The organism is Phenylobacterium sp. (assembly GCF_004297125.1).
In the GTDB taxonomy this organism is placed as follows: domain Bacteria; phylum Pseudomonadota; class Alphaproteobacteria; order Caulobacterales; family Caulobacteraceae; genus Phenylobacterium.
In genome coordinates, this window is the sequence record NZ_SCVD01000033.1 from 1 (window position 1) to 56203 (window position 56203).

Here is a 56203-nt window from a genome sequence, read left to right on the forward strand (position 1 = left end):
ACGTCCACCGTGGATTGGCCGCGCTGCAGCGACTCGCGAACGGCATTCAACGACTGGGACGTCGCACGCTGGTTCTGGGCGATAGCCCAGACGGCGCCGTTGTCCTTCGCGTTGTTGATCCTCTTGCCGGTGTTGATCCTCCCCTGGGTGACGTTCAGGTCCGCGTTGGTCGAATTCAGGTTTTGCAGCGCGATCATGGCGCTGACGTTGGTGTTGACCGAATTGGCCATGGGTAGTGCCTTCCATTCTGGAGGGAGTGGTCCGGACTTCTGCCGGCGAGCGATTTTTCGCTCATGCACGACCACGCAAGGCGCGGGCCAGGATTAACCACGCCGCGCCAGGTCTTTTCCGCATGATTTTATTGGATTTTTTGGAGAACTCGGGTCGCCAGGACTCCCGCCCCACCAGCCATTTCCTGCAGCCCGGCAGATCGTGCCGAGACCGGCCCGGCAAAAATCAAAAAGGCCGCGGGGACGCCGCGGCCTTCGAAAATCGGGAGCGCCTGGAGGATCAGGCCGCGGCCTGGGCCCCTTGGCTGGCGAGGCCCTGCATGATCATGCGGTTGATCTCGATCAGGGGCTCGATCTCCTCCTGGTTCCGGATCACCAGGGTCGTGTGCTTGCCGACCCAGATGCTGAGCGAAATGAACGAGGCCCGCAGGGCGGGCGGCAGCCCGTTCTTCGGGTTCGAGCAGTCGGCCGCCAGCGTCGACCACATGCGGCGGTTCCAGTCGAGCGCATCGACCCGCCTGGCGACCTCCGTCCGATCGAGAGTGGCGGCGTCCATCAGCGCGCGGGTGACCTGCGCGAACAGACGGTATTCCATGTCGCGGGGATTCTCAGCCCGCGTGGCCGCCTGTTGATACGCCTGAAGGGACATTCCCCAGCCTTTCGTCTTCGTACTCGATGAGTTTCCGGCAGAGCATCAGCGCCTTGTAGTACTCGCGCGCCATGCAGTGCTTCGAGATGTTCACGCAGTCGGCCAGCACCGAAGGGTTCTGGATGACCCCCATGAACTCGGTCAGCCGACGAACGAATTCGTCGTAGAAGCGTTCGGCGTTGCCCTCGTCGAGGTACATCATCATCACGGGGAAATAGATCCGCCGCGCTGGGGTCTGCACATCGTCCGGCTGCAGGATATCCTTCTCGCGAAGGACGGACGCCTTGTTCTGGAGGACAAGCACGGCCCGGCGGTCGCCATTCTGAACGACAGCGCCGTTCAGCACGAACTTCTCACCGGGTCTCAGCGATAGCTTCAGCGGCAAAGCCCGCCCCCTGATCTCGGAGCCTGCGAACCAGCGATGTGATTCGAATGAACCATAATCGCCCTCCTCAGGCCCGAACGCACCCTAGGCTTACGAGGGACCCGTTAACACGCGATTGCCGGGCGGGATTCTTAGGCCCTTTTAAGCGCGGATTAAGCATAAGGAGGCCAATTGGCAGGCTATCTGCTGGAGAGCCTGTTCATGCCCGCCAAGGCCCCGACCACCTTCGTGTCCGCCCTAGCGCTCGACACCGCCGCGGGGCCGGCCGCAGCCACGCCGAAGGCGACGGGCGGCCCCATGGGGGAGGCCGGATCCAAGGAGGCCCTTGCGCGGCTGACCTCGGCCATGTCCGAGCTGAAGGCGATCGCCGTCAAGCCGTTGCTGGACCGTGCGGTCCAGGCGCTGAACGCCGAACGAAACCAGGAGGGCGGCGAGTGGGCGCTGAAGGCTCTCGACAAGGATGAGACCAACGGCTTCGGCTGGTATCTGCTGGCGATCAGCCGCGAGCGGGCGGGCGATTTCGGTTCGGCGATCACAGCGTACGAGACGGCCCTTCGCCTGCTGCCGGATCATGCGGAGGTCGCCAACGATCTTGGCCGCCTGGCGTACCGCCTCGGCATGAAATCCCATGCCGAGAAGCTGTTCCGGCACTTCCTCGTCCGCTACCCGGGTCACCACGAAGGCGCCAACAACCTCGCCTGCGTGCTGCGAGACGACCAGCGGTACGATGAGGCCGTCGAGCTCCTGCGCCCGGCGATCCTCGCGCGGCCCGACGTCGCCATGCTCTGGAACACGATGGGCACCGTCATGGCGGAGCTGGGCGACTATCCCAATGCCGAGATCTTCTTCCGCGAGGCCGTGCGGCTTGAGCCGACGTTTCCAAAGGCGCTCTACAATCTGAGCAGCGCGCGACTGTCCCAGGGCGATCCCGACGAGGCCCTGGTTCTCTGCGACGAAGCCCTCGCCCACGTCCTGGCCGAGGACGAGCGGCAGATGATGCACCTTTCACGCTCGACCATCCTGTTGACGCTGGGCCGCATTGGCGAGGGCTGGGACGCCTACGAGGCCCGCCTCCACCCGTCCTATGCCGACACGACTCACTTCCTCGTGGATGTGGAGCGCTATCCGGCCGGGGCCGGCCTCGAGGGCAAGTCCCTGCTGGCCATCGCCGAGCAAGGTCTGGGGGACGAGATCCTGTTCGGCAACGTCCTGCCGAACGCACTGGAGGCCGTGGGGCCCGAAGGCCGGTTGACCCTCGCGGTCGAGCCCCGGCTGGTTTCGCTGTTCCAGCGGAGCTTCCCGCAGGCCACGGTCGGCGCGCACGCCACCTATCTGAAGACCGGCCGCACCTACCGAACGCTGCCCTTCGTCACGAACTTCAAGGACTACGACTACTGGACGCCGTTCGGCTCGCTGCTGCGGGAGTTCCGCCGCAGCATCGGAGCTTTCCCGGACCGCGCGGGCTTCCTGACCCCCGATCCGGTCCGGGTGGCGCACTGGCGCCGCGAGCTGGACACGGCGCCGGCCGGCGTGAAGGTGGGGCTCCTCTGGAAGAGCAACATCCGCACAGGCGCGCGTCGCCGCTTCTTCTCGCCGTTCGCGGATTGGGCGCCTGTGCTCAGGGCCAGGGGCGTCACCCTTATCAACCTGCAATACGGCGACTGCTCGGAAGAGATCGCCCAGGCCGAGCGTGACTACGGCGTCAGCATCTGGACGCCGCCGGGTATCGACCTGAAGCAGGACCTGGACGATGTTGCGGCGCTCTGCTGCGCGGTGGACCTGGTCGTGGGCTTCTCGAACGCCACGATGAACCTGGCCGCCGGCTGTGGCGCGCCGACCTGGCTGATCTCGGTGCCCGGCGCCTGGACCCGCCTGGGGACGGCCCGCTACCCCTGGTACCCGCAGGTACGCACCTTCACCACGCCGGCGTTCGGCAACTGGACCCCGGTGATGGAGGCGGTCGGCGAGGCGGTCGAGGCCTTCGCGGCGGAACGCTGACCGCGCCCAGGGATTGATCGGGCAGGCGCCAGGACGGCGCCAGACGCGAGGAGCCCGAAGATGTCCGAATCCCCCGACCTGGATGGCCAGGAAGGCGCCGAGGCGTATGACGCCTTGCTCGACGACGATGGAACCGGCCTCGGCGAGGAGCGCACCTTCGAGGAGCTCCCGCAGGTCGAGGACCTGACCCAGGTGGACGGCGACCGCGACGACGACGAGGCCTTGGCGCTCGACGCCGACGAATTCGATCCCGACGCCGTGGATGACGCCGACACCGAAGAAGACGATGAACTCGACTACCGCGCCGCCACCGCCGAGCGCGAGGACGACCTGGATGGCCAGGGGCCGGAGGACGGCTTCAACGAGGCCCGCGTCGCCCCCGACGACATCGACGGCCTGGAGGAGACGGGCGACGCGCTCACGGTCGACGGCGGCGAGGATGACTTCACCAATTTCGAGGCGAGGAAAATCGACGACGCGGACCTGGAAGACCTGGGCTATGCCAAGCCGGACGGAACGGCGAAGGGCTAGGAGAGCTCGAAGCCCTTTTCGCGCAGGCGCCGCAGGCTCTCGGGCCGCTGCGCCGCCCAATCCTCGGCCAGCAGGCCCAGGCCAACCACGTCGGCCGGCTGACCGTTTTTCCAAACGTGGGCGCGCAGCAGCGCCTCGCGCCGGAAGCCGAACGATTCGTGCAGCTTCCACACCGCCTCGTTGCCAATCAGCACCTCGCAGCACAGCTTGTTGAGGCCGTGGTCCGCGAATACATGCTCGATGACCTTGAACTCGACGAAGGCCCCCACGCCCTTCCCGCGGGTCGAACCGTCGGCGAGGTAATAGGCCCACGAGCATCTCCGGTGCGCCGGCGCGATGTCATAGAGATTGGCTAGGCCGACGGGCCTGTCGTCCACCTGGATGATCCAGTACTTCCGCGCCGGGTCCGCCATGGCGGCGTTGAACCAGTGCTCGTGCTCGACCTCCGATATCTCATGGTCGCTGTACATCCAGGCGCGGATGTCGGGCAGGTTCCGCCATGTGCGGAGCCGGCTCATGTCGGACCCCTCGACGGGCCGCAGGACGATGTCTGGCGCGCTCATGCGGCGGCTCCGGAGCTGTTGCGTTCGAGGGCGACCACGTCAGCCGTGGTGAAGTCCGGCTTACCCGGATAGAGCCGCTCGTAGACGTCGCGGACGAACGCCAGATCCTCCGGCAGGTCGACCGTCCACCGCAGATGCGCCAGCGACACTGGCTGCGAGAGGTAGGCCAGCCGGAATTCGTCGGGCCGCCGGTAGATGAAGGGCGTCACATGCTCCCGTTCGTACGGGTCGGCGGCCTCGCGGCAGGCGCGCGCCAGCGCCTCGCGGCTCATCACCTCGACGTCCAAGCCGTGCGGATAGGTGCGCACGGCGGGCGTGTTGCTGGCGTAGTCCGCCCCGGCCTCCCGCCGGCTGTCGATGGTGGCGTCGATCACCGTCCAGTCGGCCAGCGGGCAGTCGGCGGTCAGCCGCACCACCGTGTCGGCCTCCGGGACCAGGGCCATCGCCCCTCCGAACCTGTCCAGCACGTCGGTCAGCGAGCCGCGAAACACCAGGTGGCCCAGGCCCGCCACATAGTCGGCCAGAGGATCGTCGGACGCGTCGGTGCTGGTGGCCACCACGATGCGGCCGATGCGCGCGGAGCGGCCCAGGCGCTCGAGCTGCCGGCCGATCATCGGCTCGCCCAGCACCGGCGCCATGACCTTGCCGGGCAGCCGGCTGGAGGTCATCCGCGCCTGAAGGATCGCCAGGTTCAAGGCATTCGGTCCCGTGATCGCAACAGCTGCACCCACGACTATTCCGCGTCTCTCCTCCGGGCAATGGGGCGGCCCCCGCCCTTGCGGAAGCCTGATCGCCCTTGAACATCCGGTACAGGACTATAGGTTGCCCTTAGACAAACAACTGTTCGAACGTGGGCTTGGCGCCCGCGCGGGGAGCCTAGATGAGCCGTCAGCGTTTCGAGGGGACCGACAACTACGTCGCGACCGAAGACCTTAAGGTGGCGGTCAACGCCGCCATCGCCCTGGAACGTCCGCTCCTGATCAAGGGCGAGCCCGGCACCGGCAAGACGGTGCTGGCGGAGGAGATCGCCAAGGCGCTGGGGTCGGACCTGATCACCTGGCACATCAAGTCGACCACCAAGGCCACCATGGGCCTTTACGAGTACGACGCCGTGACCCGCCTGCGCGACAGCCAACTCGGCGACGAGCGGGTGAAGGACGTCAAGAACTACATCAAGAAGGGCAAGCTCTGGGAGGCCTTCGAGCACGCCGGCCGGCCCGTGCTGCTGATCGACGAGATCGACAAGGCCGACATCGAGTTCCCCAACGACCTCCTGCAGGAGCTCGATCGGATGGAATTCTACGTCTACGAGACCAACGAGACGATCAAGGCGGCCGTCCGCCCGATCGTGATCATCACGTCGAACAACGAGAAGGAGCTGCCCGACGCCTTCCTGCGCCGCTGCTTCTTCCACTACATCCGCTTCCCCGACAGCGAGACGATGCAGGAAATCGTCGACGTCCACTATCCGGGGATCAAGGCCAAGCTGGTCGCCGAGGCGCTGCGCATCTTCTACGACATGCGCAAGGTGCCGGGCCTGAAGAAGAAGCCGTCCACGTCCGAACTGCTGGACTGGCTGAAGCTTCTGATGGTCGAAGACATCGACGCCGATGCGCTGGCCGAGAAGGATCCCACCAAGCTGATCCCGCCGCTGCACGGCGCCCTGCTCAAGAACGAGCAGGACGTGCATCTGTTCGAACGCCTGGCCTTCCTGGCCCGGCGCGAGGGCGCGGCGCGGCCCGGCCAGCAGTAACGCCCCGGCACTCGGCCGTTACGGCGAATTCACTCGCCTTTTCGAAGGGCTCCGACCACCCTCCAAGGGAACGGACGGAGCCCTTTTTCATGAAGCCGCTGTACCTCGTCGCCGCCTCGGCCCTGGCCCTGACCGCCGCGGCCTGCGGCCCCAAGGTTCCCGCCGCGCGCGCCGCGCTGGACTGCCCCCAGACTCAGGGGGACCTCACCCGCACCTCGGCGTCGCCGGACGGCAAGGCCTGCACCTACACCAACGACGGCGGCGCCGAAGTGACGCTGCAGCTCGTCAACGTGACCGGCAGCCCCGACGCCACGCTGGCGGGCATTGAGACCACCCTGCTCGCCAACCGCACGGCGCCCGTCGCCGAAGATGCGAAGGACGGGACCAAGGAGGAGCCGGCCAAGGCCAGCCCCCAGGCCGCCACGGACGCAGAGAAGGCGGCCAAGGAAGCCGCGGACGACACCAAGGGCGTCTCCGTCCAGGTCAGGATCGACCCGCACGGCAAATCCGGTGTCGTCACCGAGGACGGCGGGACCACCCGCGTGAACCTGCCCGGCATCCATGTCGTCGCCAACGACAACGACGACACCGCCAATGTGCGCGTGGGCCCGCTCACCATCGACGCCGGCGACGACGGCGCGACAGTGCGAATGCGCCGCGACGTGCGCCTGCGGGGGGAGGCGCTGAGCCGGGAAAAGCGCGGCCTGCGCGCCATGTTCATCTATACGGGCGACGACCTGCCCGAAGGCTACCGGTTCGTCGGCTACGAGGCCGGCGGCCCCAAGCGCGGCCCGATCACGGTCGCCGTCGTGAAGTCGAAGACCGAAGGCCCCGACGGCGGCGAGCTGTATCCCGACGTGAAGAAACTGGTCCGCAAGAACGGCGGAGTCTGAATCTCAAGGGCCTGAAGCATCCGCCGGGACGCCGGGTCGGCTCGGGCCGACCCGTGCGCGCCGCGCGAAGGCAGAGGCCGGTCAGGCGGCCGGCTGCACCTCGACGACCTTGTAGGTCAGCGGCCGGCCATCCTCGTCGGTGACCGTCACGTATTCGCCAACCGCGAACTTGTGCTGGCCCAGGCGGTGGACCGGCTCGTCGTCGGCGGCGTCATCCTCGTCGTAGTCGAAGAACCAGCGCTGGCCCTTGCGCGCCAGACGGCCGTCGACGGGATCCTCGTCCGGCGCGAACCGGCGCACGGTGCAGGCGTCGCGCGCCTTGCCGTAGGCCGCCTCGTCCAGCATCCCGTCCGGCGTCAGCGGCGCGGTCAGCGAATAGCCGCGGTGGTCGTCTCCGCCGGCGAATTCCGTCCCGGGGTTGCGGGCGAGCCGCATCACGATGCGCGACAAGGACATGAAGTCACCTCCTGGCAGGTCAGATAAGGATTCTAGTGAGAGAGAAACAGGCTCGGGCTGTCCGAGTTCAACAGCGTCCGGGTGGTGCCGCCGAAGATGAACTCCTGCAGCCGCGGGTGACCGAACGCGCCGGCCACCAGAATATCGGCCCCGGCCGAGGCCGCGGCATGCAGGATCGCTGGCGCGGCGTCGCCGCTGTCGGTGAGCAGCTGCACCTCCGAAGCCACGCCGCGCGCTGCGTAATAGCTCTGCAGCCGGGCGGGGTCGAAGGTGCGGGAGCTGGCCTTGGGGGCGGCGATGATCACCACCTTCGACGCCTTCTCCAGCAGTGGCGTGGCGAGGCGCGCGGCGCGCGAGGCCTCCTTGCCGCCGTCCCAGGCCACGGCGACCACGCCCCCGACCTTCAGGCCTTCGCGAGCGATCAGCACCGGGCGCTGTTCGTCGGCCACCATCTGCTGGAAAGCCTCGGCCAGGGGTCCCCGCCCCCGCGCGGGATCGCTGGTGAACACCACCACGTCCGATAGGCGGCTCTCGGCCGACAGCCCCGCCCAGACCGGCGTCTGCAGGGCCACGAACTGACTCTTGGCGTATTTGGCGCCGGCCGCGGCCTTGCGGGCGTTGGCCTCGCCGGCCGCGGTGGCCTCCTTCAGGGACTCGAGCGCGGTCGTCTGGACCCCGCCCAGGAAGCCTTCGCCCATCCAGGGCATGACGTCGGCCACGTCGGCCGGGGTGTAGACGCAGGCGAGCTCCGCCCCGAACGGCTCGGCGAGCATCGCCGCGGCGGCGACGGTGGCGGCGTCGCCCTGGCCGCCCGACAGCGGCGCCATGATGCGGGCCCAGCTCATGTATGCATCCTCTTCACGCCCCACCATCTTCTATCCTGAACCGCGCCGGATTGATCTTTGTCAGTCCCTGGGCCAGTTCACGACCTCGACAGTGGAAGGAATGCACGGGTGAGGAAAGGGCTGCGTCGCACGAATGAGGCGCCCCGGGCCTGGCAGCGTATGCTTTCGGGCCGCCGGTTGGACCTGCTCGACCCCTCGCCCATGGACATCGAGATCGAGGATATCGCCCACGGCCTGGCCCGTGTGGCCCGCTGGAACGGCCAGACGGTGGGCCAGCACGCCTTCTCGGTCGCCCAGCATTCGGTGGTGGTCGAGGAGATCGTGGCCCACATCCAGCCCGACGTCGAACCCCGCTGGCGGCTGGCCGCCCTGCTGCACGACGCCTCGGAATATGTGATCGGCGACATGATCAGCCCGTTCAAGGCCGCGCTGGGCGTCGACTACAAGGTCTTCGAGGAGCGGCTGGAGAACGCCATCCACGTGCGCTTCGGCATCCCGGCCAAGACGCCGACGGCGATCAAGAAATTGATCAAGCAGGCCGACCGGGCCTGCGCCTTCTTCGAGGCGACCCAGCTCGCGGGGTTCGGCCACGCCGAGGCGCTGGAGATCTTCGGCGCCCCGCCAACGGGCTACAGCCTGAAGATCGAGCCACAGGCGCCCTTCGACGCCCAGGCTCACTATGTGCGCCGCTTCGAGGTGCTGTCCGAGGCCGCGGGCTACACGCCCCACGCCCAGGCGTTCGACACCGAATGAGCAGCTCCCTCGTCATCGGGCTGTCGGCGGTGGTGGTCGCCATCAAGGACGGCGAGGCCGTGGCCCTTATCGTTCGCCAGAAGGGCCAGGCGGGCGACCTGACCAGCCTGCCCTTCGGCCCGTTCGACCCCGACGGCCACCGCACGTTCGAACTGGCGCTCCGGGCGTTCGTGACCGAGCAGACCCGTTTCGACCTGGGCTATGTGGAACAACTCTACACCTTCGGCGACAAGGGCCGCGACGCGCCCCTCGCCGACCTGGGCGGCGGCGGCGACGCGGCAGCGCGGGTGATCTCCGTAGGCTACCTGGCCCTGGCGCCCGCGGCGGTCGACACCCACTTCGCGGGCAGCGAATGGCGGCCCTGGTCGCAGATCTTTCCCTGGGAGGACTGGCGCGCCGGGCGCCCGCGCGCCTTCGACGCCATCGAGACGGCGCTACGCACCTGGGCCGGCAACGACGCCCAGAAGCTCGCCCGCGCCCGCCTGCTGTTCGCCCTGGATGGCGCGCCGTGGAACGAGGAACGGGTGCTGGAGCGCTACGAGCTGCTCTACGAGGCCGGCCTGGTCCAGGAGGCGGCCCGCGACCGCGACGAGGCCGCCCCTGCCCGCCCCGACGCCCTGGTGGCGGCGCTGGGCGAGGCGATGATCTCCGACCACCGGCGGATCCTGGCCACGGCGCTCGGCCGCCTGCGCGGCAAGCTTAAGTACCGCCCGGTGGTGTTCGAGCTGATGCCGGACGCCTTCACCCTCTCGGCCCTGCAGCGCACCGTGGAGGCCATCGCCGGCGTCCCCCTGCACAAGCAGAATTTTCGACGCGCCCTCGAACGGGCCGAACTGGTGGAGGGCCTGGGCCGCCTCGACGCCGACACCGGCGGCCGCCCCGCCGAGCTGTTCCGCTTCCGCCGCGAGATCCTGGGGGCACGGCCGGTGAGCGGGCTGTCGCTGCCGCTACTGCGGGACTAGGCCGCCTCGCGCGCGTCCTCCGCCGCCGCCTTCGCGGGCTCCGCCCCGACTCGCGCCTTGATCATCGTGCTCGTCTCGCGGCTGCCGTCGTGGCTCCAGCCCGGCGGGCCGAAGATGTAGCCCAGCGCGTGGCGCGGGTTCCGGACCACGTCCTGGACGATCCCGATCCATTCGTGGAAGACCACCCGCAGGATGTTGAAGGTGGCTACGTTCTTGACCAGGCCGTAGCGGCAGGGCTCGGCGTCCAGTTCGGGCTGGAAAGTGCCGAACATCCTGTCCCACACGATCAGGATCCCGGCGTAGTTGCGGTCCAGGTAGATGGCGTTGCGGGCGTGGTGGACCCGATGGTGCGACGGCGTGTTGAACACCGCCTCGAACCAGCGTGGCGTCTTTTTGATCGCCTCGGTGTGGATCCAGTACTGGTAGACCAGGCTGACCCCCTTCTGGATGGCGATCATCGCCGGGGGGAAGCCCAGGAAGGCCAGGGGCAGCCACAGCGCCCAGGTCCCGGCCACTCCGCCCGTCCAGGTCTGCCGGAGCGCAGTGGACAGGTTGTAGTGTTGGGACGAGTGGTGGTTGACGTGCGCCGCCCACCAGAACCGCCGCTCGTGGCTGACGCGATGGAACACGTAGTAGGTCAGGTCCTCCAGCAGAAAGATCGCCACCCAGGCCCAGATCGCCGTCATCGGGATCGTGAACAGCCGGTGCTCGTAGACCCACAGGGTCGCGGCGAAGACGGCGCCCGCGGTCAGCAGCCCCGCGACGCTGGAGATCAGGCCCATGCCCAGCGACACCGCGGTGTCCTTCGTCTCGTAGCGCGCGTCGGCCTTGCCCATCCGGGCCAGAACGATCTCGAGGATGACCGAGAGGATGAAGAACGGCGTCGCAAGCGTGACCGGATCGATCGCCGCCTTCATCATGCAGCAAGGTCCTTGGTCAGGTTCTTGGGCGGCCAGGACGGCAGCGACAGGGTCGCGCGCGGCGCGGCGATGTCGGCCAGGTCGACGCACAGCTTGCCGTTCTTGAAGCTGGCCGAGATCGCCTGGGCCCACGGGATCTGGCGGGCCGCGAATCCGTCGCCCACCTGGCAGATCACCAGCGCCAGGCCACCGGACTTGGCCAGGGCTCCGGCTCCGTCCGAGGCCACCCAGACGGCGTCCAGCTTACGGCCGGGGAACTCGTATTCGAAGAGCCCGCGCGCCTTGTAGTCGTCCAGCGGGCCCGCGGGCTTGGCGATCTTCGCCCAGGCGGCGATGGCGACCAGCACGCCGACCGCCGCCGCCGAAAGGGCAAGTTGAACGAAGAAGGCCTCGTTCATCGCGGTGGCTCCCATGCTGTCCAGACGCGGAGCGTGGGCGCGCGCCGACAGCCGGTCAAGGAAAAGGCCGCTCCTGCGACAGAGCGGCCTTCCTTCAGGCGCAGGCGTCCCTGGGAGGGACTGGGAACGCGCCGGCGCCCGAAGCCCTTCCCGCTAGAATTTGCGGACGTAGGAGGCGCCGAACACGTTGGCGTGGGCGCTGCTGTTGGTGAATTCCTGGCGCGTGTAGTCGACGCGGATGCCGTTCAGCCCATCGAAGGAGTGCTGGGCGCCGACGCCGAAGTTCCAGGACTCACCGTCGTCGGCCGCCGAGACCCCCAGCGCCTTGCCGCTGATCTTGGTGGTGCCGTAGCCGACGCGGGCGAACAGGTCGGTGTTGGGGCTGATCGGCAGGAAACCGACGCCGTAGGCGGCGAACTGGTGCTCGAGCTTGGTCTTCACATCCAGGCCCGGCGTGCCGCCGACGTCGTGGAACGTGTAGCCTTGCAGGCCGGTGGCCGCCTCGCCCTCCACGCCGAGATAGGGCGTGAAGCGGTAGCCCAGGCGGGCGCCGGCGATCTCGTAGTTCGGCGTGCCCGCGTCGGCGTGGGCCAGGCCCAGGTTCACATAGGCGCCGACGTTGCTGGCGGCGGCGTCCTGGGCCTGGGCGGCGGCGGGGACGACGGTGGCGATCGCGGCCAGCGAGGCCGCGGCGATGAGAGCGTTTTTCATTTTTGGGGAGGAACTCCGTACTCGTACTGAACAGCCCGCCCAGTCCGTCTACCGATCGACGCCAAACGCGGCCCGCCGCAGACGGTTCTTTGTCGAAGGTTTGTTCAGTGCATGTCTGTGTCCTTCCGGCCACATCGCCCGTGACGCCGCCGATGGGCGTGCTAATCAGGCGGCAAAGTTCGGGAAGGAACACGAATGACCGACGCGGTGATCGCCGCCACTGGGCTCTACACGCCGCCCAACAGCCTCTCGAACGCCGAGCTCGTCGAGACCTTCAACGCCTACGTCGAGCGCTTCAACGCGGCCAACGCCGCGGCGATCGAGGCGGGCGATGTCCAGGCCCTGACCCCCTCCTCCGCCGAGTTCATCGAGAAGGCCTCGGGCATCAAGGCCCGCTTCGTCGTGGACAAGACCGGCCTGGTCGATCCCGACCGGATGGTCCCCAATATCCCCGAACGCCCGAACGACCAGATCTCGATCCTGGCCGAGATCGCCGTGGAAGCCGCCAGAGAGGCGATCGCCCGCTGGGGCAAGGACGTCAGCCGGATCGACGCGGTGATCTGCGCCGCCTCGAACATGCAGCGCGCCTATCCCGCCATGGCGATCGAGGTGCAGCAGGCCCTGGGTATCGAAGGGTTCGCCTTCGACATGAACGTCGCCTGCTCGTCCGCCACGTTCGGCATCAAGACCGCCTCCGATTTCGTGACCTCCGGCTCGGCGCGGGCGGTGCTGATGGTCAATCCTGAGATCTGCTCGGGCCACCTGAACTTCCGCGACCGCGACAGCCATTTCATCTTCGGCGACGTGGCCACCGCGGTGATCGTCGAGCGGGCGGAAGATGCGACCGGCGGCTGGGACATCCTGGGCACGCGGCTGAAGACCCAGTTCTCGAACAACATCCGCAACAACTTCGGCTTCCTGAACCGGGCCGCTCCGGAGGGCGTCGGCGCCCCGGATAAGCTGTTCGTCCAGGAGGGCCGCAAGGTCTTCCGCGAGGTGGTGCCGATGGTCTCGGAGATGATCATCGACCACGCGGGCGAGTTGGGCATCGATCCGCACGGCCTCAAGCGGATGTGGCTCCACCAGGCCAACATCAACATGAACGAAATGATCGGGAAGCGCGTCCTGGGCCGCGAGCCCAGCACGGCCGAGAACGTCATCATCCTGGACGAGTACGCCAACACCTCCTCGGCCGGATCGATCATCGCCTTCCACAAGGCCAACGACGACTTCTCGGCGGGCGAGACCGGCCTGATCTGCTCCTTCGGCGCGGGGTATTCGGCCGGGACGGTGTTCGTCAGGAAGCGGTGAGGCTAGGCTCTCTTCGCCAAGGGAGTCTCCATGAACAACAAGCTGCTCGCCGCCACCGCCGTGGCGCTTTGCCTGACCGCCTCGCAGGCGGGCTCTGCGCCGACCTACGACCTCATGGTCCGCGGCGGCGAGATCTACGACGGGTCGGGCGGCGCGCCGGTCAAGGGCGACGTGGCGATCAACGGGGACCGGATCGTCTGCGTCGGAGCCTGCCCCGGCACGGCGGCGAAGACCGTGGACGCCCATGGCAAGGCCGTCGCGCCGGGCTTCATCAACATGCTGTCCTGGTCCAACGACAGCTTGATGCAGGACGGCCGCGGCCAGTCCGAACTGCGCCAGGGCGTTACGCTCGAAGTCATGGGCGAGGGTACGTCCATGGGCCCGCTGACGCCCGAGATGAAGCGGCTGGAGGCCCAGCGCCAGGGCGATATCAAGTACCCGATCACCTGGACCACCCTCGACGAGTACCTGCGCGTGCTCGAGAAGAAGGGGGTCTCGGTGAACGTGGCGTCCTTCGTCGGCGCGGCGACAGTGCGTGTGAACGTGCTGGGCGAGAGCGACGTCGATCCGACACCCGCCCAGCTCGCCCAGATGCGCGGGCTGGTGGTCAAGGCCATGGAGGACGGCGCCCTGGGCGTGGGCTCCTCGCTGATCTACGCGCCCGGAACCTTCGCCGAGACCGATGAGCTGGTCGCCCTGGTCACCGAAGCCGGCCGCTGTGGCGGCATGTACATCAGCCACATGCGTTCGGAAGGCGCGCGGCTGTTGGAGGCCACCGATGAGGTGATCGACATCTCGCGGCGCTCAGGCGCTCCGGCCGAAATCTACCACCTCAAGGCCGCCGGCCGCGACAACTGGGGCAAGATGGATGCGGCGATCGGCCGGATCGAGGCCGCCCGCGCGTCCGGCCTGCGGATCACCGCCGACATGTACACCTACCCGGCCAGCTCCACCGGCCTGGACGCCGCCATGCCCACCTGGGTCCAGGCCGGCGGCGTGGAGGCCTGGATCGGCCGCCTCAAGGACCCCGCCACCCGCGCCCGGGTGATCGAGGAGATGCGGTCCGGCTCGCCGACGTTCGAAAACCTACAGCGCGGCGCGGGCGCGGACGGCACCTTGCTGGTGGGCTTCAAGAACCCGAAGCTGAAGCCGCTCACGGGCAAGACCCTGGCCCAGGTGGCCAAGGACCGTGGGGTCAGCCCGGAGGACGCCGCCATCGATCTGGTGATCGAGGACGGCTCCAGGGTGCAGGTGGTCTACTTCTCGATGTCCGAGGCGAACGTGGCGCGCCAGGTCACCCTGCCCTACATGAGCTTCGGCTCGGACGCGGAGGCCCAGGCGCCCGAGGACCCTTTCACCCTCTCGTCGACCCACCCGCGGGCCTACGGCAACTTCGCCCGGCTGCTGGCGAAGTACGTGCGCGACGAGAAGCGCCTGAGCCTCGGCGAGGCGGTGCGCAAGCTGTCGGCCCTGCCCGCCCACAACCTCGGCCTCCATGAGCGCGGCGAGCTGAAGGTTGGGAACTACGCCGACGTGGTGGTCTTCGATCCCGCGAAGATCCAGGACCACGCCACCTTCGAGAAGCCGCACCAGTTCTCGACGGGCGTCAGCGAAGTGGTGGTCAACGGTCAGCTCGCGCTCGCGAACGGCGAGCCCACGGCCGCGCGTCCCGGAAAGGTCGTGCGCGGCCGCGGCTGGACCGGCTGGAAGGACGGCGGCTGCAAGCCCAGCGCCAGGGACTGGCGCTGGTGACCACAATGCAGCATCGCGCGGCTTGACCATCTTCCACTGAGAGTTGAGCCTTCGCGGACGCCCCGCCGCTGAGCGATGCGGCGTCGCCAGGGAGTCGCCAATGCCTGCCATCCCAAGCTTCAAGGGCGAGGCCAAGCCCTTCAGCGAGGGCGCCGTCGCCGCGGCGGCCGCCAAGCTGGCCTGCGAGGTCGCCGCAGTGCGCGCCGTGATGCAGGTGGAGAGCCGCGGCGGATTCCTGCCGGACGGGCGTCCGCGCATCCTCTTCGAGCGGCACTATTTCTCGCGGCTCGTGAACGGCGCCTACGATCACGAGCATCCGGACATCTGCTCGACCCGATCCGGCGGCTATGTCGGCGGAGCCGCAGAATACGACCGCCTGGTCCGCGCCGCCAGGCTGGACCTGCGAGCCGCGATCCGCTCGGCGAGCTGGGGCGCGTTCCAAGTGATGGGCGACCACTACAAGCGGCTCGGCTACGCAACGCCGGAAGCCTTCGTACAGGGGATGTGCGAGTCCGAGGACCGGCACCTAGAGGCCTTCGTGGCCTTCGTGAAGTTCAACAGGCTGGACGACGAGCTACGCCGACACGACTGGGCCGGCTTCGCCCGCGGATACAACGGGGCGGGCTACAAGGCGAACCGCTACGACGAGAAGTTGGCGGCGGCCTACCACATGTTCAATCTCGGCGAAGCGAGGGCCGACGGCGGACGCCCGAACCTGCGCATGGGCGACGACGGGCCCGATGTCGTGACCCTTCAGCGTGCCCTCGGCCTGAATCCCGACGGCGACTTCGGTCCGGCGACGAAAGCCTCCGTGATCAAGTTCCAGAAGTCCAAGGGACTGGTGGCCGACGGCTTCGTCGGCCCCCTGACCTGGCGGACCCTCGGGCTTTAGCGGTCCTTCTCGCGTTCCCCGATCGCCGCCTGCGCCGCGGCCAGGCGGGCGATCGGCACGCGGTAGGGCGAGCAGCTGACGTAATCCAGGCCGACGCTCTCGCAGAACTGGATCGAGGCGGGGTCGCCGCCGTGCTCGCCACAGATGCCCAGCTTCACGTCCGGCCGCACCGCGCGGCCGCGCTCGGCGGCGATGCGGATCAGGTCGCCGACGCCCTCCTGGTCCAGGCTGACGAAGGGGTCCTTCTCGAAGATCCCCTTCTCGATATAGGCGTTCAGGAACCGGCCGGAGTCGTCGCGGCTGATGCCGAAGGTGGTCTGGGTCAGGTCGTTGGTGCCGAAGGAGAAGAACTCGGCGTACTCGGCCAGGTCGCCGGCGCGCAGGGCGGCGCGGGGCAGCTCGACCATGGTGCCGACCATGTATTTGATGGCGACGCCCTTTTCCGCGATCACTTCCTTGGCCGTGCGGTCCGTCAGTTCGCGGAGGAACTTCATCTCCTCGCCCTTGGCGACCAGGGGGTGCATGATCTCCGGGATCGGCTGCGGCCGGCCCTCGGCGGCCACTTCGCAGGCGGCCTCAATGATGGCGCGAACCTGCATCTCGTAGATCTCGGGGTACGACACCCCCAGGCGGCAGCCGCGGTGGCCCAGCATCGGGTTCACCTCGTGCATCTCCTGCGCGCGGCGCATCAGCTTGGCCGCGTCGAGACCGGTCGCCTCGGCCACCGCCTGCACGTCCTCCTCGGTGTGCGGCAGGAACTCGTGCAGTGGCGGGTCCAGCAGGCGGATGGTGACCGGCAGGCCTTCCATGATCTTGAACAGTTCGACGAAGTCCTGGCGCTGCATGGGCAGGATCTTGGCCAGAGCCTGCTTCCGGCCGGCCACGTCGTCGGCCAGGATCATCTCGCGCACGGCGGCGATCCGGGCCGGGTCGAAGAACATGTGCTCGGTGCGGCAGAGGCCGATGCCTTCGGCGCCGAACTGGCGGGCGGTCTGGGCGTCCAGCGCGGTCTCGGCGTTGGCGCGCACCTTCAGCCGGCGCACCTCGTCGGCCCAGCCCATCAGGGCGGCGAAATCGCCGCTGAGCTCAGGCTCGACCATCTTCACCGCGCCCTGCAGAACCTCGCCGGTCGAGCCGTCGATCGTGACGATGTCATAGGCGCGGATGGTCTTGCCCCGCGCCCGGAACTCGCCGGCGCGGGCGTCGATGTGGATCTCGCCGGCGCCGGAGACACAGGGACGGCCCATGCCGCGCGCCACCACCGCGGCGTGGCTGGTCATGCCGCCGCGGGCCGTGACGATGCCGCGCGCGGCGTCCATGCCGCGGATGTCCTCAGGCGAGGTCTCCTCCCGCACCAGGATCACGGCCTCGCCGGAACCGCCCAGCTTCTCGGCCTCCTCCGCCGTGAACACCACCTTGCCGGTGGCCGCACCGGGCGAGGCCGGCAGGCCCGAGGCGATCACGTCGCGCGGGCTGGAGGGGTCGATGGTGGGGTGAAGCAGTTGGTCCAGCGAGGCGGGTTCGACCCGCATCACCGCCTCGGCCTTGGTGATCAGGCCTTCGCTGGCCAGGTCCACCGCGATGCGCAGCGCGGCCTTTGCCGTGCGCTTCCCGTTGCGGGTCTGCAGCATGTAGAGCCGGCCCTGCTCGACCGTGAACTCGATGTCCTGCATGTCGCGGTAGTGGGTCTCGAGCTTCTCCACCACCGCCTTGAACTGGGTGAAGACCTCGGGAAGCGCTTCTTCCATCGACGGGTTGACGTCGCCCATCTCCTCGCGCGCGATCTTGGTCAGCGGCTGCGGCGTGCGGATGCCGGCGACCACGTCCTCGCCCTGGGCGTTGATCAGGAACTCGCCGTACAGGCGGTTGTCGCCCGTCGAGGGGTTGCGGGTGAAGGCCACGCCCGTGGCCGAGCCATCACCCATGTTGCCGAACACCATCGACTGGATGTTCACGGCCGTGCCCCAGCTCTCGGGGATGTCGTGCATGCGCCGGTAGAACTTGGCCCGGTCGTTCATCCAGCTCGCGAACACGGCGCCGACCGCGCCCCAGAGCTGTTCGGCGGGGTCCTGCGGGAACGGCTTGCCGAGATCGCGCTCGACGGCGGCCTTGTAGTCGGCGACCACGGCCTCCCAGTCCTCAGCCGTCAGGCCGGTGTCCACATGGACATCCAGCCGGTCCTTATGGTCGTCGAGGATCTCCTCGAACATGTGGTGGTCCAGGTCGAGGACCACGTTCGAGTACATCTGGATGAAGCGGCGGTAGCTGTCGAAGGCGAAGCGGCGGTCGCCCGAAAGCCGGGCCAGCCCTTCCACCGTCTGGTCGTTGAGGCCCAGGTTCAGGACGGTGTCCATCATCCCCGGCATCGAGGCCCGCGCGCCGGAGCGCACCGAGACCAGCAGCGGGTTGGCGGCGTCGCCGAACATCTTGCCGGTGAGCTGCTCCACCGTCTTCAGGCCTTCGGCCACCTGTTCCTTCAGGTTCGGCGGGTAGGCCTTGTCGTTCGAATAGTAGTGGACGCAGGCCTCGGTGGTGATGGTGAAGCCCGGAGGCACCGGCAGGCCCAGCGACGACATCTCCGCCAGGTTGGCGCCCTTGCCCCCCAGCAGGTTTTTCATGGAGGCGTCGCCGTCCGCGGAGCCGCCGCCGAAGGCATAGACCCAGCGCGTCTTCACCATCGTATCGGCCATCTTCAATCCCCTAAGAGCTAACCCGTAACCTGGGAGAAATCCGCCACTTGTCCCATGGCGTCCCGGACTTTCGCCAGAAGGCGCAGCCGGTTGTCGCGTTCCTCGGATACGTCCGAATTTACTAACACCTTGTCGAAGAACGCGTCGACCGGCGCACGAAGCTTGGAAAGTTCGCGCATGGCGCCCGCGAAATCTTCGGCGTCGAGGGCGGCGTCCAGCTTGGCGTCCAGCTCGCCGACGGCGGAGATCAGCGCCAGTTCCTCGGGCGAGGACGCCGGCATCCGCATCGGGCCGCCGGTGGGCAGCGCGCCCTTCTTCTCCTCGGCCTTGAGGATGTTCACCGCGCGCTTGTAGCCCGCGAGCAGGTTCGTCCCGTCCTCGGTCTTGAGGAAGGCGTCCAGCGCGTTTACCCGAGCCACGATGCGGACGAGGTCGTCGTCGCCCAGGGCGAAGATCGCGGCCACCAGGTCGTGCCGCTGGCCGCGGTCGCGCAGCCAGACCTCCAGGCGGTCGGCGAAGAAGGCGACGATCTCGTCCGCCACCTCGTCGTAGCGCCGGAACTCGAACAGCACCCTGCCCGTCGGCTTCTCGCGCTCGAGACGGTCGAACACGATGTCGACCTCGCGGTCCATGGCCACCACCTGCGGCGCCCCATCCAGCAGCGCCTCGTCGAACTCGCGCAGGTAGACCTCGAACTCCTGCGACTTCGCACGGCCGCCGGCGCCCAAGTGTACGGTCAGCTTGGGCGTCGACACCCACAGCGCCCGGCCCGGATCGACGAAGCAGCGGAGCGACCGATACCAGTCGGCCACGACCTGGCGCAGCGGGAGACGCAGCTCCGAGCCCAGGACCACCCGGATCACGCCCAGGGCCGAGCGGCGGAGGGCGAACGGGTCGCGCGAGCCGGTCGGCTTCTCGCCCACGGCAAAGAAGCCCGTCAGGGTGTCCAGCTTATCGGCCAGGGCCACCGCCATGGTCACGGGACGGTCGGGAACCTCGTCGCTGGGCCCCGCCGGCTTGTAGTGGTCGCGGATCGCCTCGGCGACCAAGGGCGAGAGGCCTTCGGCCTGGGCGTAGTAGCCGCCCATGATGCCCTGCAGTTCGGGGAACTCGCCCACCACGCCCGTGCCCAGGTCGGCCTTGGCCAGACGCGCGGCCTGGACCGCCTTGGCGACCTCGGCCCCGACGCGGGGCGCGAGCGCGGCGGCCATCATCTCCAGGCGCTCGACGCGCTCGTACATGGCGCCCAGCTTGGCGTGGAAGGTGACGCCCTTCAGCTTCTCCAGCCGGTCTTCCAGCCTGGTCTTGCGGTCCTCGTTCCAGAAGAACCGGGCGTCGGACAGACGCGCCGACAGCACCTTGGCGTTGCCCAGCGCGATGGTCTTGCCGCCGTCCGTGGCGTCGATGTTGGCCACCGTCACGAAGTGCGGCGCCAGCTTGCCGGTCTTGGGGTCGCGCACGGCGAAATAGCGCTGGTGAACCCGCATGGAGGTGCGGATCACCTCGGGCGGCAGATCCAGGAACGCCGGGTCCATGTCACCCAGCACGGGCACGGGCCATTCGACCAGGCCGGCCACCTCGTCCAGCAGCCCCTGATCCTCGACCAGTTCCAGGTTACGGGCGAAGCAGAGGGTCTTGGCCGCGTCGACGATGCGGTCCTTCCGCTCCTCGGGGTCCAGGACCACGAAGTGCTTCTCCAGCTTCTCGGCGTAGGCGTCGAAGTCCTTGGCCTTGAACGACTGGCCCGAGCCCATGAAACGGTGCCCCAGGGTGGTGTCGCCGCTGGGGATGCCGTCGATCTCGAAGGGCACGACCTCGCCGTCGAAGACGCAGAGGATGCGGCGCAGCGGGCGCACCCAGCGCAGCTTGCTGACGCCTGAGACCATCGACTTGGGCCAGGGGAAGTCGCGGACGATCCCCTGGACCATCTCGGCCACGATCTCGGGCGTCGGGCGGCCCGCCTTGTGGATGTGCGCGACCCAGACCCCATCGCGATCGACCAGGTCGGACTTCTTGAGGCCGGTCTTGCGCAGGAAGCCCTCGAGGGCCTGGTCCGGCGCGCTGGTGCGCGGACCCTTGACGTCCTCATGGCGGTCCTTCTGGGCCTCGGGCAACCCCTCGGCCACCAGCGTCAGACGGCGCGCCCCGCAGAAGGTCTTCAGCGCCTCCGGCAGCAGGCCCTCGGCGGCCAGGCGCTCGCGCGCCATGCGCTCCAGGTCGCGCGCGGCGTTCGCCTGCATGCGGGCGGGGATCTCTTCCGAGAGCAGTTCGAGCAGCAGCTGGGGCATGGCTAGACTTTTTCCGCCAGAGCCACCGGAAGGGGCGCGCCGTTCCCACCTTCCGAGGCCACCCAGGCCTCGGCGCACATCTTACAGAGGTCGCGGATGCGGCCGATGTAGGCCTGACGTTCGGCGACCGCGATCGCGCCGCGGGCGTCCATGATGTTGAACAGGTGGCTGGCCTTCAGCACGTGGTCGTAGGCGGGCAGCGCGAGGGGCTGGCCCTGGCGGCCCCTGTGGTCGAGGATGCGTGGGACCTCACGCTCCATGTCCTCGAACTGGCGCTTCAGGGTCGCCACGTCGGCGACCTCCAGCTCGAAGGCTGAGAACTGCTGCTCGTTCGGCAGGTAGATGTCGCCGTAGCTGAACTCGTCGTTGAACCTGAGGTCGTAGACGCTGTCCTTGTTCTGCAGATAGAGACTGAGACGCTCCAGCCCGATGGTCAGCTCACCCGCCACCGGGAACACGTCCAGGCCGCCCACCTGCTGGAAGTAGGTGTACTGGGTGATCTCCATCCCGTCGCACCAGACCTCCCATCCAAGCCCCCAGGCTCCAACCGTGGGATTCTCCCAGTCGTCCTCGACGAAGCGGATGTCGTGGACCTTGGGATCGATGCCGATCGCCTCCAGGCAGCCGAGATACAGCTCCTGCAGGTTCTCCGGGTTGGGCTTCAGGATGACCTGGTACTGGTGGTGCTGGTGCAGGCGATTGGGGTTCTCCCCGTAGCGGCCATCGGCGGGACGGCGCGAGGGCTGCACGTAGGCGACTTTCCAGGGTTTCGGCCCCAGCGTGCGCAAGACGGTCATCGGCGAGAGCGTCCCCGCCCCCACTTCCACGTCGTAGGGCTGCAGAATCGCGCAGCCCTGACGGCTCCAATAATCATGGAGTTTCAGGATAAGGCCCTGAAAAGACAGTGGTTGATCAGGCATCGGGAATGGGATGTTCGCAGGCGCAAAAAAAGTCGGCGGACCATAGGGCCCACCGACCTTCGCTTCAACCGCCGAAGCGGTGGGTATTTCAGAGGGCGATCAGTTGCCCTTGGCCGCGGTGCGCTTGCCGGCCCGCGACATCGGCTGGCCATACTTGGCGCGGTTCTCGGCGGTGTCCGGCACCGGACCGTTGGTCACCGTCGACGTCGTGACCGTGGCGGCCTGGGTCGAGGCCGGCGCGGCCACGTCGGTCGCGGCCGTCGTCTCCGTCGTGGTCGTCACGCCAGTGTCCACCGGCGGCGCGGCGACGGTCTCGGATGGGGTCGAGCCGACCGGCACGGTCACCTTCGACGTGTACTGTTTGTCGTCCGTGGGCGAGTGGGCGCCGTTCCAGTCGCCGGTCACAGACCCCGGGGTCGGCGGCTTGGGGGCAGGATCCTGCGCATAGGCCGCGCCGCCCAGGAGGGCGACGGCGGCCGTGGCGGTGGCGAAAAGGGCAATCTTCATCGTCAGAACTCCGGTTGATGGCGCGATCTTCACCCCATCCTCGACGTGCTGACGCTGTACGGCTCAGGCGGGTGGTTGGTTCCCGCCCAGCCCCAGGTTTTACCCGAATTACCGGTTGGCGGGCGCTGAGGCCGAGGCGTCGGCGGCGGGCGCGGCGGCCGCGGGCGGATCGACGGCGCCCTGACCCGAGACCAGCACATGGTCGACCACGTGCAGCAGGCCGCTGCCGGTGCGCAGGTCCGCCTGGACGATCGTGGCGCCGTCGACCTTCATGGCGCCGGCTTCATCGCTGCCGTCCAGCAGGATGGTGTCGCCGGCGCCCGACGGGATCGGACCCTTGGCGCCCTTGATCTTGGTGGAGTCGATCGGGGCGTTGACCACGTGGTGCAGGACGAACTTCTGCATCGCGGTCTTGTCGCTCTTCAGCTTGGCCAGGTCGGCGGCCGGCATGGCGGCGAAGGCCGCGTCGGTCGGCGCGAACACCGTCAGGTTCTTGTTGGTCTTCAGCAGGCCCGCCAGGTTCGTGGCGTCGATGCCGCCCACGAAGGTCGTGAACTGGCCCGAGAGCTTCAGCGTGTCGACGAGGTCGCCCTGGACGGCCACGGGGGCAGCGGCGGCGGCCGGCGCGGGCGTCTGGGCCGAGGCGGCGAACGGCGCGGCGCTGAGGGCGGCGACGGCGACGGCGGCGAGAAGGAGGCGGGTCGGCGACATACTGGGTCCTTGTGGCTTCGAGTGGCTTGGCCTGGGCTGGCCGCGGGTGACTTACGCTGAAGGCGTCGAGCGGTTCCAGCCACACGCGTTCGTGAGACTAGGCGCGGAAAGCGCCGGATTTACGACGGTGACCGGGCGCGTCAAGGACCGGTTGTCCCTTCCCGACCCCCATATTTGCCGAAATGGCAGGCGCCCAGACGCCGATACGCTCAAGAAACGGGCGCCCTCCGGCTTCTTCATCAAAGCGTCACCCCAGCGGTCCGCCCGCGCCGCGCCCCGACATAGCGTCGCTCCGATCGCCGCCAAGGGGATAACGGCGCGGCGGTCTTCGAACGAACGAGAGGGGTTGGGCCCGCCCTCAGGGCCGGACGCGGGAGCGAGCGGATGAAACTCATCATGGCGATCGTCAAACCGTTCAAGCTGGACGACGTGCGCGAAGCGCTCGTTGGGGCCGGCGTGGAGGGTCTGACGGTCTCGGAGGTCAAGGGATATGGCCGGCAGAAGGGCCAGACCGAGATCTATCGGGGGGCGGAGTACCAGATCAACTTCCTGCCCAAGGTGAAGCTGGAGGCCGTCGTCGACGACGCGGCCGCCGCCAAGGCTGTGGAGGCCATCAAGGCCGCAGCCGCAACCGGCAAGATCGGCGACGGAAAGATCTTCGTCCTCGACGTCTCGGAGGCCGTGCGCATCCGGACGGGCGAGACGGGCGCCGCGGCGCTCTAGCGAACGGGACAAGGGGACTTATGCTTATGACATTCTTTGGAAAACAGCGGCTGGCAGGGCTCGCGCTCGCCGCCGTGATGGCCGGGGCGCCGCTGGCGTCCGCGGCCTTCGCCCAGGAGGCTCCGGCGCCCGCCGCCGCTGCGCCTGCCGCCACGCCGGAAGCCGCGGCGCCCGCCGCCGAGGCCGCAGCGCCCGCTCCCGCTCCGGCCGCCGCCGAGGCTGCGCCCGCCGCCGCTCCGGCCGCGCCGGCGCAGACGGTCGACAAGGGCGACACCACCTGGATGATGATCTCGGCGGTGCTCGTGCTGCTGATGATCATTCCCGGCCTGGCGCTGTTCTACGGCGGCCTGGTCCGCCAGAAGAACATGCTGTCGATGCTGATGCAGACGGCCACCGTCTGCGTCATCGGCATGATCGCCTGGGTCACCTACGGCTACAGCCTCGCCTTCACCGACGGCGGCGGCCTCGACACCTTCGTGGGCGGAGCCTCGCGGCTCTTCCTGAAGGACGTGACGCCCGCCTCGAACGTGGCGACGTTCTCCACGGGGATCTACATCCCCGAGCTGACCTTCATCGCCTTCCAGATGACCTTCGCGGCCATCACCGCCTGCCTGGTGCTGGGCGGCGTGGCCGAGCGGATGAAGTTCGCGGCCTGCGTGATCTTCGCGGTCCTCTGGCCGCTGCTGTCCTACTACCCGATGGCCCACATGGTCTGGTGGTGGCCGGGTCCGGACGGCATCGCGACCGCGCCGACCGCGCCGGTGAAGTCCGGCCTGCTCTGGGGCTGGGGCGCGCTGGACTTCGCGGGCGGCACCGTCGTCCACATCAACGCCGGCATCGCGGCCCTGATGGGCGCCCTGATCCTCGGCCCCCGCAAGGGCTATCGCTCCGAGCCGATGCAGCCGCACTCCCTGACCCTGACCCTGGTCGGCGCCGGCCTGCTGTGGGTGGGCTGGTTCGGCTTCAACGCCGGTTCGAACCTGGAAGCCAACGGCTACGCGGCCCTGGCCCTGCTCAACACCTTCATCGCCACCGCCGCGGCGGGCTTCTCGTGGGCGATGACGGAGTGGGTGACGCGCAAGAAGGCTTCGCTGCTCGGCATGGCCTCGGGCCTGGTCGCCGGCCTCGTGGCCGTCACCCCGGCCGCCGGCTTCGCCGGCCCGATGGGCGCCCTGGTCCTGGGCCTCGTGGTCTCGCCGATCTGTGTGTTCTTCTGCTCGGTCGTGAAGAACGCGCTGAAGTACGACGACAGCCTGGACGCCTTCGGCATCCACGCCATCGGCGGCATCGTCGGCGCGCTGGGCACCGGCATCCTGGTCTCGGCCAGCCTCGGCGGCGCGGGCATCGTGGACTACACGACCTGCGCGGCGGACGGCGACATCTCCACCTGCGACGCGCTGGCCAGCTATACCATGGCGGGCCAGTTCATCACCCAGCTCAAGGCTGTGGCGGTGGCGGTCGTCTGGTCGGCGGTGGCCTCCAGCATCGTGTTCTTCATCATCAAGTACACGGTCGGCCTCCGCGCCTCGCCGGAAGCCGAGGAAGAAGGCCTGGACATCGTCGAGCACGGCGAACGCGCCTACCACTCCTAATCGCTCGGGGGAGAGACGTCCGCCGCGCACACTCGGCGGACGTCGGTTAGGGGTAGAGACGGGGGCCCTTCGGGGCTCCCGTTTTCGTTTGGGTCAGTCCCAGGGGCCGCCCAGGCGGCAGCGCCGGACCCACCAGTGCGGGGCCATGGCCTCGATGCGTTCGGCCAGGGTCTCGGCGGCCATGTCGTCGGCGCAGAGGGCGAAGCAGGTCCCACCCGAGCCGGACACGCGCGCCAGCAGCACCTCGGGTTCGTCGCGCAAGGTGGCCAGCACGGCGCCGACCTCCGGCGCGGCGGCCACCGCAGGGGCCTCCAGGTCGTTGGACAACGTGGCGAGCCAGGCGGCCATCTCCCGCGCGTTCTCGAAAGCGTCGGGCATCGGGGGCGGGGCGACGTCGCCGAAGACGCCCCCGGCGTCCAGGCGGCGGTAGACGTCGGGAGTCGACACCGCCACGCCGGGGTTCACCAGCACGGCGTCCAGCACCGGCAGGACGGGCGCCGCACCGAGGCGCTCTCCCCTGCCCTCAGCCACCACCGGCCGCCCCCACAGGCACGCGGCCCCGTCCGCGCCCAGGCTGGCGGCGACCTTCTCGAGGCGGGCGTCGTCGAAGGCCGGCGCGAACATGTCGCGGATCAGGCGCAGGGCGGCGCCGGCGTCGCTGGAGCCACCGCCCAGGCCGCTGGCCACCGGCAGGTGCTTATCCAGCGAAAAGCTCAGCTCGGCCATCGGCCGGCCGAGCTCGGCGACGAAGGCGCGCACGGCGCGGATGATCAGGTTGTCGGACTCGCGTCCCAGCCCGACCGCGAACGGCCCGCTGGCCGTCAGCCGACCCTCGCCCAACTGCACGGAGACCCGGTCGCCGATATCGGCGAAGGCCATGAGGCTGCAGATCGGATGATAGCCGTCGGCGCCCGGCGCGCCGACGTGCAGGAACAGGTTGACCTTGGCCGGCGCCAGGCGCGCAGCCATGTTACTGCCCGGCGAGTTTCGGCTGCGGGCCCAGGCCCGAGGCCAATTTCTGGTCGACGTTGGCCTTGATCTTGTCGTCCGGCTTCAGCGTCAGCACGCGGCGCCATTGGAACACGGCCTCGTCCTTGCGCCCGACCATCCAGTAGGCGTCGCCCAGGTGGTTGTTGATCTCAGGGTCGCCGGCTTCCAGCTCCACCGCCTGCTCCAGCACCTCGACGGCCTTCTTGTAGTCGCCCAGCCGGTAGTGGGCCCAGCCCAGGCTGTCGACGATGGCGCCGGACCGCGGGTTGGCGGCCACGGCCTTTTCGACCATCCCCATGGCCTCTTCCAGCCGCTCTCCGCGGTCGATCCAGGCGTAGCCCAGGTAGTTCAGCAGTTCGGCCTCGTCGGGACGCAGCTTCAGGGCCTGGGTCAGGTCGGCTTCCGCCTCCTTCCAATGCCCCGTGCGCTCATAGGCTTGGCCGCGGGCGTAGTAGAGCTGCCAGTCCGGAGTCTTGGCTTCGCGGATCAGCGTATCCAGCAGGGTGATCGCCTCCGGATAGTTCTCGTTGGCGCGGAGCAGATCCGAGAGGGTGATCCGCGCTTCGGTGTCGCCGGTGGCCGCCGCGGTCCGCGCCAGCTTCAGCGCGCCTTCCTTGTCGCCGGCGCTCTGGTGGCTCCAGGCCAGCTTGGCCTGGGCGGCCGGGAACTCCGCGGTATTGGGCTTCGGCTTCATGTAGGCGAGCCGCGCGCCCTCGACGTCGCCTTTCAGCTGCAGGACGTCGCCCAGCATCAGCCAGGCGTCGTTGCGCTGGGGATCCAGGGACAGGGCCAGGCGCAGGTAGGACAGGCCGAACGGCTCCTGCTTGGCGCTGATCATCGTGGCGGCCGGCGCCAGCAGCGCGAACGCTGCGCCTTCCTTGATCGTCGGCATCGGCGGGGCGGACTTGCCGCCCGCGACCCGCGCCCGGGCCGCCTTCAGCCCCAGGTTCGACGGGTTGCGCGCCAGCGCGGCGTCGTAGAGGGCCTGGGCTTCCGGCCGCCGGCCGCGGCGCTCCAGGAAGGCGCCATAGGCCAGCACCGCGATCTCGCTGGGGCTGGCGCTGGAGGTCACGGCCTTGAAGTCGGTCTCGGCCTCGTCGTAGCGCCGGGCGCGCTCGAACAGGTGCGCCTGGCCGATCTGGCCGAAGTAGTCGACGCCGGCGTCGCCGCGCAGCTGCGGCCGCACCGTCGAGCCCTCGACGTCCCCGGCCGCGGCGGCCACCCACGGGCCCAGCAGGGCCGCGGCGGCTCGGTGCGGAAAGCCGATGCCGTCGCTGGCGAGCTCGGCCTTGGCGACCTTGCCCTTGCCTTCGCCCAGGGCCGCCACGACCTTGACCAGTCGGCCCAGGCGCTTGCCGGCCTCGGAAGCCGTGGGGCCGTCGGGGGCGAGCAAGGCGGCCTTCTGGATGTCGCCGGCCCTCAGGGCCGCGGTGAAGGCGCTCTCGGCCACGGCCGGATCGTCGCCGCTCTGGGTGCGGGCCAGTTCCAGGAACCGCGCCGCGTCGCTGTTGCGGCCTTCCTCGAGCGCGGCGCTGCCGGCCAGGAACATCCCGTAGGCGCTGTCGGCGGCGACCGGCGCGCCGAGCGGCTCCTGTTCGGCGGTCCGGTTGACGGCGCAGCCGCCCAGCAGGATCAGCGGGGCGGCGAAGGCGAGCAGGAGGGAACGACGCATCCCCGGACTCTGGGGGCGCAAGGCCGCTGCCGCAAGCGCCCCATCGTCACAGAGGGGAATTTGCCGGTCGAATGCGGACGCCAGGCGCTACATGTTCGGGTAGTTCGGCCCGTCTCCGCCCTGCGGCGTCGTCCAGTCGATGTTCTGCGACGGATCCTTGATGTCGCAGGTCTTGCAGTGGACGCAGTTCTGGAAGTTGATCTGGAACTTCGGGTTCTGGCCGGCCTCGTCGTACAGCACCTCGTAGACCCCCGCCGGGCAGTAAAGCCGCGCGGGCTCGCCATACTTGGGAAGGTTCACAGAGATCGGGATCGAGGCGTCGCGCAGGTGCAGGTGCGCCGGCTGGCTCTCGTCGTGGTTGGTCGAGGACAGGAAGACGCTGGAGAGCTTGTCGAAGCTCAGCACGCCGTCCGGCTTCGGATAGACGATCGGCTGGTAGTCCTTGGCGCCGCCGGTGGCCTCGGCGTCGCTCTTGCCGTGCTTCAGGGTGCCGAAGAACGAGAAGCCGCCCAGCAGGTGGGTGGTCCACATCTCGAACATGCCGACGGCCCCGCCCAGCTTGGTGCCCAGCTTCGACAGGAGCGGCTTGGCGTTGCGGACGACATGCAGCTCCTTCCGGAGCCACGACTTGTCGAAGGCGTCCTTGTATTCGCTGAGCTCGTCCCCCGAGCGGCCGGCTTGGATGGCGTGGAACGCCGCCTCGGCGGCCATGATGCCGCTTTTGATCGCCGCGTGGCTGCCCTTGATCCGGGGTACGTTCACGAACCCCGCGCTGTCGCCCAGCAGCACGCCGCCGGGGAAGTAGAGCTTCGGGATCGACTGCAGGCCGCCTTCGCTGATGGCGCGGGCGCCATAGGCGATGCGCTTGCCGCCCTCGAGGTGCTTGGCCACCTCCGGGTGGTGCTTGAAGCGCTGGAACTCGTCGAAGGGCGACAGCCAGGGGTTCTTGTAGCCCAGGTGCGTCACGTACCCGATGGCCACCAGGTTGTCGCCGAAGTGGTACATGAAGCTGCCGCCGCCCGACTTGTCGTCCAGTGGCCAGCCGGTGGTGTGGGTGGCGAGGCCGGGTGTGAACACGGCGTCCGGGACCTGCCACAGCTCCTTGATGCCCAGGCCGTACTTCTCGACGTCGGCGTCCTTGCCGAGCGCGTATTTCTTGCGCAGCACCTTGGCCAGCGAACCGCGCACGCCCTCGCCGATGAACACGTACTTGCCGCGCAACTCCATGCCGGGCTCGTAACTGGGGCCCGGCTTGCCGTCCTTGCCCAGGCCGAACTCGCCGGCGACCACGCCGACCAGCGTCTCGCCCTCGAACACCGGGGCCGAGGCCGCCATGCCCGGATAGACCTCGACGCCCAGGCCCTCGGCCTGGCCGGCCAGCCAGCGGCAGACGTTGCCCAGCGAGGCGATGTAGTTGCCGTGGTTGTTCATGAAGGGCGGCATCGCCCACATCGGCAGCTCCAGGCTGCCCTGCGGACCCAGCAGGATGAACTGGTCCTTGGTGACCGGCGTCTCCAGCGGCGCGCCCAGCTCCTTCCAGTTGGGCAGCAGTTCGGCGAGGCCCTTGGGGTCGATCACCGCGCCCGAAAGGATGTGCGCGCCCACCTCGGCGCCCTTCTCCACCACCGCCACGGTGATGTCGGGCGAGAGCTGCTTCAGCCGGATCGCGGCGGCCAGGCCGGACGGGCCGGCGCCCACGATGACGACGTCGTACTCCATGGCCTCGCGTTGGATCGCTTCCTGGCCGACGTCCTCGCTCATCGCATTCCCCTTAAGCCCGTCGTCGGCCAGCCCCCTCGCCGACCGATGCTCGCGTTGTCGGGGTCTTATCGGGACGTCACGCCGGGGCGGTCAAGCGCGAAGGCGTCGCGGCGTTCGCTCAGTGGCGGCCCTCGACCACCAGCTTGACCCGCGCCCCGGGGCGCAGCGCCTCGCCGGGGTCCAGGGCGTTCAGCATCCGGAAGCGGCCGATCCGGTCGCTGTCGGGGGCCATGCGGGCGGCCAGCGACTCCGCCGTGTCGCCGGGGCGCACCTCGATGACGGCGATCCGGCGGCTGGAGGCCCCGTCGGCCTCGCGGTCCGAGAGGCGCCGGAACGAGTCGAACATCGGGTCGAACAGGCCGGCCTGGCCCGCCGGCGTCATGGCGATGAAGCTGTAGGCCTCGTCGCCGCCCAGGGAATAGGCCACGACCGTCAGGTCCACCGGCCGCCCGCCCGAAAACGCCCGCGCCGGCAGCACCACCGCCTCCAGGCCGTTGATCTTCGTGCGTTCCGCCTGGCCCGGCTCGTAGCGGCCGTTGCGGACCACGCCCTTCAGGACCTCCCGGGCGTAGCCGTCGAGCTGCGTCGCGGTCGCCCGCCCGCCGGCGAACTCAGCCAGCGCGCCGCCCGCGCCGACGATCTTCACCGCCTCGGGCTCATTCGACATCTGGAATCCGCGCGGCGCATCGAAACGGATGCCGAGCTGGGGATGAATGTAGGACCCGCCGCGCACGAAGCCTTGCACGCCGTCGTCGCCATACGGCAGCCCGTCGATCGCGGTCAGGTAGCCTTGCTGGTCCAGCGTCAGGCCATCCCAGGCCGGCGACGTCGCGGCCTGGGCCGCCGCCCGCCGGATGCGGTCGGAGGTCAGCGGGTGGGTGCTGGCCCAGGGGGCCGCGTTACCCTCGGGCTTGCCGGCTTCGCGGGCGGTGAACGCCCCTTCCCTCTGCAGGTCGTCCAGCACACGCGTCAGGCCCTCGGGCGCGTAGCCGGCGGCCGGCAGGTACCCCAGCGCCAGGCTGTCGGCCTCGTACTCCTGGCTCCGCGAATAGCCGAGCGCGCCCAGCTTCGCGACGCGGCCGGCGACCTTGCCGGCGATGTCGGACTTGGTGGCCACGCCCACCAGCGCCGCGGCCAGGCTGCCCATCGTCTCCGTGTTCTGCTGGCGGAGGGCGTGGTTGGCGGCCACATGCCCCAGCTCGTGGCCCAGCACCGCGGCCAGCTCGGCCTCGGAGTTGACGATTCCCAGCAGGCCGCGGGTCACGTAGACGTAGCAGCCCGGCGGCGCGGTGAAGGCGTTCACCACCTCCGAGTTCACGACGGTGAAGACGCAGGACTGGCGCAGGCCGGCGGCCTGGGCCATCCGCTCGCCGATCCGCTGCACATAGTCGGCCTGGGGCCCGAGGTAGGTCCCGCCCAGCTCGGCGACCATCTGGCGGTGTTCGCGGGCGGGCTGGGCCAAGGCAGGCGCGGCGGAGAGCGCCAGCGCCGCGGCCAGGGCGAACCCCTTCATCGCATCTCTCCCCATTCCGGGCTGACAAGCCCGCGCCGACGCGCCAAGAGTGGACCAAGCCTCATTTGGAGTGAACCGGGGAATGTCGGCGGCCGCCGAAGCCACCAACGCCGCTGTCGCCGAGAGCCTGCTGGCCTTCTGGGCCGACGCGGGCGTGGACGCCATGCTGCTGGACGAGGCCGTCGACCGGATCGAGGCCGGCAAGGTGATGCCGCCCGTGCGGCCCGCCGCGCCGGTCGCCCCCCTCGCCGCCGTCGCCTCGCCGCGCTTGGGGGCTGGCCAAGCCGACATCTCGGCCGCCGTGGCCCAGGCCCAGCAGCTGGCCGCGGCCGCTCAGGGCCTCGAGGCCCTGGTCGCCGCGATCGCCGCTTTCGAGGGCTGCCCGCTGCGCTTCGAGGGCGCCGCCACCAAGGCCGTGGTCTATCGCGGCGACCCGAAGGCGCCGCTGCTGGTCATCGGCGAAGGCCCCGGCGCCGACGAGGACGCCCGCGGCGAACCCTTCGTCGGCCGGGCGGGAAAGCTGCTGGACCGGATGCTGGCCGCCGCCGGCCTGACCGACCGGGTGCTCATCACCAACACCGTCTTCTGGCGGCCCCCCGGCAACCGCACGCCCACCCCCGCCGAGCAGGCGATCTGCGCGCCGTTCCTCGAGCGGATCATCCAACTCGTCCAACCCAAGATGCTGCTGCTGGCCGGCGGCGCGTCGGCGAAGTCGATCCTGAAGCGCGAGGAAGGCATCCTGTCCCTGCGCGGGCGCTGGTTCGAATGGCGCTCTGCGGACGGTTCGCTGGAGCTGCCCGCCATGCCCACCCTGCACCCTGCCTTCCTGCTGCGGCAGCCCGCTGCGAAGAAGCGGGCGTGGAACGACCTGCTGACGCTCACGGAAAGGCTTGATCGTCCGGACAGGCCCCTCTAGCTTCGCTGGCTGGGACTCAGAGAAAAAGGGGTCCGCGTTCAACAGACGTTAGTTCTGTCCGCGGATATAGACGGCATGACGCTCGAACAGCGCCTGCGCGTCGGGGTATTGTCCCTCGTCGCCGCCGCCTCGGTCGCCAGCTCTGCTGCGGCCGGATCGCCGAAGGCCCTCTCCGATACCGACGCACGCGCCTATGCCGCCGCCTTCCAGGCCGTTGAGCAGGGCGATTTCCTGGGCGCCCAGATCGAGGCCGCGCCGATCCAGGATCGGTCGCTGGACGGCTACCTGTCGTTCCGCGCCCTGATGCACCCGACGGCGCACAAGGCCAGTTTCCAGGAGCTGTCGAGCTGGCTGGCCAAGTTCCGCGACCTGCCGCTGGCCGACCGTGTCTTCTCGCTGGCCGCCAAGCGCCAGCCCGCCGAGGCCGTGACCCTGCCCCGCCCCGAAGTGGCCCTGCAGGACACCGCCCGCAGCGAAATCACCCGCCCGGCCCGTGAGGCCTTCTATTCCGGCGATGCGCGCACCGCCTTCCAGCTCGCCGTGAACGTGGGCGAGCGCTGGATCGCCGGCCTCGCCGCTTGGCGCCTGCAGGACTACGGTCAGGCCCACGACTATTTCGCCCAGGTCGCCCGCGACGAGGAACAGGACCCCTGGCTGCGTTCGGCCGGCGCCTACTGGGCCGCCCGCTCCGCCGTCGCCATGGGCGACACGGCCACCGCCCAGGCCTTCCTGCGCCTCGCGGCCCAGGCCCCGCAGACCTTCTACGGCATGATCGCCGAGCGCCAGGTGCTGATGACCTCGGCCCAGGCCGGCGCCGGCCTCATGACCCTGGCCGCCTTCCGGGCGCCGGAACCGGCGGCCCCACGTCTCCTCGACAATGAGCCGCGCGCCCACCGCGCCTCGGCCCTGGCCCAGATCGGCCGCCTGGACGAGGCGCGTCAGGAACTTCGCGCCGGCCTCGCCCTGGCCCGCACCGGCGACGAGCGCAAGGCCTGGACCGCCCTGCTCACCTCGCTGGGCCCCGCGGCCGGCCCCGGCGCCCAGCGCCCGCAATACCTCTCGCTGGGCGACTACCAGGCCCCGCCGCTCGAGCCCAAGGACGGCTTCACGGTCGATAAGGCCCTGGTCTACGCGATCGTGCGCCAGGAAAGCGCCTTCAACCCCATGGCGGTCTCGCCGGTGGGCGCGATGGGCCTGATGCAGCTCATGCCCGCCTCGGCCGCCCTGGCGACCGGCGACAACACCTATCGCAAGCGGCCCAAGGTGCTCTTCAACGCGTCGACCAACCTGCGGGCCGGCCAGGACTACCTGAGCTACCTGATGGACCGCGGCGTCGGCGGCGACATCCTGCACGTGGTCGCGGCCTACAACGCCGGCCCCGGCGCGGTGCTGAAGACCACCGCCATGGTCGGCCAGGACGATCCGCTGCTGACCATCGAGTGCCTGCCGGCGCTGGAGACCCGCAACTACGTCGAGAAGGTCATGACGGCCTACTGGACCTACAAGCGGATGTTCGGCGAGGAGACCCGCACCCTGGACGCCTTGGCCGGCGGCGCGCGCCGCATCGACGTGCGCCTGGACCTAGCCAATCCGCCGGGCGCGCAGCCCCAGGTCGCGTCTGAGACGCTGCAGGTCGGCGCCGCGGCGACCCTCCAGGCGGCCGCGTTCGACTAGCACGCCGAAGGGCCGGCGGCCGAACAGGCCGCCTTCCGCCAGGCCCGTCACCACCGCCGGCTCCGCCCCGCGCGTCAGATGGCCGCCCAGGGATCGTATCCACCCATCCCGCAGCCGGAAGTCCGCCGGCAGGATCAGCAGCTGGTCCGCCCGCGCCGCCGCCCCCGCCGCCTCGATGGTCGGGTGGGCCTCCGCGCCCATGTCCTCGCAAAGGTGGTCGATCCCCGGCTGATCCGCGGCCGCCACGATCAGCACCTGACGCACCAGGCCGTCCACGGCGCCGGCCGTCAGCTGCGCCAGCAGCCCCGGCAGCCCCTCGGCCTCGCCGCGCGCATCGATGATCACTGAGAGCATGTCCCCGACAGACATTGGTTCCCCAGTGTAGGTCAAGAGTTCTTGTTTTGTTCCTATCGAGACATTAGGCTGCGCGGGTGTCGACCTTCACCCAGCAGCCCAAGACCGTCCGCGGCCGCGGCGCCCGCTCCAACGCCAGCGGCCGGTTCGAATCCCAGGCCCGCGAGGCCTTCGACGACGGCTGGACGCTGGAGGACCCCGAACCTGGGCAGATCGAGACCACGGTCACGCCGGAGAAGGCCAAGGTCATCATCAGCCACAACGACAGCCCGGACGTAGGCTTCTCGGCCTCGATCAATCCCTACCGGGGTTGCGAGCATGGCTGCATCTACTGCTACGCCCGTCCGGCCCACGCCTACATGGGCCTTTCGCCGGGCCTGGATTTCGAATCCAAGCTGTTCTTCAAGCCGCACGCCGCCGAGCTGCTGGAGAAGGAGCTCTCCAAGGCCAGCTACAAGCCCGAATTCATCCACATCGGCGGCAACACCGATCCCTATCAGCCGCAGGAAAGGACCCTGCGCGTCACCCGCGGCGTGATCGAGGTGCTGGTCCGCTTCCGCCACTCCTTCTCGGTGATCACCAAGTCGGCGCTGATCCTGCGCGACCTGGACCTGCTGGCCGAGGCGGCGGCCCTGGGCCTGACCCGGGTGGCGATCTCGATCACCAGCCTCGACCGCAAGCTGGCCCGCTCGATGGAGCCGCGCGCGGCGACGCCAGAGAAGCGGATCGACGCCGTGCGGAAACTCACCGGCGCGGGCGTGCCGGTGACGGTGATGTTCGCCCCCTGCATCCCCGGCCTGAACGACCACGAAATGGAGGCGGTGCTGGAGCGCGCCGCCCAGGCGGGCGCGTCCGGCGCGGGCTATGTGGCCCTGCGGCTGCCCCACGAGATCAAGGACCTCTTCCGCGAGTGGCTGGAGACCGATCACCCGGACCGGGCGCGTCGCGTCATGTCCCTGGTCCGCCAGATGCGCGGCGGCAAGGACTACGACGCCCAATGGGGCAGCCGCATGAAGGGCGAAGGCCCCCTCGCCGCCCTGATGGCCGCGCGCTTCAAGGCCGCCAAGGCCCGCTACGGCCTGGACCAGAACTGGGGGGCCCTGGACGCCGGCAAGTTCCGCGTGCCCCCCAGGCCCGGCGGCCAGTTGGACCTGTTCGGAGCGTGACGGGCAGCTTAGCGGTTGAACACCCCGACCAGCTCCACGTGCGGCGACCAGAGGAATTGGTCGACCGGCAGGAGGCGCTCCAGGACGAAGCCGGCGTCGATCAGGGTGCGCGCGTCGCGGGCGAAGGTGGCGGGGTTGCAGGACACGGCGATCACGCGGGACACGCCGGAGTTCGCCAGTTCGGTCGTCTGCTCGGCAGCGCCGGCGCGGGGCGGATCGAAGACAGCCACGTCGGTATGCCGCAGGTCGTGGACCAACAGCGGCCGGCGCGCCAGGTCGCGGGCCTCGGTGGTCACCCCCTTCAACCCCGGCGCGCCCGCCAGGGCGGAGGCGAGCGCGCCCACCGCCTCGGCGCTGAAGTCGGCCGCATGTACGGGCGCAACCTCGGCCAGGCGGAAGGTGAAGGTGCCGACGCCACAGAAGAGGTCGACGATCCGGTGCGCGCCGGCGGCGGCCTGGCCCACGAAGGCGGTCATCGCCGCCTCCGCGCCCGCCGTGGCCTGGAGGAAGGCGCCCGGCGGCAGGCTGACGCGGGCCGGTCCCAGCCGCACCTGCGGCATGCGGGCCATGTAGGCCATCTCGCCGCCCAGGGTGACGCGGGCGAAGTCCGCCTCGGCGGCCCGTTCGGCCAGCTGCATGCAGGCGTCGGCGGAGAGGCCGCCGCTCCGGGCTTCCACCCCGCTGATGTCGATGTCGAGGCCGGTGTCGGTGAGGGTGACGTGCAGGGTCGGCGCCGACTTCGGATGCTCGAACAGCGGCGCGGCCAAGCGCTTCAGCGCCGGGATCGCCGCCTGGAGCTGCGGATCGGCGATCGGGCAGACGGCGATGTCGACCAGGTCCCAGGACTTGCGCGCCTTGTAGCCTAGCTTCGCGGCCTCGCGACCGCCCTTCCGGGCGTGCAGCGCCACACGGCGACGGGTTCCGGGGCCGGCGGCGAAGGCCGGCAGGATCTCGGTCTCGATCCGCTCTCGGGCCAGGGTGCGGACCAGGCGCTCGACCTTCCAGGCCAGATAGGGCTCATGCGCCCAGTGCTGCAGCGCGCAACCGCCGCAGACACCGAAATGCGGACAGACGGGCTCGACCCGCTGGGGGCTCGCCTCCAGCACCTCCAGCAGTTCGCGGCGCTCGCCGGAGCCCTGCGCCCGCACGCGCTCGCCCGGCAGGGTGAAGGGCACGAAGACCGGACCGGGGGAGACGCCGTCGCCCTCTCCTCCCACCGACTCAATGGAAAACTCCGCTGGCGGGCCGGGCGGCGGCCTGGGCTCGGGACGGCTCTGCGGCCGGCGTTTGGGATATCTCATGCGCGCCCCATGGCGCGGGTCTTGGTTAAGTCAAAATGAACGAACATGAACGAGTTTCTCAACGACCGTTCAGGTTCGCCGCCGCATCTTGCCGCCAAGCGTCGCCGTAAAGCGGCCGAGAGCATCGAAATCGAGGGATACCGAATGTCCACGCAGGTCACCATCGCCAAGGCCGCAGCCGCCGCGCTCGCCGGCGTGATCGCGCTGGGCGCGTGCGCTCCGGCGCTCGCCCAACCCGCGGGGTCCTACACCACCATGGGCTCCAACAGCTACAACTACGATCCCTGCCGCCGCGACGCCAACCAGCGCGGCACGGCCGGCGCCCTCATCGGCGGCGGCATGGGCGCGGTGATCGGCTCCAACGCCGCGGCGCGCAACGCCCGGACCGAAGGCGCCCTGCTGGGCGGCCTGCTGGGCGCCATCGCCGGCGGCGTGGTCGGCAACAAGACCGCCGCCTGCACGCAGGGCCCGTCGCGCTACGACACCGCGGCCTTGCCGCCGCCTCCGCCGCCCGCGGCCGGCTCCAGCTACTACGAGCGCGACGCCTACGCCGACTCCGCTGCCGCCCAGGCCCGCGAGGACGCCTGGCGCGACGAGGCGCGGGCCGACCGTTACCGGGCCGCCGAGCGCCCGCCCGAGCCGGACGGCTGCACCCTGGCCGAAAGCCCGATCTACATGCCCGACGGCCGTACCCAGACCCGCTTCGTGCGCGTCTGCCGCGACGCGAACGGCAAGTACGCCGTCGTCGACTGAGCAAGCTCCAAGTCGAGTGTCTGCCTCGGCCGCCCTTCGGGGCGGCCGCTTCTTTATGTGCGGGTCGCCCAGAGCAGGAACTCGCGATTGCCGTCGCCACCTGCGATCGGGCTGTCGGCGGTCGCGCGGACGGTCCAGCCGGAGGCCGCCAGGAAGGCCTTCACCGCCTCCAGCGCGGCGAGCCGCGCCGCCGGGTCGGTGACGATGCCGCCCTTGCCGACGTTCTCGCGGCCCACCTCGAACTGCGGCTTCACCAGGGCCACCAGATCCGCGCCCGGCCCGGCCAGCGCCAGGGCCGTGGGCATCGCCTTCTCCAGCGAGATGAAGCTGACGTCGGTAACGATCAGGCCGGGCGGCTCGGGGATCAGCGCGGGCGTCAGGTCGCGGGCGTCGGTGGCCTCCAGGCCGACCACGCGCGTGTCGGCCGCGACCCTCGGATGGAGCTGGCCCCTGCCGACGTCGACCGCATAGACCCGCCCTGCCCCGCGGCTCAGGCAGACCTCCGTGAAGCCGCCGGTAGAGGCGCCCACGTCCAGCACGACACGGCCTTCGACAGCCATCCGCCAGAGGTCCAGGGCGTGGACCAACTTGAGCGCGCCGCGCCCGACCCACGGATGGGCCGGCGCCGCCTCGACCACAGCGTCGTCGGCGATCAGTTCCGAGGCCTTGGCGACGACCCGGCCATCGGCCGTGACGCCGCCGGCCTCGATGGCGGCGCGGGCCTTGGCGCGGCTTTCGAAGAGACCGCGCGCGACCAGCAGGAGGTCGGCGCGGGTCTTCAGGCGGGCGCGTCCTGGAACAGCTTCTTGAGTTCGCTCTTGAGGATCTTGCCGTTCGGATTGCGCGGCAGGGTCTCGTGCCAGAACTTCACCGACACCGGCACCTTGAAGGCCGCGAGCCGTTCGGCGACGTGGGCCCGCAACTCCTGCTCGGTAGCTTCCGAGCCGGGCTTGAGGGTGACCACGGCGCCGGGCTCCTCGCCCAGGATCCGGTGGGGGATTCCCACCACGGCGGCGTCCATCACCGCCGGATGGTCGTAGAGGACGTTCTCGATCTCGACGCAGTAGATGTTCTCGCCGCCGCGGATCAGCATGTCCTTGGCCCGGTCGAGGATGTAGCAGAACCCCTCCTCGTCCAGCTTGGCCAGGTCGCCCGTCCGCACCCAGCCGTCGACGAAGGTCTGCGCCGTCGGCTCCGGCTTGTTCCAGTAGAGCTTGGCGTTCATCGGACCCTTGGACCACAGCTCGCCAAGCTGGCCGGCCGGCAGCACGGTCACGCCGTCGGCGGGATCGCGAATCTGCAGCTCGGCCACGGCGGCGGCGGGCCCGCAGCTCTCGGGCCGGTTCTGGTAATCCTCGCCGCTGTTCGAGGTGACGGTGGCGCAGGTCTCGGTCATGCCCCAGCCCTGGCCGGACTGCGACTTGGGGAAGGTCTCCTTCAACCGTCGGACAAGCTCGGGCGCTGAGGGCGCGCCGCCGTAGGACACCGCCTCCAGCGAGGACAGGTCGTAGTTGGCGCGGGCCGGGTGCTCCAGCAACTGCCAGGCGATGGTGGGCACGCCGCCCGCGGACTGGATCTTCTCGCGCTCGATCAGTTCGAAGGCGCGGATGGTGTCCCACTTGAACATCAGGACCAGCTTGGCGCCGGCGAAGATGCTAGGGTTCAGGACTGCGAAGCACCCGGTGACGTGGAAGAACGGCACCGACAGCAGGCTGGAGCGCTGCGGCGCATCCGGATCCGGCGCGGGCGGCGCCTCGCCCTTGCGCAGGAACGTGCGGGCGCTGGCCGCGCCGGCCGTGAAGATGTTGCAGTTCACCGCCCGATGGGTGGCCAGCGCGCCCTTGGGCTTTCCGGTCGTGCCGGAGGTGTAGAAGATGGTGGCGTCATCGTCGGGCGCGATATCGACCGGCGGGATCGGCTGGTCCGGCAGCGACGCCCAGGCGTCCGGCGCGCCCAGCACGCTCTCCAGCTTGGTCACGTAGGGGTGCGCGATCTCGTCGACCTCGCGGCTGACGTAGACCCGCTTCAGGTCCGGGCAATTGGCGAAGTGCTCGGCCATGCGCTGGAAGCGCTCGGCGTCCATCACCGCGACCTTGGTCCCGGAATCGGTGAGGCCGTACTCCAGCTCCGGGCCCGTCCACCAGGCGTTCAGCGGCGTGACGATCGCCCCGATCGAGGCGGCGGCGTAGAAGGCCACAACCCACTCGGGCACGTTGCGCATGATCACGGCGACGCGGTCGCCCTTCTCCACGCCCTGGGCCTGCAGCTCGACCGCGAAGGCGGCGACGGCCCGGTGGAAGGCGTCGTAGGTGACCCGCTCGTCCTCGTAGACGAGGAAGACTTTGTCGCCGTGCGTCTTGGTCATCTCGGCCACGGCGCGGAGCGTCGGCGGCTGGTTCTTCCAGGTCTTCAGGCGGACACCGCGGATGTCCACCTCCTCAATCTCGGTCGGCGTTCCCGGCGCCCCCAACAAGGCGTGGGCCTGCTGGATCGACATGGCAGGCCAACCAGGCGGCAGAACGGCCTCGGACATCAACACTTCTCCCTATACGCGCGCCCCGAGTCCCCGCCCGGCCGTCGCCCAAGTGAACAACCATAACCTAGAGTAAGAGGCAAACGCGCGACGGCGTTATCCGCCCGCGCCGTACAGCCGCATGACGTCACCGCGGAACGAACCCATGCTGCCCGAGCGGCTGTAGAACATGTGCCCGCCGGGATAGAGCGCCAGCGTGGTGCGCGCCGCCCCCGCCTCGCGCGGCATCTGGTCGACGATCAGGCGCGAGGCGAAGAACGGGCACGACAGGTCGCCATAGCCGTGGGCGATCAGCACCTTCAGCTTCGGATCGGCCGCCAGCGCCTGGCGCAGGTCCTCGACCGACTCGGCCTGGCTGCGGTTGGCCCAGTTGTCGTTCACCTCGTCGGAGAGGGCGTTGTAGCGGCCGTCCACCTTCCAGCCGACGACGCGGGTGGTGAAGTCGACCATGGCGGTGGTGGTGGAGGCGACGATCGAATCGAGGATCGGGTCCCCGGCCCGCTTGGTCTGCGACCAGGGGAAGGGATCGTAGGCGGTGACGTTTGCGTCGTAGATCGAGGCGATGCGGCCCTGGTCGCGGTAGAGCTCGCGCAGGAAGGTCTGGGTGTCGATCCGCCCGCCCATGCGCCGCACCAGCGCCGGATCCAGGCCGGTGTAGCGGGTGACACGCTCGACGATGCGGTTCACCGCCGCCGGGTCGGACTGGCCCTTCAGCATGTCGGTGACGAACTCGCCGCGGGCGTAGGCCTCGACCTCGGCCAGGGTCTCGGCGTTGAGCGGCCTGCCCTCGCGCTCATACTTGGCGGCCGCCATCGACGGCAGGGTGATCATGTAGGAGAGCGGCGACAGGTCGGTGTGGCCGCGGGCGCGGTAGTCGATCACCGGCGAGACCATCACGATCCCGGCGGGCGCCACGCCCAGGGTGCGCTGGAGGTAGTGGCCGACGGCCGGCGCGCGCAGGCCGCCGTAGCTCTCGCCGACCACATACTTGGGCGAGGCCATCCGCTGGTTCTTGAGCAGCCAGTCGTAGACCACGCGGCTGAGGTAGGCCACGTCCTCCTTCACCCCGAAGAACCGCTTCTTGGTCTCGTCCAGCGGGACCAGCGAACGGGAGAAGCCGGTGCCGACCGGATCGATGAACACCAGGTCGGTGAAGTCGAGCCAGGTGGCCGAATTGTCCGTGAGGGTCGGCGGATCGGACGGGCTGTCGCCCTGGGCGCCGAACTGCAGGCGCTTGGGCCCGATGGCGCCCAGGTTCAGATAGACCGAGGCCGCGCCCGGCCCGCCGTTGAAGGCGAAGGTGATCGGGCGGTTCGGGCGGTTCGCGCCGTCCAGGACGTAGGCGGTGAACACCACCTCGGCGACCACCTTGCCCTTCTCGTCGCGGACCGGGATCACGCCGACGGTGGCGGTATAGTTCAGGGTCTTGCCGGCCACGCGGGTGACCTGCTTCACCGAGGCGTCGGCCGGGAATTTCGGCAGGTCGATCTTGGCGAGATCCAGCTTGGGCGGGTCGGACTTGGGGTCCTGCGCCAGGGCCGGGACGGCCGCGCCGACACCCACGGCGAGCGCCGCCGCCAGAACTCCACGCCGATGCATGCGTACGCCTCCCGATTCCGCGGAGACGCTAGGGCCAATCGGCGTTCCTGTCAGGGCGCCGCAGGCGCTGTCTTATCTGACCACGATCTTATCGGCGCTGACGCGCCAGGAGAGCTGCCGGATCGGCATGGCTTTGGGCTGCCGGGGCGCGGGTCCCGTCAGTCGCAGCGCGTTGGGGGGGTGGAAAGCTTCGGTGGCCGCGTTCAGCGCGGCGGGCCGGTCGCGCGCCGGAGGGACAAGGCGCCGCGACGTCCCGACGGATGCGGGGGCGATGCCAGGGCGAAGGCCGGCGTCGTCGCGGATCCCGCAAGCCGCGCCCGCAGCGCGCCGCCGGGCGACGGCCTCCCGGGCGGAGCGGGTTCAGCTTTCACCCGGGCGAGCAGTTCGCGCAGGCTGGGTAAGGCGGCCGGCTCCGGCCCCGGCAGGGCCGAGGCGTCGGCGGCGACGCCGTTCAGGGTGGCCAGGAGCATTGGCAGGCTGACCGGCTCGCGGTCGCGCTCCCGGTCGGCCTCGGTCTCGATGAACCTCTCGGTCTCGGGCGCGTCGCGTTCGATCGGATCAGCGGCTTCGTGCTCGCCCGTCTCGCGCTCGTGCGCCTGGGCGCGCCCCTCGGCCCGCGCCTCACGCCGTAGACGCAGTTCCAGGGCGACGGACATCCTGGCGGCGAAGAAGCAGCGGTCGAACAGATGGAAGAATTCCATCCGCCGCTCATGCGTCTCCGCCCGCTCCGCCTCCGCGCCAAACACCTTCCCCAGCCGATAGGCGCACTGGCCCATCTCGAAGAGCATCTCACTGCGGGGATCGGCGCCGATCATGAGAACAAATATAGAACATCTAGAGGCGAGCGTCAATTGTCTGCTCGCCAAGCCCCGTGCCGCCTTTGCGCTAGAGGGAGGGCGGCCGGAGAACGCCCCGACTTCCCCACCCTGCGCGCCTTCGGCGGGCTGCCCCTCCCCAAGAAGGGAGGGACGGAGGGGCCGGAGCCGCCACGGGCGCGCCAGACCGCACATATCCAGAATTTGCGAATAGTTCGCAACAACTTGCCCCGGCCCTTGGGCGTCGCTAAGACGCGACTGCGACTCCTTCGCACTATTCGTTCAAGGAGTTCCCCGCGTGCGCCGCCTGCTGACCGTCGTCTCTCCCCTCGCCCTGCTCGTCGCCGCGCCGGCCCTGGCCGGCGAGGCTGACGGGGCGGCGAGCGCCCCCGCCTATCTCGAAGGCGTCGAGGTCCAGGGCGAGATCGTCAGGACGGCGGCCGGCAAGACGGAAGCGGCGGTGATCGACACGCCCCAGGCCATCAGCGTGGTGAGCAGCGCCCAGTTCCTGGAGCGCGGCGCGCAGAACCTGCAGGAGACCCTGCGCTACATGGCCGGGGTCTCGGCCGAGGCCTATGGCAACGACGGGCGCAACGACGACAGCTTCGTCCGCGGCGTCGAGGCGCCGATCTACCTGGACGGCCTGCGCCAGACCTTCGGCTACTACACGCCGCGCACCGACATCCACATGCTCGAGCAGGTGGAGGTGCTCAAGGGTCCGGCCGGGTCGCTGTATGGCGCGGGCGTGCTGGGCGGCCTGATCAACCAGACCAGCAAGCGGCCCGAGTTCATGCGGTCGGGCGAGATCTCGCTGTCGTACGGCACGTTCGACCGCGTCGAGGGGACCCTGGACTTCACGGGGCCGCTGAACGAGGCCGGCACGCTGGCGGGCCGCATCGTCGCCGTGATGCGGGATTCCGGGACCCAGACGGACCATGTGGACGACGACCGGATCCTGATCGCCCCGTCGCTGACCTGGAAGCCGACGGAGGCCACCACCCTCACCCTGATCGGCCGCTACCAGAAGGACAAGGCCGGCACGATCTCGACCTTCGTGCCCTGGGCCGCGAGCATCTTCGCCGAGCCCGGCCGGCGGCTGCCCACCTCGCGCTTCCTGAGCGAGCCCGACTTCGAAAAGTACGACACCCGCACGGTGACCCTGAGCCTGCTGGGCGAGCACAAGCTGAGCGAGGCCGTCACGCTGCGCACCAACAGCCGCTGGCTGGACTCCGACCTGAACTATCAGTCGATGTATCCGGACGGCTATTCGAACCCCGCGCAACCGTTCATCGACCCGGAGCGGCGGGTGCTGAACCGCTACATCTACGCCAACTATCCCGAGACGCGGACCTTCACGACGGACAACCACGTGCAGGCCAGGTTCGCGACGGGGGCGCTCAAGCACGACCTACTAGTGGGCGGGGACTACCAGCACTATCGCCAGAGGAGCGAGGGCTTCTCGGCGCTCACGACGCCGATCGACGCCTACAACCCGGTCTACGGCAACTACAGCGTGCTGCCGCGCACGCCCAACCCCACCGAGCGCCAGAGCCAGGTGGGGGCCTATCTACAGGACACCATGAGCTACGGGCCGGTCTCGGTGCTGCTGGGCGTGCGGCGCGACCGGGCCAAGATCGACGGCGAGGTCTACAAGGCCACCACCTATCGCGCCGCCGTGATGGCGGACCTCAGCGAGACGGTGAAGCCGTACGTCAGCTACTCCGAGAGCTTCCAGCCCGTGACCGGCACGACCTTCGCCGGCGAGGCCTTCAAGCCGACCGAGGGCAAGCAGTGGGAAGTCGGGGTGAAATGGCAGGTGACCCCCGACAGCCTGGTGACCCTGGCGGCCTATGACATCACCGAAAAGAACCGCCTGACCAACGACCCCGCCAATCCGTTCTTCTCGGTCCAGACCGGCGAGGCGAAGCTGAAGGGCGTGGAGGCCGAGGCGCAGGTCAGGGTCCGGGGCTTCGACGTCACCGGCGCCCTCACCATCGCCGAGACCAAGATCAGCGAGAGCAACACGCCCGCCGAGATCGGCCAGCAACTGGACAGCGCGCCCGAGCGCCAGGCGTCGGTGTTCGTCGCCCGCACCTTCCCGCTCACCGACGAAGTGAGCCTGCGGCTGGGTGGGGGCGTGCGCTATGTCGGGGCCAGTTACTCCGGCGACCTGCGCACGCCCGGCTTCACGCTGGGCGACGCCTATGCGGCGGTCGGCTACCGCGAGTGGCTGTTCAGCGTGAACGCCACCAACCTCACGGACAAGCGCTACTACAGCACCTGCCTGGCGCGCGGGGATTGCTTCCTGGGCGTGCGGCGCGCGGTCGTCGCGACGATCCGTCGGCAGTTCTGAGGACCCCGGCGATGCGCGGCGCGCTCGTTCTCGTGCATCGATGGGTGGGGCTGGCGATCGCCGGCTTCCTGTTCGTCGCGGGGCTGACCGGGGCCTTCATCTCGTGGGACCACGAGTTGGACGCCTGGCTGAACCCGACGCTGTTCCAGGCGCCGACCGCCGACGAACCGCGCGCGCCGCCGGAGCTCGCCAACCAGGCGGAGCGCGCCGATCCGCGGATGCAGGTGACGTTCCTGCCGCTTTCGGTGGACCCCGGCGGCACGCTGCTGCTGGGGGTGGAAGCGCGGCCCGATCCGAAGACCGGCAAGGCCGAAGGGCTCGACTTCAACCAGCTCGCGCTGAACCCCGCCACCGGCGAGCCGCTGGGCCAGCGGTTCTGGGGACAGCCCTCCCTCACCCGCGAAAACCTGCTGCCGTTCCTGTACCGGCTGCACTACAGCCTGACCCTGCCGCTGGTCTCGGGCGTCGATGTGGGCCTGCTGCTGATGGGCGTGGTCGGCATGGCCTGGACCATCGACTGCCTCGTGGCGCTGTGGATCTCGTTCCCGAACCTCAGGAGCTGGCGCAAGTCCTTCGCGTTCCGCTGGCGGGAGCGCGGCTATCGCCTGCTGTTCGACAGCCACCGGTCGGGCGGGGTCTGGATCTGGCTGCTGCTGCTGACGCTGGCGGTGACGTCGGTGTCGATGAACCTGGAGCGCGAGATCGTGCGGCCGCTGGTGAGCCTGGTGTCGCCGCTCGCGGAGGATCCGTTCTCGACCCGAACGCCGCGCGCGCTCGACGAACCCGCCCTGCCCGGCCTGTCCCGCGAACGGATGCTGGTGATCGCCACGGCCGAGGCGAAGGCGCGGGGCTGGACCGCGCCGCCCGGCGGCATCTTCTACTCGCCGCTCTACGACATCTACGGCGTGGGCTTCTACCGGCCCGGCGAGGACCACGGCGACGGCGGCCTGGGCAACCCCTGGCTCTACTTCGACGGCAGGACCGGAAAGCCGGCCGGCGCGCTTACGCCCGGCAAGGGAACCGCGGGCGACATCTTCCTGCAGGCGCAGTTCCCGCTGCACTCGGGACGGATCATCGGCCTGCCGGGCCGCATCTTCGTGTCGGTCCTGGGCCTGGCCGTGGCAGGGTTGAGCGCCACCGGGGTGGTGATCTGGGCGCGGAAGCGCAAGTCGGTGGCCAAGCGGCGGCCGAGGCGTCCTGCGACCGACGCGGCCGCCGCCGCTAGCTGATGATCCAGTTGCTCATGCTGAGCCCGGCGGAATCCGCGGCGTCCAGGTGGATCAGGTCGGCGCCGACATTGACCCCCGTCGCGACCACCGCGCCGCCGCGTCCGTCGTCGTCGACGTAGATGTAGACGTTGAACGACGAGCCGGAGCCCGGATAGCCCTGGTCGTGGGCCAGCCCGCGAAGGTCGAGCCGGTCCTCGCCCGGCGTGAAGTCGGTGATGTGGTGGGCGCCTCGCATCGGGAACCGCGGAATGACGAACACATCAGGACCGGCGCCGCCGCTGAGCGTGTCGGCGCCTTCGCTGGCGACGATCGTGTCGGCGCCCTCGCCGCCCGCCAGCACCGACCCGGGGCCGGCGGCGGTCAGCACCCGACCGCCCAGGCCGCTGTCGATCCACCCGGGCGTCAGGCGGCTGGACTCGACTCCGACCAGCACCATTCGCCCACCGCCGGCCATGGAGATCACCGTGTCGGCCCCGACCTGCGCCACGGTGTAGACGGTTCCCGGATCCAACCGGACCCGGTCGCCCTCCGCCGCACTGAAGTCGGTGACGCGGTCGAGGCCGGCTTCACCAAAGGAATGGAAGACGTCGGCGCCGGCGCCGCCGGACAGGATGTCGTCGCCGCGATCACCGGCGATCCAATCGTCCCCCGCGCCGCCGTTCACGACGTCTTCCCGCTGACCGCCGCGGAGCGTGTCGGCGCCCTCCCCGCCCTCGCAGGTGTCGTTCCCGAGGTTGCCGTAGACAAGGTCGCCGCCCGCATCGCCATAAAGCAGATCGTCGTCCTTGCCGCCGACCACCCAGTCGTCGCCGTCGCCGCCGCGGGCCGTGTCGTTCCCCTCGTTGCCGTTGATATCGTCGAAGTGGGCGCCGCCGAGAACGAGGTCGGCCCCGGCGTTCCCGCGGAGATAGTCCGAACCCGCACCGCCTTCGATCGTGTCGTCGCCGCCGTCGCCGCTCAGGCTGTCCGCTCCGGCCCCGCCGGTGATCGCGTCCCGTCCGGCAAGGGCGGCGGTGAAGGCCTTTCTCACGCCGGCGAGGCCCGCCTCGTCCCAGGACGCCGGGAGGAACTGGGCGACCGGAAGGGAGAGGCCGGTCGCCTCCCACCTTTCCCCTCCGTTCGCATAGACCATGCGCTCCACCGTGCCGGAGGCCGGAAACCACCCGCGCTCGGCTCGGGTGAAGCCCGAGCCGTAGAGGTTGAGGGTCTCGAGACCGTTGGCCATCTCGAAGGCCGTCGAGTCGCGGACGTCCCCGTCCCAGTAGTTGATGAGGTTGAGGGCGCCGATATCGACGCCGACCGGACCGGAAACCGTGAAACCCGCCACGACTGCTCCTGTTCACCACCTCGGCCGCGCCCAGTGCCGTTGCGTGGGATCGCTGGTATGCTGGGCAAGCGGCAGACCCTCAAAGGTTGTGGCCGCTTCGTTGGGGCGGGTGAATGAAGGATCACCGATTTTTGCCTGATGTTTTGCCGATGGAGGGCAAGGCGGACGCGGAGGGACAGCGCGCGGCCGACGCGATCCCATTGGCGCGGCGGCCGGATTTCCCGCTGGGTGCGGCCGTTGTTCGCCCATCGGTCCGCACCGTCGAAGGCCCCGGAGGGAGCGCCGCGGTGGAGCCGCGGGTGATGCAGGTGCTGATCGCGCTCGTAGATGCCGGGGGCGCGGTGCTGACCCGCGACGACCTGCTGCGCATCTGCTGGAACGGGACGCTGGTCGGCGAGGATTCGGTCAATCGCGCGATCGCCCAGGTGCGGCGCGTCGCCGGCGCGACCCAGGCCGGGTTTGGCGTCGAGACGATCCCGCGCATCGGCTATCGCCTGACCGACGCCGCGCCGACCGGCCCGGTCACCGCCCAGGCCGAAAGGACGTCTTCAGCGAGCCCCACCCGCCGATGGGTCGCCGGCGGCGGACTGGCCGTCGCCGCGGGCGGTGGTCTCGGGGCGTGGGTCTGGACGCGTCAGCGGACGGACGCCCGCGTGACCCAGTTGGTGGACCAGGGGCGACAGGCCCTGCGGTATGGAACGCCGCAGCGGAGCGCCCAGGCCGCAGGGCTGTTCCGCGAAGCCGCCGAGATGGCGCCGCGCGACCCGGCGGTGCTGGGTTGGCTCGCGCTGGCGCTCCGCAATGTGGCGGAGTACGCGCCGCCACAGACGGCGCCGGCCGTGGTCGCCGAGAGCGAGCAGACGGCCAAGCACGCCCTCGCACGGGATCCGCGGGAGCCCAATGCGCTCAGCGCCCTGGTGCTGCTCGGGCGCGATCTGGACGACGTGTCGACGACAGAGACGAAGCTGCGAGACATCCTCGCCCTCGCCCCCGACAATGTGGCGGCCATCAGCGCGCTCGTCCTGCTGTTGCAGTCCGTCGGGCTCTGCCGCGAGTCCTGGGTCTGGAACGAGCGCGCGATCACGCTGGAGCCGCTCTCGCCGTCCCACCAGTTCCGCCGGGCCTTGAAGCACTGGATCTTCGGTCGGGTGCGGGAGGCCGATCAGGTCATCGATCGAGCGCGCCAGCTCTGGTCTGACCACGCCATGGTCTGGCACGCCCGACTGCTGATTCTGGCGTTCTCCGATCGACCCCGCGCGGCCCTGGCGATGGTCGATGACGATGCGACCCGACCGCCCCGGTTCGCCCCCGGCGCCCTCGACGTCTGGCGCACCTCCCTCCGGGCCTTGGAGACGCGCGCGCCGCGCGACATCGAGCAGGCCCGCGTGGCGAACCTGAGCGCGGCCCCGCGGAACCCGGGGGCCGCCGCCGACGCCATCATGGTGCTCTCGGCCCTTGAGGAAGTCGATGCGGCGTTCGCGGTCGCCGAGGGCTTCCTGCTGCAGCGAGGTCCGCTCGTGAGCGCGCCTGGAACGGGCGGGCCGCTCCTCGCGAACGACCGGGGCTGGCGAAAGACGCAGTGGCTCTACACGCCGGCCACCGCACCGTTCCGAGCCGACCCCCGCTATCCGGCCTTGTGCGAAGGCATAGGCCTTACGGACTACTGGCGCACAAGGAACGTTACGCCAGACACCCTCAGGGCCTGACGCCCTAGGACGCGCCGCTGAGCCTGGACAGGGCGCTTTCCAGCTTCGCCTTCGCCGTCTGGGCCTCGGCGAGGCGCTCGCGGTTCTCCTCCACCACCTCCTCGGGCGCGCGGGAGACGAAGTCGGCGTTGCCGAGCTTGCCGGAGATCTTGGCGATCTCGCCGGTCAGGCTCCCGACTTCCTTGGCCAGCCGCGCGCGTTCGGCGGTGAGATCGATGAACTCGGCGACCGGCAGAGCGAAGGTGGCGCCGTGGACGACGAAGGGGATCGAGCCCGGAGGCGCTGCGTCCACCGTCTGGACCTCGGAGACCCGCAGGAGCTGGGCGATCTGGGCGGCGTTGGCCTTGAGGGTCGCGCGCTGGGCGTCGCTGGCCTCGACCACCAGCAGCGGCGGCTTGGCCGACAGCGGCACGTTCAGGCCCGAACGGACCGAACGGCCCTCGGAGATCGCCTCGATGACCAGGCCGATCTCGGCGTCGGCGGCCGGGTCGATCAGGCTGGACGGCAGGTCGGGCCAGCGGGCGGTCATCAGGAAGCCGCCGTGGGCGCGCTTGGCGCCCAGGTCCTGGGTCTGGGCCCAGAGCTCTTCCGTGATGAACGGCATGACCGGGTGCAGCAGGGTCAGGATCACGTCCAGCACCCAGGCGGCGGTGGCCTGGGTCTCGGCCTTGGCGGCCGGGTCGTCGCCGGTCAGCAGCGGCTTGGCCAGCTCCACGTACCAGTCGCAGAATTGGTTCCAGATGAAGCGGTAGAGCTGCTCGGTCCCCTCCGCGAAGCCGCAGTCGGCCAGCGCGGCCGTCACCGCCTGGGCGGTGCGTGTGGTCTCGCCGACGATCCAGCGGTTCAGGGTCAGCTTCACGGCCGAGGGATCGAACCCTTCGGCGCGGGCGCAGCCGTTCATCTGGGTGAAGCGGGTGGCGTTCCACAGCTTGGTGCCGAAGTTGCGGTAGCCCTCGATCCGCTGGCGGCTGAGCTTGATGTCGCGGGCCTGGCCCGACATGGCGGTGAGCGTGAAACGGAGCGCGTCGGCGCCGTAGTCGTCGACCAGCTCCAGCGGGTCCATGACGTTGCCCTTGGACTTGGACATCTTGGCGCCGGTGGCGTCGCGCACCAGGGCGTTGATGAACACCCGCTTGAACGGGACCTCGCCGGTGAAGTGGAGGCCCTGCATCATCATCCGGGCCACCCAGAAGAAGATGATGTCGAAGCCGGTGATCAGGGTGTGGGTCGGGTAGAAGCGCGCCAGGTCGGCGGTCTTCTCCGGCCAGCCCAGGGTCGAGAACGGCCACAGGCCCGACGAGAACCAGGTGTCGAGGACGTCCTCGTCCTGGCGCAACTCGGTGGGGCGGCCATAGTGCTCCTCGGCCTGGCGCAGGGCCTCGGCCTCGGTCTCCTCGACGAACGGCCTGCCGTCCGGGCCGTACCAGGCCGGGATGCGGTGACCCCACCAGAGCTGGCGGCTGACGCACCACGGCTGGATGTTCCGCATCCACTCGAAGTAGGTCTTCTCCCAGTTCTTCGGCACGAAGACGGTGTCGCCCTCCTCCACCGCCTTGATGGCGGGCTTGGCGAGGACGTCGGCCGCGACGTACCACTGGTCGGTCAGATAGGGCTCGACCACGACGCCGGAGCGGTCGCCGTGCGGCACGGTATGGCGGGTCTTCTCGATCTCGCGCAGCAGGCCCAGGGCCTCGAACGCCTCGACCACCTTCTTGCGGGCCGCGAACCGGTCCAGGCCACGATACTCCGGCGGGGCGTTGTCGTTGAGGCGGGCGAAATCGTCGAAGATGTTGATGACCGGCAGGTTGTGGCGCTTGCCGACCATGAAGTCGTTGAAGTCGTGGGCCGGGGTGATCTTCACCGCGCCCGAGCCCTTCTCGGGATCCGGATATTCGTCGGCGATGATCGGGATCGGACGGTTCACGATGGGCAGGCGCACGGCCTTGCCGACCATGGCCGTGTAGCGCTCGTCGCCGGGGTGAACGGCGACGGCGGTGTCGGCCAGCATGGTCTCGGGCCGGGTGGTGGCCACGACGATCTCGCCGGAGCCGTCCTCCAGCGGGTAGGCGAAGTGCCAGTAGTGGCCGTCGACCTCGCGCTGTTCGACCTCGAGGTCGGAGATGGCGGTCTGGAAATGCGGGTCCCAGTTCACCAGCCGCTTGTCGCGGTAGATCAGCTTCTGTTTGTAGAGGGTGACGAACACCTTGCGGACGGCGGCGCTCAGGCCCTCGTCCAGGGTGAAGCGCTCACGGGACCAGTCGCAGCTCGCGCCCAGGCGTTTGAGCTGGTTGACGATAGTCCCGCCGGACTGGGCCTTCCACTCCCAGACCTTGGCCACGAACTCCTCGCGGCCCATGTCGCGACGGCTGCGGTTGCCGGCCTCGGCGAGCTGGCGCTCGACGACCATCTGGGTGGCGATGCCGGCGTGGTCGGTGCCGGGCAGCCACAGGGCCGCCTTGCCGCGCATGCGCTCGAAGCGGATCAGCACGTCCTGCAGGGTGTTGTTCAGCGCGTGGCCGATGTGCAGCGAGCCGGTGACGTTCGGCGGCGGGATGACGATCGAGAACGGCTCGGCGTTCGGGTCGTCGATGGGCGCGAATCCGCCCGATCTCTCCCAGGCCTCGTAGAGGCGCGGTTCGGCGGTCTTGGGATCGAAGTTCTTGTCGAGCATGGCCATACGGGACGCGCGCCCAAAGCGGGCGCCGCCGGCGTCTTACAGGGGTTGTTGACGAACGCGAAGCGGCTGGCGCGGAGCGGACCCCGCGCTATGTCGCCTTAACGTACTCGACCGCGGGCGATCCGCTCGACCTCGGCCTGGACGGCCTCCTGCACGATGCCGGGCAGGTTGGTGTCGAGCCACTGCTGCAGCATCGGGCGGAGCATCTCGCGGACCACGTCTTCCAGCGTGCGCCCCTCGGCCGGCATCAGGATGCTGGAGGAGAGCTGGCCGAAGGTCGCGGCGGCGGCGGCGGCGATGTGGTCGCTGACCAGGTTGGCCGCGGGCGCCGGCTCGGGCGCCTCGAACATCGGCGGCGGAGGCGCCGGGGCCTCCGCGGGTTCGGGGTCGGCGGCGACGAAATCGAGGTCGCCGTGGGTCTCGACCTTCTGGGTCAGTTCCAGGTCGCCGTCGTCGTCCTCTTCCTGCGGTTCAGGCGTGAACGCCGCGGCCGGGGCCGATTCGGGCTCCGGCTCGGGAATCGGCAGCGGCGCCTCGGCGGCGACTGGCGCCGGCTCCGGCTCGGGCGGGACGGCGGCCGCGCCCTCGGCCGGCGCCTCGTCCTCCGAGATGATGCGGCGGATGGAGGCGAGAATCTCCTCCATCGTCGGTTCTTGGGACGTCTGTTCGGACATGAATCGGCCGCCGCGGTTGAATCTGCGCCTTAGACCCTAAGCGCGTGGGACCGATCCTGCAATTTCCCCGCTAACGACGCGTCAACGCGTCGCCGGAGGGGTCACCGCCGGGGCAGGTTCCAGACCCGGCCCGATCGGCTTTTCATCAATCTTTTCCGCGGGAACCTTGGACGGCCAGGGAGTCGCCACGCTATCGACGGCGCCCACGGCCTCTTCCCACGGCACCCAGCCCCAGGTGATCCGCAGCTTCCGGAAGTTCTTGGCCGCGTCGTACTGCGGCGCGCTGGGGACCAGGTTCTTGCTTTCCAGGCGGCCCATGACGGCCAGGACGTTGGCGGCGGCGACATATTCGTCGCGCCGCGAGGTCACCGCGTTCAGCTCGGCCGTCCGCAGCTCGTTCTCGGCGTTCAGCACGTCGATGGTGGTGCGCAGGCCCACCTGCTGCTCCTGGCGCGTGCCCTCGGCGGCGATGCGGGCGGCGCGCACCTGCTCGTCGCTGGAGCTGATGTTGGCGCGGGCCGCGATCAGCTGGCTCCAGAACTGGGTGACCCCCTGGAACACGTTGCGGCGGACAGCCTCGATGGTGATCCGGTCGGTGTTGTTGCGCTCCACCGCCTGGCGGACCCGCGAGCTGGTCAGGCCGCCAGAGAAGAGCGGGACGCTTGCGGTAACGGTGGCGGTGGTGCCGCGCGTGTAGAGATCCGAATCGAACGGCCTCACCGGACCTCGGTCGAAGCCGAATGACACCTGACCGCTGACGCTCGGCATGCGTTCGGCGTGGGCTCCGGCGACCCGGGCGCGGCTGGCCTGCTCCGCGAACTGCTGAGCGCGCAGTTGGGGGTTGAACTGCTCGGCGACCTTGTAGGCCTCGTCGGGATCGGTCGGCAGCAGGAAGGCCAGCGACGGCTCGGGCGCGAGTTCGCCGGGGTTCTGGCCGACCAGCGTGGCGTAGCCGGCCCGGGTGATGGCCAACTGGGCCACCGCCGACTGCAGCTGGGCCTGGGCCTGCGACAGGCGGGCCTGCGACTGCGCGACGTCGGTGCGCGTCACTTCCCCCACGTCGAAGCGGGCGTTGGACTCCTGGAGCTGCCGGGTCAGGACGTTGACGTTCTCCTGACGGATGCGGAGCGACTCCTGGTCTCGGCGGGTGTCCGAATAGGCCTGGATCACCGAGGTCAGCACCTGGGCCTCGATCCGGCGCAAGTTTTCGCGGCCAGCTAGGACGTCCGCGTTGGCAGCGTTCACCGCCGCTGCGACACGCCCGCCTGTCCAGATCGGCTGATTGAACGTCAGTCCGACCCGTCCGCTGTTGGCCTCTCGAATCCCGAAATTGCCGAACGTGTCGGCTTGCCCATCCCCATTGGAATCGACGCCGGCGGCCGCCTTGGGCGTGCGGGATTCGGTGTAGGTTGCGCTGGCGCTAGCGCTCAGCGTCGGCCGCCAGCCGGAACGGGCCTGGACATAGTTCTCGTCGAGCGCCCGCTGCGTCGACCGCTGGGCCTGGAGGGTCGGGTTGTTCTGGTAGGCGAGCGCGATGGCGTCGGCCAGGGTCTCGGCGGAGGCCGGGACCGCGACACCCGCGAGCACGCCTGCACACACAGTCGCGGCCAACAGGCGGCCACGGAGTTTCATCGACATTCGTATTCCCCGATCTCGCGAGAGACGCAGCCCTTATATGCTTTCGTCTGCCGCCTGGGCCAAGCCGCGTCACCTTAAGCTTTTTTCACGCCCCCGTTTCGAGGGTGTTTCAGCCACACCTGCCTAGAAGGCGAAACCGTGGCTCGCTTCGAAGCCCGCCAGCACCGGCGGGAACGAATCGAAGAGGTCGCGGCGGCCGATCCCGTCGTCGGCGCGGACATAGAGGCAGGCCTTGCCGACCGGGCCGTCCCGCTCGACCACGCCCAGGCGGCCGTTGGTCGCGAGGGCCGCGAGCCAGGCCTCGGGCACGCGGCTGACGCCGCCTTCGCAGACCACGATGTCGAACCGGCCCTCGGGCAGGGGGCCGCCCGGCTCGGCGCGCACCACCGGCACGCCCAGTTCCTCGATCACCGCCGCAGCATAGGGCGCGCCGATCGCCAGGGCCCGGTCGCCCGGCATCGGCCGCAGCGCCTGCAGCAGCTTGGCCACGTCGCGCGGCTTCAGCAGCCAGCGGCCCGGCGCGTACTCGGCCTCGATGTCCGCATAGGCCAGGTGCGCCTTGCCTTCGGGCAGGAACGCCTCGCGCCGCACGGCCCGCATCGCGTCGTGGATGCGGACGTCGGTCACGTCGGCGGTTCGCACCTGGCTTTCCACCATGTTGAGGCGGGCGGAGGCGAGGTCAGCCATCGGGAATCCTTGAGGGCGGGTCGGTTACGTGGGCCGGGTTATAGGCTGGCGGGCCTGGAAGGCAATTGCGGCCTATGGGTCGTTCTGATAGCACCGCGCCTCGCTTCCGGTTGGCCCGATGGCGGAGTGGTGACGCAGCGGACTGCAAATCCGTGCACCCGAGTTCGATTCTCGGTCGGGCCTCCAAGCTTCCTTCCTCAGGGCTTCAGCTCCCCCAGCACCGTCGGGATCAGCTCCGAGACCGTGGGGTGGATGTGCATGGTGCGCATCAGGGTGGTGTAGGGCTGTTTCGCGGCCATGGTGTCGAGGATGGCGTGGATCGCCTCGTCGCCCTCCACGCCCAGGATCGCCGCGCCCAGGATGACGTCGGTGTCGGCGTCGACGACCACCTTCATGAACCCCTGGGTCTCGCCCTTCTCGACCGCGCGGCCGACGCGGGTCATCGGGCGCACGCCGACACGGACGGACTTGCCGGCGGCGCGGGCGGCGGCCTCGGTCATGCCGCAGCGGCCCAGCGGCGGGTCGATGTAGAGAGCGTAGGTCTCGATGCGGTCGCTGACCCGGCGCGGGTCGTCGTCCAGCAGGTTGGCCGCCACGATCTCGTAGTCGTTCCAGGAGGTGTGGGTGAAGGCGCCCCTGCCGTTGCAGTCGCCCAGGGCCCAGACGCCGTCGACGCTGGTCCGTAGCTGGTCGTCCACCTTGATGTAGCCGCGGGCGTCCGCCTCGATGCCGGCCGCGGCTAGGCCCAGGTCGTCGGTGTTGGGCCGGCGGCCCACCGCCAGCAGGACGTGGGAGCCCACGACGGTCGGCTCGCCCGAGTTGCAGTCGACGCCCACCTCGACGCCATCGGCATGGGGCGCGAAGCTGATGCACTCGGCGCCGGTGCGCACCGTGATCCCCTCGCCTTCCAGGATCCGCTGGATGGCGTCGGAGACGTCATCGTCCTCGCGGCCGACCAGGCGCGGGCCCTTCTCCACGACGGTCACCCGGGCGCCGAAGCGGCGGTACATCTGGGCGAACTCCAGGCCGATGTAGCTGCCGCCCACGACCACCAGGTGGCGCGGCAGGGTGTCCAGCTCGAGGATCGAGGTGTTGTTCAGGGACGGGACGTCGTGGACGCCCGGGAAGTCCGGGACCACCGCGCGACCGCCGACGTTGATGAAGATCCTGGGTGCGGTCAGCCGCTCGCCGTCCACCTCGACCTCGTGCGGCCCGACGAAGGTCGCCTGGCCGCGGATCAAGGTGCAGCCCTTCATGCCGCCGATCCAGGCCTCCAGGCCATTGCGGGCGTCCAGGGTCACCTTGTGGGCGCGGGCGCGGACCCTGGGCATGTCGACCGCCACCGGCCCGGCCAGGACGACGCCGTAGTCCGCGGCCCGGCGCGCGACCTGGGCGGCCTTGGCGCTGGCCACCAGGGCCTTGGTGGGCATGC

49 protein-coding genes and 1 tRNA gene (1 of these 50 cut by a window edge) are annotated in these 56203 nt (G+C 69.6%); 19 read left to right on the forward strand and 31 right to left on the reverse strand.

From position 1 onward, the window contains the following. From EPO51_RS22430 to flbT, 3 genes are all read right to left on the reverse strand, one after another. On the reverse strand, nt 1-230 hold a 230-nt coding region (locus EPO51_RS22430), incomplete at its 3' end, for a flagellin N-terminal helical domain-containing protein (RefSeq protein WP_465246623.1). A 280-nt stretch (nt 231-510) separates the two neighbouring features. Then, nucleotides 511-879, reverse strand: a complete 369-nt coding sequence (gene flaF / locus EPO51_RS22435) for a flagellar biosynthesis regulator FlaF (RefSeq protein WP_293354893.1) — start codon at nt 877-879, stop codon at nt 511-513. Beyond that, nucleotides 839-1264 (reverse strand): flagellar biosynthesis repressor FlbT, encoded by a 426-nt coding sequence (gene flbT, locus EPO51_RS22440; protein WP_293354896.1) that lies wholly within the window; start codon nt 1262-1264, stop codon nt 839-841. Before flbT ends, flaF begins: the two co-directional genes overlap by 41 nt. 171 nt (nt 1265-1435) lie before the next feature. Between flbT and EPO51_RS22445 the strand changes: the two genes are divergently transcribed. After that, on the forward strand, nt 1436-3262 hold the full coding sequence (locus EPO51_RS22445; RefSeq protein ID WP_293354899.1) for a tetratricopeptide repeat-containing glycosyltransferase family protein: 1827 nt from the start codon (nt 1436-1438) through the stop codon (nt 3260-3262). Nucleotides 3263-3322: 60 nt separating this feature from the next. Continuing rightward, nucleotides 3323-3793, forward strand: coding sequence for a hypothetical protein (locus EPO51_RS22450; protein ID WP_293354902.1), 471 nt, complete (start codon nt 3323-3325; stop codon nt 3791-3793). Here the strand turns inward: EPO51_RS22450 and pseH are convergent. After that, the gene (gene pseH / locus EPO51_RS22455; RefSeq protein WP_293354905.1) at nt 3790-4356 is read right to left on the reverse strand and encodes a UDP-4-amino-4,6-dideoxy-N-acetyl-beta-L-altrosamine N-acetyltransferase; all 567 of its coding nucleotides are present in this window, start codon (nt 4354-4356) and stop codon (nt 3790-3792) included. The genes EPO51_RS22450 and pseH overlap by 4 nt on opposite strands. Beyond that, nucleotides 4353-5051, reverse strand: coding sequence for a glycosyltransferase family protein (locus EPO51_RS22460; RefSeq protein WP_293354908.1), 699 nt, complete (start codon nt 5049-5051; stop codon nt 4353-4355). The genes pseH and EPO51_RS22460 overlap by 4 nt, the downstream gene beginning before the upstream one ends. 185 nt (nt 5052-5236) lie before the next feature. On the opposite strand from EPO51_RS22460, the gene EPO51_RS22465 reads away from it, so the two are divergent. Together EPO51_RS22465 and EPO51_RS22470 are read left to right on the forward strand one after the other, a co-directional pair. Further along, nucleotides 5237-6109, forward strand: coding sequence for an AAA family ATPase (locus EPO51_RS22465; protein WP_293354911.1), 873 nt, complete (start codon nt 5237-5239; stop codon nt 6107-6109). Between the two features lie 89 nt (nt 6110-6198). Continuing rightward, nucleotides 6199-7002, forward strand: coding sequence for a hypothetical protein (locus EPO51_RS22470; RefSeq protein WP_293354913.1), 804 nt, complete (start codon nt 6199-6201; stop codon nt 7000-7002). A gap of 81 nt (nt 7003-7083) precedes the next feature. Here EPO51_RS22470 and EPO51_RS22475 read toward each other — a convergent pair whose 3' ends face one another. Together EPO51_RS22475 and EPO51_RS22480 are read right to left on the reverse strand one after the other, a co-directional pair. Continuing rightward, nucleotides 7084-7458, reverse strand: coding sequence for a hypothetical protein (locus EPO51_RS22475; protein ID WP_293354916.1), 375 nt, complete (start codon nt 7456-7458; stop codon nt 7084-7086). A 32-nt stretch (nt 7459-7490) separates the two neighbouring features. After that, complete coding sequence (locus EPO51_RS22480; protein WP_293354919.1) at nt 7491-8303, reverse strand: universal stress protein; 813 nt, start codon at nt 8301-8303, stop codon at nt 7491-7493. 108 nt (nt 8304-8411) lie between these two features. Here EPO51_RS22480 and EPO51_RS22485 point away from each other — a divergent pair, with 108 nt between their 5' ends. Beyond that, nucleotides 8412-9056, forward strand: coding sequence for a YfbR-like 5'-deoxynucleotidase (locus EPO51_RS22485; RefSeq protein ID WP_465246624.1), 645 nt, complete (start codon nt 8412-8414; stop codon nt 9054-9056). After that, a complete protein-coding gene (locus tag EPO51_RS22490; RefSeq protein WP_293354925.1) occupies nt 9053-10018 on the forward strand; it encodes an NUDIX hydrolase in 966 nt (321 codons plus the stop codon). Before EPO51_RS22485 ends, EPO51_RS22490 begins: the two co-directional genes overlap by 4 nt. On the opposite strand, the gene EPO51_RS22495 is transcribed toward EPO51_RS22490, so the two are convergent. From EPO51_RS22495 to EPO51_RS22505, 3 genes are all read right to left on the reverse strand, one after another. Further along, nucleotides 10015-10938, reverse strand: a complete 924-nt coding sequence (locus tag EPO51_RS22495) for a sterol desaturase family protein (RefSeq protein WP_293354928.1) — start codon at nt 10936-10938, stop codon at nt 10015-10017. The genes EPO51_RS22490 and EPO51_RS22495 overlap by 4 nt on opposite strands. Beyond that, the gene (locus EPO51_RS22500) at nt 10935-11336 is read right to left on the reverse strand and encodes a hypothetical protein (protein WP_293354931.1); all 402 of its coding nucleotides are present in this window, start codon (nt 11334-11336) and stop codon (nt 10935-10937) included. The genes EPO51_RS22495 and EPO51_RS22500 overlap by 4 nt, the downstream gene beginning before the upstream one ends. A gap of 153 nt (nt 11337-11489) precedes the next feature. Next, nucleotides 11490-12047 carry a porin family protein gene (locus EPO51_RS22505; protein WP_293354934.1) on the reverse strand — a complete coding sequence of 186 codons (558 nt, stop codon included), beginning with the start codon at nt 12045-12047 and terminating at the stop codon, nt 11490-11492. Nucleotides 12048-12242: 195 nt separating this feature from the next. Here EPO51_RS22505 and EPO51_RS22510 point away from each other — a divergent pair, with 195 nt between their 5' ends. The 3 genes from EPO51_RS22510 to EPO51_RS22520 all read left to right on the forward strand — a co-directional run bounded on the left by EPO51_RS22510 (nt 12243) and on the right by EPO51_RS22520 (nt 16002). After that, nucleotides 12243-13358: a beta-ketoacyl-ACP synthase III gene (locus tag EPO51_RS22510; protein ID WP_293354937.1), complete on the forward strand. Its 1116-nt coding sequence runs from the start codon at nt 12243-12245 to the stop codon at nt 13356-13358. Nucleotides 13359-13388: 30 nt separating this feature from the next. Next, nucleotides 13389-15110 (forward strand): N-acyl-D-amino-acid deacylase family protein, encoded by a 1722-nt coding sequence (locus EPO51_RS22515; RefSeq protein WP_293354940.1) that lies wholly within the window; start codon nt 13389-13391, stop codon nt 15108-15110. 100 nt (nt 15111-15210) lie between these two features. Then, nucleotides 15211-16002 carry an N-acetylmuramidase domain-containing protein gene (locus tag EPO51_RS22520; protein WP_293354943.1) on the forward strand — a complete coding sequence of 264 codons (792 nt, stop codon included), beginning with the start codon at nt 15211-15213 and terminating at the stop codon, nt 16000-16002. Here EPO51_RS22520 and ppdK read toward each other — a convergent pair. From ppdK to EPO51_RS22545, 5 genes are all read right to left on the reverse strand, one after another. Then, nucleotides 15999-18692: a pyruvate, phosphate dikinase gene (gene ppdK / locus EPO51_RS22525; RefSeq protein ID WP_293354946.1), complete on the reverse strand. Its 2694-nt coding sequence runs from the start codon at nt 18690-18692 to the stop codon at nt 15999-16001. The two genes, EPO51_RS22520 and ppdK, sit on opposite strands and share 4 nt — an antisense overlap. 17 nt (nt 18693-18709) lie before the next feature. Further along, nucleotides 18710-20980: a glycine--tRNA ligase subunit beta gene (glyS, locus tag EPO51_RS22530; RefSeq protein ID WP_293354949.1), complete on the reverse strand. Its 2271-nt coding sequence runs from the start codon at nt 20978-20980 to the stop codon at nt 18710-18712. 2 nt (nt 20981-20982) lie between these two features. Next, nucleotides 20983-21900, reverse strand: a complete 918-nt coding sequence (locus EPO51_RS22535; protein ID WP_293354952.1) for a glycine--tRNA ligase subunit alpha — start codon at nt 21898-21900, stop codon at nt 20983-20985. A gap of 99 nt (nt 21901-21999) precedes the next feature. Next, nucleotides 22000-22407, reverse strand: a complete 408-nt coding sequence (locus EPO51_RS22540; RefSeq protein ID WP_293354955.1) for a hypothetical protein — start codon at nt 22405-22407, stop codon at nt 22000-22002. Nucleotides 22408-22515: 108 nt separating this feature from the next. After that, entirely contained in the window at nt 22516-23118 is a 603-nt protein-coding gene (locus tag EPO51_RS22545) for a fasciclin domain-containing protein (protein WP_293354958.1), read from the reverse strand. Between the two features lie 384 nt (nt 23119-23502). Between EPO51_RS22545 and EPO51_RS22550 the strand changes: the two genes are divergently transcribed. Together EPO51_RS22550 and EPO51_RS22555 are read left to right on the forward strand one after the other, a co-directional pair. Continuing rightward, nucleotides 23503-23841: a P-II family nitrogen regulator gene (locus tag EPO51_RS22550; RefSeq protein ID WP_293354961.1), complete on the forward strand. Its 339-nt coding sequence runs from the start codon at nt 23503-23505 to the stop codon at nt 23839-23841. A gap of 26 nt (nt 23842-23867) precedes the next feature. Beyond that, nucleotides 23868-25433: an ammonium transporter gene (locus EPO51_RS22555; protein WP_465246625.1), complete on the forward strand. Its 1566-nt coding sequence runs from the start codon at nt 23868-23870 to the stop codon at nt 25431-25433. A gap of 93 nt (nt 25434-25526) precedes the next feature. Here EPO51_RS22555 and EPO51_RS22560 read toward each other — a convergent pair whose 3' ends face one another. The 4 genes from EPO51_RS22560 to EPO51_RS22575 all read right to left on the reverse strand — a co-directional run bounded on the left by EPO51_RS22560 (nt 25527) and on the right by EPO51_RS22575 (nt 31369). Next, the gene (locus EPO51_RS22560; protein WP_293354966.1) at nt 25527-26402 is read right to left on the reverse strand and encodes a 4-(cytidine 5'-diphospho)-2-C-methyl-D-erythritol kinase; all 876 of its coding nucleotides are present in this window, start codon (nt 26400-26402) and stop codon (nt 25527-25529) included. A gap of 1 nt (nt 26403) precedes the next feature. Then, nucleotides 26404-28095 (reverse strand): tetratricopeptide repeat protein, encoded by a 1692-nt coding sequence (locus EPO51_RS22565; RefSeq protein WP_293354969.1) that lies wholly within the window; start codon nt 28093-28095, stop codon nt 26404-26406. Between the two features lie 87 nt (nt 28096-28182). Continuing rightward, nucleotides 28183-29856 carry an electron transfer flavoprotein-ubiquinone oxidoreductase gene (locus tag EPO51_RS22570; protein ID WP_293354972.1) on the reverse strand — a complete coding sequence of 558 codons (1674 nt, stop codon included), beginning with the start codon at nt 29854-29856 and terminating at the stop codon, nt 28183-28185. A 118-nt stretch (nt 29857-29974) separates the two neighbouring features. After that, nucleotides 29975-31369: a M48 family metalloprotease gene (locus EPO51_RS22575; protein WP_293354975.1), complete on the reverse strand. Its 1395-nt coding sequence runs from the start codon at nt 31367-31369 to the stop codon at nt 29975-29977. Nucleotides 31370-31451: 82 nt separating this feature from the next. Here EPO51_RS22575 and EPO51_RS22580 point away from each other — a divergent pair, with 82 nt between their 5' ends. Together EPO51_RS22580 and EPO51_RS22585 are read left to right on the forward strand one after the other, a co-directional pair. Further along, nucleotides 31452-32285, forward strand: coding sequence for a uracil-DNA glycosylase (locus tag EPO51_RS22580; protein ID WP_293354978.1), 834 nt, complete (start codon nt 31452-31454; stop codon nt 32283-32285). A 75-nt stretch (nt 32286-32360) separates the two neighbouring features. Further along, complete coding sequence (locus EPO51_RS22585) at nt 32361-33959, forward strand: lytic transglycosylase domain-containing protein (protein ID WP_293354981.1); 1599 nt, start codon at nt 32361-32363, stop codon at nt 33957-33959. Here EPO51_RS22585 and EPO51_RS22590 read toward each other — a convergent pair. Further along, nucleotides 33867-34328, reverse strand: a complete 462-nt coding sequence (locus EPO51_RS22590; protein WP_293354983.1) for a cell wall biosynthesis glycosyltransferase — start codon at nt 34326-34328, stop codon at nt 33867-33869. The genes EPO51_RS22585 and EPO51_RS22590 overlap by 93 nt on opposite strands. 62 nt (nt 34329-34390) lie before the next feature. On the opposite strand from EPO51_RS22590, the gene EPO51_RS22595 reads away from it, so the two are divergent. Next, a complete protein-coding gene (locus EPO51_RS22595; RefSeq protein WP_293354986.1) occupies nt 34391-35479 on the forward strand; it encodes a PA0069 family radical SAM protein in 1089 nt (362 codons plus the stop codon). Nucleotides 35480-35487: 8 nt separating this feature from the next. On the opposite strand, the gene EPO51_RS22600 is transcribed toward EPO51_RS22595, so the two are convergent. Continuing rightward, nucleotides 35488-36780, reverse strand: a complete 1293-nt coding sequence (locus EPO51_RS22600) for a class I SAM-dependent RNA methyltransferase (protein ID WP_293354989.1) — start codon at nt 36778-36780, stop codon at nt 35488-35490. 144 nt (nt 36781-36924) lie between these two features. On the opposite strand from EPO51_RS22600, the gene EPO51_RS22605 reads away from it, so the two are divergent. Beyond that, on the forward strand, nt 36925-37533 hold the full coding sequence (locus tag EPO51_RS22605; protein ID WP_293354992.1) for a hypothetical protein: 609 nt from the start codon (nt 36925-36927) through the stop codon (nt 37531-37533). 53 nt (nt 37534-37586) lie between these two features. On the opposite strand, the gene EPO51_RS22610 is transcribed toward EPO51_RS22605, so the two are convergent. The 4 genes from EPO51_RS22610 to EPO51_RS22625 all read right to left on the reverse strand — a co-directional run bounded on the left by EPO51_RS22610 (nt 37587) and on the right by EPO51_RS22625 (nt 42480). Further along, on the reverse strand, nt 37587-38315 hold the full coding sequence (locus EPO51_RS22610) for a TlyA family RNA methyltransferase (protein WP_293355269.1): 729 nt from the start codon (nt 38313-38315) through the stop codon (nt 37587-37589). Beyond that, nucleotides 38312-40066: a class I adenylate-forming enzyme family protein gene (locus EPO51_RS22615; RefSeq protein ID WP_293354995.1), complete on the reverse strand. Its 1755-nt coding sequence runs from the start codon at nt 40064-40066 to the stop codon at nt 38312-38314. The genes EPO51_RS22610 and EPO51_RS22615 overlap by 4 nt, the downstream gene beginning before the upstream one ends. 96 nt (nt 40067-40162) lie before the next feature. After that, on the reverse strand, nt 40163-41665 hold the full coding sequence (locus EPO51_RS22620) for a S10 family peptidase (protein ID WP_293354999.1): 1503 nt from the start codon (nt 41663-41665) through the stop codon (nt 40163-40165). 203 nt (nt 41666-41868) lie between these two features. Next, nucleotides 41869-42480, reverse strand: coding sequence for a hypothetical protein (locus tag EPO51_RS22625; protein WP_293355002.1), 612 nt, complete (start codon nt 42478-42480; stop codon nt 41869-41871). A 298-nt stretch (nt 42481-42778) separates the two neighbouring features. Here EPO51_RS22625 and EPO51_RS22630 point away from each other — a divergent pair, with 298 nt between their 5' ends. Both EPO51_RS22630 and EPO51_RS22635 read left to right on the forward strand, forming a co-directional pair. Continuing rightward, nucleotides 42779-44833 (forward strand): TonB-dependent siderophore receptor, encoded by a 2055-nt coding sequence (locus tag EPO51_RS22630; protein WP_293355005.1) that lies wholly within the window; start codon nt 42779-42781, stop codon nt 44831-44833. 11 nt (nt 44834-44844) lie between these two features. Beyond that, a complete protein-coding gene (locus EPO51_RS22635; protein WP_293355008.1) occupies nt 44845-46062 on the forward strand; it encodes a PepSY-associated TM helix domain-containing protein in 1218 nt (405 codons plus the stop codon). On the opposite strand, the gene EPO51_RS22640 is transcribed toward EPO51_RS22635, so the two are convergent. Next, a complete protein-coding gene (locus EPO51_RS22640) occupies nt 46055-47389 on the reverse strand; it encodes a calcium-binding protein (RefSeq protein WP_293355011.1) in 1335 nt (444 codons plus the stop codon). The genes EPO51_RS22635 and EPO51_RS22640 overlap by 8 nt on opposite strands. Before the next feature lie 287 nt (nt 47390-47676). Here EPO51_RS22640 and EPO51_RS22645 point away from each other — a divergent pair, with 287 nt between their 5' ends. Further along, on the forward strand, nt 47677-49095 hold the full coding sequence (locus tag EPO51_RS22645) for a winged helix-turn-helix domain-containing protein (protein ID WP_293355014.1): 1419 nt from the start codon (nt 47677-47679) through the stop codon (nt 49093-49095). Between the two features lie 4 nt (nt 49096-49099). Here the strand turns inward: EPO51_RS22645 and EPO51_RS22650 are convergent, their stop codons facing one another. From EPO51_RS22650 to EPO51_RS22665, 4 genes are all read right to left on the reverse strand, one after another. After that, nucleotides 49100-51766, reverse strand: coding sequence for a valine--tRNA ligase (locus tag EPO51_RS22650; RefSeq protein WP_293355272.1), 2667 nt, complete (start codon nt 51764-51766; stop codon nt 49100-49102). 104 nt (nt 51767-51870) lie between these two features. Beyond that, on the reverse strand, nt 51871-52446 hold the full coding sequence (locus EPO51_RS22655) for a DUF2497 domain-containing protein (protein WP_293355016.1): 576 nt from the start codon (nt 52444-52446) through the stop codon (nt 51871-51873). Nucleotides 52447-52527: 81 nt separating this feature from the next. Further along, the gene (locus tag EPO51_RS22660) at nt 52528-54084 is read right to left on the reverse strand and encodes a TolC family outer membrane protein (protein ID WP_293355019.1); all 1557 of its coding nucleotides are present in this window, start codon (nt 54082-54084) and stop codon (nt 52528-52530) included. Between the two features lie 123 nt (nt 54085-54207). Further along, nucleotides 54208-54771, reverse strand: coding sequence for a protein-L-isoaspartate O-methyltransferase family protein (locus tag EPO51_RS22665; RefSeq protein WP_293355022.1), 564 nt, complete (start codon nt 54769-54771; stop codon nt 54208-54210). 112 nt (nt 54772-54883) lie between these two features. On the opposite strand from EPO51_RS22665, the gene EPO51_RS22670 reads away from it, so the two are divergent. Further along, nucleotides 54884-54957: transfer RNA gene (locus EPO51_RS22670), tRNA-Cys, on the forward strand. Between the two features lie 11 nt (nt 54958-54968). On the opposite strand, the gene EPO51_RS22675 is transcribed toward EPO51_RS22670, so the two are convergent. Next, nucleotides 54969-56203, reverse strand: partial view of an FAD-containing oxidoreductase gene (locus tag EPO51_RS22675; protein WP_293355025.1) — the 3' portion only. 148 nt of this gene lie beyond the right edge of the window; only the last 1235 of its 1383 coding nucleotides appear in the window; the start codon falls outside the window, past its right edge — the gene reads right to left on this strand; it ends in the stop codon at nt 54969-54971.

Coding starts and splice junctions, on each gene's coding strand:
- EPO51_RS22495 (WP_293354928.1), bottom strand. CDS start 10,938: ATGATGAAGGCGGCGATCGATCCGGTCACGCTTGCGACGCCGTTCTTC.
- EPO51_RS22515 (WP_293354940.1), top strand. CDS start 13,389: ATGAACAACAAGCTGCTCGCCGCCACCGCCGTGGCGCTTTGCCTGACC.
- EPO51_RS22550 (WP_293354961.1), top strand. CDS start 23,503: ATGAAACTCATCATGGCGATCGTCAAACCGTTCAAGCTGGACGACGTG.
- EPO51_RS22600 (WP_293354989.1), bottom strand. CDS start 36,780: ATGAGATATCCCAAACGCCGGCCGCAGAGCCGTCCCGAGCCCAGGCCG.
- EPO51_RS22650 (WP_293355272.1), bottom strand. CDS start 51,766: ATGCTCGACAAGAACTTCGATCCCAAGACCGCCGAACCGCGCCTCTAC.
- EPO51_RS22500 (WP_293354931.1), bottom strand. CDS start 11,336: ATGAACGAGGCCTTCTTCGTTCAACTTGCCCTTTCGGCGGCGGCGGTC.
- EPO51_RS22475 (WP_293354916.1), bottom strand. CDS start 7,458: ATGTCCTTGTCGCGCATCGTGATGCGGCTCGCCCGCAACCCCGGGACG.
- EPO51_RS22660 (WP_293355019.1), bottom strand. CDS start 54,084: ATGTCGATGAAACTCCGTGGCCGCCTGTTGGCCGCGACTGTGTGTGCA.
- EPO51_RS22540 (WP_293354955.1), bottom strand. CDS start 22,407: ATGAAGATTGCCCTTTTCGCCACCGCCACGGCCGCCGTCGCCCTCCTG.
- EPO51_RS22535 (WP_293354952.1), bottom strand. CDS start 21,900: ATGCCTGATCAACCACTGTCTTTTCAGGGCCTTATCCTGAAACTCCAT.
- EPO51_RS22635 (WP_293355008.1), top strand. CDS start 44,845: ATGCGCGGCGCGCTCGTTCTCGTGCATCGATGGGTGGGGCTGGCGATC.
- EPO51_RS22520 (WP_293354943.1), top strand. CDS start 15,211: ATGCCTGCCATCCCAAGCTTCAAGGGCGAGGCCAAGCCCTTCAGCGAG.
- EPO51_RS22465 (WP_293354911.1), top strand. CDS start 5,237: ATGAGCCGTCAGCGTTTCGAGGGGACCGACAACTACGTCGCGACCGAA.
- EPO51_RS22580 (WP_293354978.1), top strand. CDS start 31,452: ATGTCGGCGGCCGCCGAAGCCACCAACGCCGCTGTCGCCGAGAGCCTG.
- EPO51_RS22590 (WP_293354983.1), bottom strand. CDS start 34,328: ATGTCTGTCGGGGACATGCTCTCAGTGATCATCGATGCGCGCGGCGAG.
- EPO51_RS22505 (WP_293354934.1), bottom strand. CDS start 12,047: ATGAAAAACGCTCTCATCGCCGCGGCCTCGCTGGCCGCGATCGCCACC.
- EPO51_RS22555 (WP_465246625.1), top strand. CDS start 23,868: ATGACATTCTTTGGAAAACAGCGGCTGGCAGGGCTCGCGCTCGCCGCC.
- EPO51_RS22615 (WP_293354995.1), bottom strand. CDS start 40,066: ATGTCCGAGGCCGTTCTGCCGCCTGGTTGGCCTGCCATGTCGATCCAG.
- EPO51_RS22510 (WP_293354937.1), top strand. CDS start 12,243: ATGACCGACGCGGTGATCGCCGCCACTGGGCTCTACACGCCGCCCAAC.
- EPO51_RS22575 (WP_293354975.1), bottom strand. CDS start 31,369: ATGAAGGGGTTCGCCCTGGCCGCGGCGCTGGCGCTCTCCGCCGCGCCT.
- EPO51_RS22480 (WP_293354919.1), bottom strand. CDS start 8,303: ATGAGCTGGGCCCGCATCATGGCGCCGCTGTCGGGCGGCCAGGGCGAC.
- EPO51_RS22585 (WP_293354981.1), top strand. CDS start 32,361: ATGACGCTCGAACAGCGCCTGCGCGTCGGGGTATTGTCCCTCGTCGCC.
- EPO51_RS22570 (WP_293354972.1), bottom strand. CDS start 29,856: ATGAGCGAGGACGTCGGCCAGGAAGCGATCCAACGCGAGGCCATGGAG.
- pseH (WP_293354905.1), bottom strand. CDS start 4,356: ATGAGCGCGCCAGACATCGTCCTGCGGCCCGTCGAGGGGTCCGACATG.
- ppdK (WP_293354946.1), bottom strand. CDS start 18,692: ATGGCCGATACGATGGTGAAGACGCGCTGGGTCTATGCCTTCGGCGGC.
- EPO51_RS22665 (WP_293355022.1), bottom strand. CDS start 54,771: ATGGCTGACCTCGCCTCCGCCCGCCTCAACATGGTGGAAAGCCAGGTG.
- flaF (WP_293354893.1), bottom strand. CDS start 879: ATGTCCCTTCAGGCGTATCAACAGGCGGCCACGCGGGCTGAGAATCCC.
- EPO51_RS22490 (WP_293354925.1), top strand. CDS start 9,053: ATGAGCAGCTCCCTCGTCATCGGGCTGTCGGCGGTGGTGGTCGCCATC.
- EPO51_RS22470 (WP_293354913.1), top strand. CDS start 6,199: ATGAAGCCGCTGTACCTCGTCGCCGCCTCGGCCCTGGCCCTGACCGCC.
- EPO51_RS22605 (WP_293354992.1), top strand. CDS start 36,925: ATGTCCACGCAGGTCACCATCGCCAAGGCCGCAGCCGCCGCGCTCGCC.
- EPO51_RS22620 (WP_293354999.1), bottom strand. CDS start 41,665: ATGCATCGGCGTGGAGTTCTGGCGGCGGCGCTCGCCGTGGGTGTCGGC.
- EPO51_RS22655 (WP_293355016.1), bottom strand. CDS start 52,446: ATGTCCGAACAGACGTCCCAAGAACCGACGATGGAGGAGATTCTCGCC.
- EPO51_RS22625 (WP_293355002.1), bottom strand. CDS start 42,480: ATGATCGGCGCCGATCCCCGCAGTGAGATGCTCTTCGAGATGGGCCAG.
- EPO51_RS22450 (WP_293354902.1), top strand. CDS start 3,323: ATGTCCGAATCCCCCGACCTGGATGGCCAGGAAGGCGCCGAGGCGTAT.
- EPO51_RS22545 (WP_293354958.1), bottom strand. CDS start 23,118: ATGTCGCCGACCCGCCTCCTTCTCGCCGCCGTCGCCGTCGCCGCCCTC.
- EPO51_RS22560 (WP_293354966.1), bottom strand. CDS start 26,402: ATGGCTGCGCGCCTGGCGCCGGCCAAGGTCAACCTGTTCCTGCACGTC.
- glyS (WP_293354949.1), bottom strand. CDS start 20,980: ATGCCCCAGCTGCTGCTCGAACTGCTCTCGGAAGAGATCCCCGCCCGC.
- EPO51_RS22565 (WP_293354969.1), bottom strand. CDS start 28,095: ATGCGTCGTTCCCTCCTGCTCGCCTTCGCCGCCCCGCTGATCCTGCTG.